Source organism: Psychrobacter sp. WY6 (assembly GCF_018448495.1).
Classification (GTDB): domain Bacteria; phylum Pseudomonadota; class Gammaproteobacteria; order Pseudomonadales; family Moraxellaceae; genus Psychrobacter.
The window spans coordinates 3,056,583-3,114,253 of record NZ_CP049902.1; the positions used below are offsets into that span (position 1 = coordinate 3,056,583).

At 42.4% G+C, this 57,671-nt stretch carries 50 protein-coding genes, 2 tRNA genes, 1 other RNA gene and 10 pseudogenes (2 of these 63 cut by a window edge); 31 read left to right on the plus strand and 32 right to left on the minus strand.

Annotation, left to right across the window (positions count from 1 at the left end; genetic code table 11):
• The 9 genes from G7Y90_RS19305 to G7Y90_RS15325 form a co-directional block, all read left to right on the plus strand.
• On the plus strand, positions 1-812 hold the end of the coding sequence (locus tag G7Y90_RS19305; protein WP_502937367.1) for an ImcF-related family protein. 1,228 nt of this gene lie to the left of the window's left edge; only the last 812 of its 2,040 coding nucleotides appear in the window; its start codon lies off the left edge, out of view; it ends in the stop codon at positions 810-812.
• On the plus strand, positions 809-1,318 hold the full coding sequence (gene tagF, locus G7Y90_RS15290; RefSeq protein ID WP_250162816.1) for a type VI secretion system-associated protein TagF: 510 nt from the start codon (positions 809-811) through the stop codon (positions 1,316-1,318). The genes G7Y90_RS19305 and tagF overlap by 4 nt, the downstream gene beginning before the upstream one ends.
• Positions 1,319-1,476: 158 nt before the next feature.
• Positions 1,477-1,785 carry a hypothetical protein gene (locus tag G7Y90_RS15295; RefSeq protein WP_250162817.1) on the plus strand — a complete coding sequence of 103 codons (309 nt, stop codon included), beginning with the start codon at positions 1,477-1,479 and terminating at the stop codon, positions 1,783-1,785.
• A gap of 233 nt (positions 1,786-2,018) precedes the next feature.
• Positions 2,019-2,732, plus strand: coding sequence for an OmpA family protein (locus G7Y90_RS15300; protein ID WP_045451536.1), 714 nt, complete (start codon positions 2,019-2,021; stop codon positions 2,730-2,732).
• A 172-nt stretch (positions 2,733-2,904) separates the two neighbouring features.
• Positions 2,905-3,249: a hypothetical protein gene (locus G7Y90_RS15305; protein ID WP_250162818.1), complete on the plus strand. Its 345-nt coding sequence runs from the start codon at positions 2,905-2,907 to the stop codon at positions 3,247-3,249.
• A gap of 5 nt (positions 3,250-3,254) precedes the next feature.
• On the plus strand, positions 3,255-5,039 hold the full coding sequence (locus tag G7Y90_RS15310; RefSeq protein ID WP_250162819.1) for a phage late control D family protein: 1,785 nt from the start codon (positions 3,255-3,257) through the stop codon (positions 5,037-5,039).
• A gap of 37 nt (positions 5,040-5,076) precedes the next feature.
• Positions 5,077-5,718 carry a DUF2345 domain-containing protein gene (locus tag G7Y90_RS15315; protein ID WP_250162820.1) on the plus strand — a complete coding sequence of 214 codons (642 nt, stop codon included), beginning with the start codon at positions 5,077-5,079 and terminating at the stop codon, positions 5,716-5,718.
• 19 nt (positions 5,719-5,737) lie between these two features.
• Positions 5,738-6,376 carry a hypothetical protein gene (locus G7Y90_RS15320; protein ID WP_201604500.1) on the plus strand — a complete coding sequence of 213 codons (639 nt, stop codon included), beginning with the start codon at positions 5,738-5,740 and terminating at the stop codon, positions 6,374-6,376.
• A gap of 50 nt (positions 6,377-6,426) precedes the next feature.
• The gene (locus G7Y90_RS15325) at positions 6,427-6,990 is read left to right on the plus strand and encodes a hypothetical protein (protein ID WP_250162821.1); all 564 of its coding nucleotides are present in this window, start codon (positions 6,427-6,429) and stop codon (positions 6,988-6,990) included.
• A gap of 104 nt (positions 6,991-7,094) precedes the next feature.
• On the opposite strand, the pseudogene G7Y90_RS15330 reads toward G7Y90_RS15325, so the two are convergent.
• Positions 7,095-7,346 (minus strand): annotated as a pseudogene (locus G7Y90_RS15330) (integrase core domain-containing protein); the annotation flags it as partial.
• Between the two features lie 293 nt (positions 7,347-7,639).
• Here G7Y90_RS15330 and G7Y90_RS15335 point away from each other — a divergent pair.
• The 5 genes from G7Y90_RS15335 to G7Y90_RS15355 all read left to right on the plus strand — a co-directional run bounded on the left by G7Y90_RS15335 (position 7,640) and on the right by G7Y90_RS15355 (position 12,114).
• Entirely contained in the window at positions 7,640-8,044 is a 405-nt protein-coding gene (locus tag G7Y90_RS15335) for a hypothetical protein (RefSeq protein ID WP_250162822.1), read from the plus strand.
• A gap of 276 nt (positions 8,045-8,320) precedes the next feature.
• The gene (locus G7Y90_RS15340; RefSeq protein ID WP_101204407.1) at positions 8,321-8,668 is read left to right on the plus strand and encodes an IS630 transposase-related protein; all 348 of its coding nucleotides are present in this window, start codon (positions 8,321-8,323) and stop codon (positions 8,666-8,668) included.
• Positions 8,669-9,164: 496 nt separating this feature from the next.
• Positions 9,165-9,833: a hypothetical protein gene (locus tag G7Y90_RS15345; protein ID WP_250162823.1), complete on the plus strand. Its 669-nt coding sequence runs from the start codon at positions 9,165-9,167 to the stop codon at positions 9,831-9,833.
• Between the two features lie 196 nt (positions 9,834-10,029).
• Entirely contained in the window at positions 10,030-11,136 is a 1,107-nt protein-coding gene (locus tag G7Y90_RS15350) for a hypothetical protein (RefSeq protein ID WP_250162824.1), read from the plus strand.
• Positions 11,137-11,403: 267 nt separating this feature from the next.
• Positions 11,404-12,114 (plus strand): GAD-like domain-containing protein, encoded by a 711-nt coding sequence (locus G7Y90_RS15355; RefSeq protein ID WP_250162825.1) that lies wholly within the window; start codon positions 11,404-11,406, stop codon positions 12,112-12,114.
• 249 nt (positions 12,115-12,363) lie between these two features.
• On the opposite strand, the gene copM is transcribed toward G7Y90_RS15355, so the two are convergent.
• From copM to G7Y90_RS15375, 4 genes are all read right to left on the minus strand, one after another.
• On the minus strand, positions 12,364-13,095 hold the full coding sequence (gene copM, locus G7Y90_RS15360; protein WP_250162826.1) for a CopM family metallochaperone: 732 nt from the start codon (positions 13,093-13,095) through the stop codon (positions 12,364-12,366).
• Positions 13,096-13,220: 125 nt separating this feature from the next.
• Entirely contained in the window at positions 13,221-13,508 is a 288-nt protein-coding gene (locus tag G7Y90_RS15365) for a DUF305 domain-containing protein (protein WP_250162827.1), read from the minus strand.
• 2 nt (positions 13,509-13,510) lie between these two features.
• Positions 13,511-13,690 (minus strand): hypothetical protein, encoded by a 180-nt coding sequence (locus tag G7Y90_RS15370; protein WP_250162828.1) that lies wholly within the window; start codon positions 13,688-13,690, stop codon positions 13,511-13,513.
• A gap of 77 nt (positions 13,691-13,767) precedes the next feature.
• Positions 13,768-14,376 carry a DUF411 domain-containing protein gene (locus G7Y90_RS15375; RefSeq protein ID WP_193008273.1) on the minus strand — a complete coding sequence of 203 codons (609 nt, stop codon included), beginning with the start codon at positions 14,374-14,376 and terminating at the stop codon, positions 13,768-13,770.
• Positions 14,377-14,582: 206 nt separating this feature from the next.
• On the opposite strand from G7Y90_RS15375, the gene G7Y90_RS15380 reads away from it, so the two are divergent.
• Both G7Y90_RS15380 and G7Y90_RS15385 read left to right on the plus strand, forming a co-directional pair.
• Complete coding sequence (locus G7Y90_RS15380) at positions 14,583-15,350, plus strand: heavy metal response regulator transcription factor (RefSeq protein ID WP_193008275.1); 768 nt, start codon at positions 14,583-14,585, stop codon at positions 15,348-15,350.
• A gap of 1 nt (position 15,351) precedes the next feature.
• Positions 15,352-16,833 carry an ATP-binding protein gene (locus G7Y90_RS15385; RefSeq protein ID WP_250162829.1) on the plus strand — a complete coding sequence of 494 codons (1,482 nt, stop codon included), beginning with the start codon at positions 15,352-15,354 and terminating at the stop codon, positions 16,831-16,833.
• A 274-nt stretch (positions 16,834-17,107) separates the two neighbouring features.
• Here G7Y90_RS15385 and G7Y90_RS15390 read toward each other — a convergent pair.
• The 4 genes from G7Y90_RS15390 to msrB all read right to left on the minus strand — a co-directional run bounded on the left by G7Y90_RS15390 (position 17,108) and on the right by msrB (position 18,684).
• A tRNA-Asp gene (locus G7Y90_RS15390) sits at positions 17,108-17,184 on the minus strand.
• A 51-nt stretch (positions 17,185-17,235) separates the two neighbouring features.
• Positions 17,236-17,311: transfer RNA gene (locus tag G7Y90_RS15395), tRNA-Val, on the minus strand.
• 300 nt (positions 17,312-17,611) lie between these two features.
• A complete protein-coding gene (locus G7Y90_RS15400; protein ID WP_250162830.1) occupies positions 17,612-18,097 on the minus strand; it encodes a glutathione peroxidase in 486 nt (161 codons plus the stop codon).
• Between the two features lie 161 nt (positions 18,098-18,258).
• Complete coding sequence (msrB, locus tag G7Y90_RS15405; protein ID WP_238035234.1) at positions 18,259-18,684, minus strand: peptide-methionine (R)-S-oxide reductase MsrB; 426 nt, start codon at positions 18,682-18,684, stop codon at positions 18,259-18,261.
• A gap of 563 nt (positions 18,685-19,247) precedes the next feature.
• Between msrB and G7Y90_RS15415 the strand changes: the two genes are divergently transcribed.
• A complete protein-coding gene (locus G7Y90_RS15415) occupies positions 19,248-20,798 on the plus strand; it encodes an aminotransferase class I/II-fold pyridoxal phosphate-dependent enzyme (protein WP_502937368.1) in 1,551 nt (516 codons plus the stop codon).
• A 64-nt stretch (positions 20,799-20,862) separates the two neighbouring features.
• Here G7Y90_RS15415 and G7Y90_RS15420 read toward each other — a convergent pair whose 3' ends face one another.
• From G7Y90_RS15420 to G7Y90_RS15440, 5 genes and pseudogenes are all read right to left on the minus strand, one after another.
• Positions 20,863-21,702 carry an IS3 family transposase gene (locus G7Y90_RS15420; RefSeq protein WP_250163924.1) on the minus strand — a complete coding sequence of 280 codons (840 nt, stop codon included), beginning with the start codon at positions 21,700-21,702 and terminating at the stop codon, positions 20,863-20,865.
• Positions 21,703-21,811: 109 nt separating this feature from the next.
• Entirely contained in the window at positions 21,812-22,000 is a 189-nt protein-coding gene (locus G7Y90_RS15425) for a helix-turn-helix domain-containing protein (RefSeq protein ID WP_250162831.1), read from the minus strand.
• A gap of 8 nt (positions 22,001-22,008) precedes the next feature.
• The gene (locus G7Y90_RS15430; protein ID WP_250162832.1) at positions 22,009-22,209 is read right to left on the minus strand and encodes a helix-turn-helix domain-containing protein; all 201 of its coding nucleotides are present in this window, start codon (positions 22,207-22,209) and stop codon (positions 22,009-22,011) included.
• A 136-nt stretch (positions 22,210-22,345) separates the two neighbouring features.
• The gene (locus G7Y90_RS15435) at positions 22,346-23,950 is read right to left on the minus strand and encodes an inorganic phosphate transporter (RefSeq protein ID WP_250162833.1); all 1,605 of its coding nucleotides are present in this window, start codon (positions 23,948-23,950) and stop codon (positions 22,346-22,348) included.
• Positions 23,951-24,586: 636 nt separating this feature from the next.
• Positions 24,587-26,214: pseudogene (locus G7Y90_RS15440) on the minus strand (ATPase).
• 252 nt (positions 26,215-26,466) lie between these two features.
• Here G7Y90_RS15440 and G7Y90_RS18660 point away from each other — a divergent pair.
• From G7Y90_RS18660 to G7Y90_RS15470, 7 genes and pseudogenes are all read left to right on the plus strand, one after another.
• On the plus strand, positions 26,467-26,610 hold the full coding sequence (locus G7Y90_RS18660) for a hypothetical protein (protein ID WP_349773369.1): 144 nt from the start codon (positions 26,467-26,469) through the stop codon (positions 26,608-26,610).
• Positions 26,611-26,644: 34 nt separating this feature from the next.
• Positions 26,645-27,175 carry an FFLEELY motif protein gene (locus G7Y90_RS15445; protein ID WP_349773370.1) on the plus strand — a complete coding sequence of 177 codons (531 nt, stop codon included), beginning with the start codon at positions 26,645-26,647 and terminating at the stop codon, positions 27,173-27,175.
• A 155-nt stretch (positions 27,176-27,330) separates the two neighbouring features.
• Complete coding sequence (locus G7Y90_RS15450; protein ID WP_250162834.1) at positions 27,331-27,558, plus strand: hypothetical protein; 228 nt, start codon at positions 27,331-27,333, stop codon at positions 27,556-27,558.
• Positions 27,559-27,565: 7 nt separating this feature from the next.
• Positions 27,566-28,389, plus strand: a pseudogene (gene ubiE / locus G7Y90_RS15455) (bifunctional demethylmenaquinone methyltransferase/2-methoxy-6-polyprenyl-1,4-benzoquinol methylase UbiE).
• Between the two features lie 111 nt (positions 28,390-28,500).
• Complete coding sequence (locus G7Y90_RS15460; RefSeq protein WP_250162835.1) at positions 28,501-29,202, plus strand: ubiquinone biosynthesis accessory factor UbiJ; 702 nt, start codon at positions 28,501-28,503, stop codon at positions 29,200-29,202.
• A gap of 137 nt (positions 29,203-29,339) precedes the next feature.
• A pseudogene (locus G7Y90_RS15465) lies at positions 29,340-31,000 on the plus strand (ABC1 kinase family protein).
• Between the two features lie 182 nt (positions 31,001-31,182).
• Positions 31,183-32,597: pseudogene (locus tag G7Y90_RS15470) on the plus strand (FAD-binding oxidoreductase).
• A gap of 92 nt (positions 32,598-32,689) precedes the next feature.
• Here the strand turns inward: G7Y90_RS15470 and ruvB are convergent.
• The 5 genes and pseudogenes from ruvB to G7Y90_RS15495 all read right to left on the minus strand — a co-directional run bounded on the left by ruvB (position 32,690) and on the right by G7Y90_RS15495 (position 38,038).
• Positions 32,690-33,670 (minus strand): Holliday junction branch migration DNA helicase RuvB, encoded by a 981-nt coding sequence (gene ruvB / locus G7Y90_RS15475; protein WP_045447074.1) that lies wholly within the window; start codon positions 33,668-33,670, stop codon positions 32,690-32,692.
• Positions 33,671-33,873: 203 nt separating this feature from the next.
• Positions 33,874-34,492, minus strand: a pseudogene (gene ruvA, locus G7Y90_RS15480) (Holliday junction branch migration protein RuvA).
• Positions 34,493-34,586: 94 nt separating this feature from the next.
• The gene (gene fba / locus G7Y90_RS15485) at positions 34,587-35,624 is read right to left on the minus strand and encodes a class II fructose-bisphosphate aldolase (RefSeq protein ID WP_193008296.1); all 1,038 of its coding nucleotides are present in this window, start codon (positions 35,622-35,624) and stop codon (positions 34,587-34,589) included.
• A gap of 553 nt (positions 35,625-36,177) precedes the next feature.
• Positions 36,178-36,564: a hypothetical protein gene (locus tag G7Y90_RS15490; RefSeq protein WP_055123806.1), complete on the minus strand. Its 387-nt coding sequence runs from the start codon at positions 36,562-36,564 to the stop codon at positions 36,178-36,180.
• A 259-nt stretch (positions 36,565-36,823) separates the two neighbouring features.
• Positions 36,824-38,038, minus strand: coding sequence for a phosphoglycerate kinase (locus G7Y90_RS15495; RefSeq protein WP_193008298.1), 1,215 nt, complete (start codon positions 38,036-38,038; stop codon positions 36,824-36,826).
• Positions 38,039-38,390: 352 nt separating this feature from the next.
• Here G7Y90_RS15495 and G7Y90_RS15500 point away from each other — a divergent pair, with 352 nt between their 5' ends.
• Positions 38,391-38,720 carry a TraR/DksA family transcriptional regulator gene (locus G7Y90_RS15500; RefSeq protein ID WP_193008300.1) on the plus strand — a complete coding sequence of 110 codons (330 nt, stop codon included), beginning with the start codon at positions 38,391-38,393 and terminating at the stop codon, positions 38,718-38,720.
• Between the two features lie 48 nt (positions 38,721-38,768).
• Here G7Y90_RS15500 and G7Y90_RS15505 read toward each other — a convergent pair whose 3' ends face one another.
• From G7Y90_RS15505 to G7Y90_RS15515, 3 genes are all read right to left on the minus strand, one after another.
• On the minus strand, positions 38,769-39,032 hold the full coding sequence (locus G7Y90_RS15505; protein WP_250162836.1) for a hypothetical protein: 264 nt from the start codon (positions 39,030-39,032) through the stop codon (positions 38,769-38,771).
• A gap of 3 nt (positions 39,033-39,035) precedes the next feature.
• The gene (locus G7Y90_RS15510) at positions 39,036-39,434 is read right to left on the minus strand and encodes a thiamine phosphate synthase (RefSeq protein ID WP_250162837.1); all 399 of its coding nucleotides are present in this window, start codon (positions 39,432-39,434) and stop codon (positions 39,036-39,038) included.
• Positions 39,435-39,604: 170 nt separating this feature from the next.
• On the minus strand, positions 39,605-40,693 hold the full coding sequence (locus tag G7Y90_RS15515; RefSeq protein WP_045451193.1) for a serine hydrolase: 1,089 nt from the start codon (positions 40,691-40,693) through the stop codon (positions 39,605-39,607).
• Positions 40,694-41,118: 425 nt separating this feature from the next.
• Here G7Y90_RS15515 and G7Y90_RS15520 point away from each other — a divergent pair, with 425 nt between their 5' ends.
• The 3 genes and pseudogenes from G7Y90_RS15520 to G7Y90_RS19310 form a co-directional block, all read left to right on the plus strand.
• Positions 41,119-41,754 carry a response regulator gene (locus G7Y90_RS15520; protein ID WP_055123802.1) on the plus strand — a complete coding sequence of 212 codons (636 nt, stop codon included), beginning with the start codon at positions 41,119-41,121 and terminating at the stop codon, positions 41,752-41,754.
• Positions 41,755-41,949: 195 nt separating this feature from the next.
• On the plus strand, positions 41,950-43,749 hold the full coding sequence (locus G7Y90_RS15525; RefSeq protein WP_250162838.1) for a sensor histidine kinase: 1,800 nt from the start codon (positions 41,950-41,952) through the stop codon (positions 43,747-43,749).
• Between the two features lie 93 nt (positions 43,750-43,842).
• Positions 43,843-45,547, plus strand: a pseudogene (locus tag G7Y90_RS19310) (sigma 54-interacting transcriptional regulator); the annotation flags it as partial.
• A 93-nt stretch (positions 45,548-45,640) separates the two neighbouring features.
• Here G7Y90_RS19310 and G7Y90_RS15540 read toward each other — a convergent pair.
• From G7Y90_RS15540 to gpmI, 3 genes and pseudogenes are all read right to left on the minus strand, one after another.
• Complete coding sequence (locus tag G7Y90_RS15540) at positions 45,641-46,906, minus strand: S41 family peptidase (RefSeq protein ID WP_250162840.1); 1,266 nt, start codon at positions 46,904-46,906, stop codon at positions 45,641-45,643.
• Positions 46,878-47,141, minus strand: coding sequence for a hypothetical protein (locus G7Y90_RS15545; protein WP_250162841.1), 264 nt, complete (start codon positions 47,139-47,141; stop codon positions 46,878-46,880). The genes G7Y90_RS15540 and G7Y90_RS15545 overlap by 29 nt, the downstream gene beginning before the upstream one ends.
• Positions 47,142-47,493: 352 nt before the next feature.
• Positions 47,494-49,150, minus strand: a pseudogene (gene gpmI / locus G7Y90_RS15550) (2,3-bisphosphoglycerate-independent phosphoglycerate mutase).
• A 259-nt stretch (positions 49,151-49,409) separates the two neighbouring features.
• Here gpmI and ssrS point away from each other — a divergent pair.
• Positions 49,410-49,605: non-coding RNA, 6S RNA (ssrS, locus tag G7Y90_RS15555), on the plus strand.
• Positions 49,606-49,738: 133 nt separating this feature from the next.
• On the opposite strand, the gene G7Y90_RS15560 is transcribed toward ssrS, so the two are convergent.
• On the minus strand, positions 49,739-50,359 hold the full coding sequence (locus G7Y90_RS15560) for an FxsA family protein (RefSeq protein ID WP_055123798.1): 621 nt from the start codon (positions 50,357-50,359) through the stop codon (positions 49,739-49,741).
• A 254-nt stretch (positions 50,360-50,613) separates the two neighbouring features.
• Here G7Y90_RS15560 and ruvC point away from each other — a divergent pair, with 254 nt between their 5' ends.
• Positions 50,614-51,198, plus strand: coding sequence for a crossover junction endodeoxyribonuclease RuvC (ruvC, locus tag G7Y90_RS15565; protein ID WP_045446965.1), 585 nt, complete (start codon positions 50,614-50,616; stop codon positions 51,196-51,198).
• Between the two features lie 127 nt (positions 51,199-51,325).
• Here the strand turns inward: ruvC and G7Y90_RS15570 are convergent, their stop codons facing one another.
• From G7Y90_RS15570 to G7Y90_RS15595, 6 genes and pseudogenes are all read right to left on the minus strand, one after another.
• On the minus strand, positions 51,326-52,099 hold the full coding sequence (locus G7Y90_RS15570) for an META domain-containing protein (RefSeq protein WP_250162842.1): 774 nt from the start codon (positions 52,097-52,099) through the stop codon (positions 51,326-51,328).
• 35 nt (positions 52,100-52,134) lie between these two features.
• Positions 52,135-52,302, minus strand: coding sequence for a hypothetical protein (locus G7Y90_RS15575; protein WP_250162843.1), 168 nt, complete (start codon positions 52,300-52,302; stop codon positions 52,135-52,137).
• A gap of 290 nt (positions 52,303-52,592) precedes the next feature.
• Complete coding sequence (locus G7Y90_RS15580) at positions 52,593-53,291, minus strand: glutathione S-transferase family protein (protein WP_250162844.1); 699 nt, start codon at positions 53,289-53,291, stop codon at positions 52,593-52,595.
• 197 nt (positions 53,292-53,488) lie between these two features.
• Entirely contained in the window at positions 53,489-54,127 is a 639-nt protein-coding gene (locus tag G7Y90_RS15585) for a peroxiredoxin (protein ID WP_045446971.1), read from the minus strand.
• 240 nt (positions 54,128-54,367) lie between these two features.
• Complete coding sequence (locus G7Y90_RS15590; protein WP_250162845.1) at positions 54,368-55,129, minus strand: phospholipase D family protein; 762 nt, start codon at positions 55,127-55,129, stop codon at positions 54,368-54,370.
• Positions 55,130-55,275: 146 nt separating this feature from the next.
• Positions 55,276-57,011, minus strand: a pseudogene (locus tag G7Y90_RS15595) (glutamine--tRNA ligase/YqeY domain fusion protein).
• 273 nt (positions 57,012-57,284) lie between these two features.
• Here G7Y90_RS15595 and G7Y90_RS15600 point away from each other — a divergent pair.
• Positions 57,285-57,671, plus strand: a pseudogene (locus G7Y90_RS15600) (peptidylprolyl isomerase); it runs 127 nt beyond the window's last position.

Consider the following 57,671-nt stretch of genomic DNA (forward strand, 5'->3'; position numbering starts at 1 on the left):
ATCAAATCTCCAGTAAAATCTGGAATGGTGCAGGTCTGGGTCTCAACCCGCAGTTTGTCGCTGATTTTGGCCGTTACTTTACCAATTATATGGGCAGCAATAGCACAGGCGCTGCTGGTGCGAATAATACTGGTGGCGCTGCCAATCAAACCACTTTTCAAATTATGCCATTACCCGTCAGCGGTTTGACTGAATATACCATTGTAGTCGATGGTCAACAGTTGCGTTATCGCATGGGTACTCAAGCGTGGACAACGTTTGTATGGCCAAATCCAAGTAGCCAACCTGGTGCCAGTATTCGAGCCAAGGACTATGATGGCAGAGACTTTACTGTCTTTGAAGAAGCAGGCAGCTTTGGGGTAGAAAGGCTCATTAACAGTGCACGCCGTACTGAACTTGGCAATGATATCTTTGAGATGGCATGGTCTGGTGACGGTATCACTATCTCTGTACGCTTTAGAATCATCAGCGGCAGCGGCAGTAGTACCACTACCGGTCAAGGTCGCTCTACCAATCCCTTTACTGGCATGAAACTACCAGAGGAGATTATTGCCCTTGGTGTCACACGTACAGCAAGGCCAATTTCTGATGATAATGCTGTTGATGGCGATACTCCCAATGCAGGTTCTGGCACCAATCAGCCAGTACCGACTGGCCAAAATACAAGCAATGTCACGCCGCCTGCCCGCGTATCTACTGTAGTCCCTAATACCAATAGTGAAAATAGTCCACCAGTACAGCCGCCTACTGATACCACGACGGCTACTGATGATCGTTCAGCCGTGACTGAACAGCAGGAGCAAACGCCATGACTCCAGACTCCTTGCCTTTAGTATATTTTGGAAAATTGCCTGCTCGCGGGGACTTTGTACGGGCGCGCGTTCATATCTCTGAGACCAATGCCATTGATGAATGGGTCAGCGAAGCGCTAGCCGTGTCGGAAAGTGTATTTAGCGGAATTCCGATAGACAATGTCAGTAATCATGACTTTGCCTTTTTAAATTTCAGTCATATCGATACTAGAGCTAATGAGATTATCACCGGTGTTTTGATCCCTAGTCACGATAGTAGCTATAGAAATTATCCATTGATAGGTTTTGGCGTGCTTCATCTCGATAAACCGAAAAACTGGATGAACTATCTGCCCGTCAAGTCATCAGCGCTTTGGAATGACACTTATGAAGTTTTAAGTATGGCTAAATCCAAAACTGACAATAGCGATCTTATGGAGCACCTCAACCATAGCCAACTCAGCATCGATAATAATGCCAGTACTTACTACTATGATTTATCAATACCACTACGTTGCATGATATAGCGATCTTAATGAACATCGATAAAGCGCAACTGATACAGCAAATCATTGCCACTGGCCTGTTATTTTACCGACCTTTACTAAGGGTTTCCATGGCTTAAATAAAGCCATCTGCTGGTCACTTACTCTGATAGAGAAAACTCGATACACATGGCCACTTTTTGGCACGATCTCATCAATGGTTTTATCAGCCACACCAGCTCTACTTGAATACCTACTTATATCGTGTCGCTAATTGCTATCGCCTGCTCATGAGTTTTACTAAACCAGATGGACGTATACTCAAGCAAATATCAGAAAGTGAAAAAAACTATCCTGAAGATTGGGTGGTCATCGCTCATAGCGACTGGACTCAAGGCTATATCGATGAAGACATTGGGTTGACCCGTTTCAATAAAGTATTGTTACAAGACAATTTATATCTGTATGATACTAGGCAATTGTTTAAAAAAACTTTTTTAGCACAATAAATAATAGCTCACGATAACTGCTGATTCGTAACAGCTGATAGTAGCCACCATGCATCATACCCCTGCAATTAGTCACTGCTCAACAATAGACAGATTAAAAAGGTACTTGAATGAAAGTCCTCTCTAGAATAACAAAATCCAAGCGAACAAATCACACGAAAAACCTGCTATTAGCCGCCGCTATTACCCTGCCTATGAGCGCCGTTGTATTTGCAGAACATAACGACACTCATGTGACAAATAATTCACAAAATGTGCCAGTGGTCATCAAAGGTGTGGTCGCTACCAGTTCAGACAAACAGCAACTGCTCGACAAACTAAAAGCACAGTATCCTGATAAACCTGTCAGAGATGAAATCGAAGTACGTTCGAACATCAGTATACCAACCAACTGGCAACAGATAGCCACGACTATCATTGATAGCGACATCTCTAACATTCGTCAGGGGCGTATCGACATTCATGGGACGACCATTAGCTTACATGGCAAGGTAAGCAGCCTTGAGCAAAAGCAAGCCATTCAAAACCGTATTCACTCGCGCCTAACTGATCTCTATCAATTAGAAAACCAGCTGGTCGTGGTAGAAGGTGAACAACGCCTCATAGACGAGACTTTAGGCAACCGTATCGTCGAGTTCGAGTCTGGTAGCACCAATCTAACGCCGATGGGTCTTGGTATCTTAGACGATATGGCAGGGGTGTTACAGCGGGTCGGTGATAAGCCTGTTCTTATCACCGGTCATACCGATAATGTCGGCAATTCTACTGCCAATCTTGCCCTATCAAATAAGCGTGCAGAAGCCGTCAAACAATACTTGATCGGTCGAAATATAAATGCGACTCGTCTCAGTACTACTGGTAAAGGAGACTCAGACCCTATCGCTAGTAACGACAACGAAGAAGGTCGCACTCGCAATCGCCGTATCGAATTTACCCTTAATGAATAACATCGCTATGTAGAACGTATGACGATAATGGTCACTAAGCAATGACGGTTAAGTGCTGATAGCTGGTTTGATAATGCTGAAAAACATGCTGTCATTGCTACTAGAGATATCGATGCTACAAAAAACACCAATGCTAAAAGAGAGCCACTGCTAAAAAAATAGGGACATAACTATGCTACGCTTGACCAATACCGTGCTGCCTATGCACCCTGATCGGCTCTATGCCAGTGAAGGCAGCACTCAAGCGCCCTATCCGAGCGCTCGCCAAGACATCAATGCTCATGGTGCGTGGCAAGATAAGCTCATGCATAGCGCTGATGAAGCCGATATCATTGCTCAACTAAACCCCAATGGTAATCGCCAACACCAGCAGCACGGTATCGACACTTATGTGCTACACGTTTATATCCATGAGCGGCATCACCCTCCTTTTACGCCATTAACCAATCTCATCGGTAGCCCTCTGACCTTGAGCTTTGATATTCCAAGTGGCCTAAGCTTTCGTCATCTTATATAACGGCTGTGCATCAGCTAGATCATGATGGCAGCTACGGCTATTATCGCCTGCTCGCCCAGCCCATCACTTATCGTCTGCATCAGCATATACGCGGTCACATTGATACTCATTTGACTGTACAAGCGATGGTAGCAGAGCGCACGGCTACGCTGGATATAGAAATCATCGATGACAGCAACAATGGTGAAGATGCTAACTGGTCACCAGCACGCATGACCCAGTGGCAAATAAGCGACTGGACACATATTTGCGAGCGGCTTGCGCGTCAAGGACTCACAGCCTATCTGCGCCATGAGCAAACGAATGAGCACAGTCCACCAAAGCTCATTATTACCACCGCAGATCCAAGTGATAGCGATGGAATCAGCCTAAATATTGGCGGGCTGCGCTACCAGCAAGTGTTACATGACCGTGTCCATGCACCTGTATTGGCATTGAGTGAGCAGGTCATCACCCAACCAAATTCAGTAACGATGCAGCGTTTTAATAGCAGCAGTGTTGCACACCCAACGCAGTCCGCTGACGTTGCGATGAGCAGTAACTCTGATGAAGTAAGCCATTCGAATAACCACACTCTCACATTAGACACACCAGCTGCTTTTGCGCCAGTAACAGATACTGAAACCATAGACGCAGCAACCATCGTGGCAAACAGTCATCAAAATCGATATAGCATCTATCATGCCATAGCCCATGCTACGGATTTGAGTGTTGCTGATACTTTTATGCTTGTCGATCACAGTGCGCTCAATCAGCACTACCGTGCTACTCATATCATTCATTTGGCACGCAATAGTCTGGCGCATGTCACAGGGCTGACCCAAAGCACACGCCACCAACAGCGTCATGCGTCGACATTAGCATCTGGCATTCATTTAACTCAGCTGTGCCTCATTACCGCTGATACCCCATGGGTCGGTCACCTATATAGCAGACATGCCCTACCGCCGATGACAGGTATCACCGAAGCGCAAAGCGATATCGATAGCCGTAACCATATGACGCCCACGCGCAGCTATTTACTGGATAGTCCAGCTCAGCCTATCAACCGATTGGAGGCGCAAGCTGGCGCGAACTACGGCACACACTTCACCCATAGAGCGGATGACCAAACCCTCATGCAATCTATCGGCGATAGCGAGCATCTAATTAACACTGGCAGTTTATTGTCATCGACTCGCCCTAGCCTATTTGCCACGGACAATGAACAAGCGATTGAAAGCGGTTATCGCAACACAGGCAACGGCCTGTCTGAATGGGTGACTGACCACCGTACAGAAAAAGCTTACTCTCAGATAAAAATAGACAGTGCTGGGATATCTGCCAGTCTAAAGATGGGGGTCATCAATCCATCAGACACCGCCAAACGCGAAGGCATCAATGCGACTACTAACGCTCAAATCAATATAAAATCAGGCGAAGCCCTCGTCCTTTCTACTCAACCGCAAACTCATACGCAATCTGGACAGCATAACTACCAGCAGCACACCCCGACTCTCACCCAAACTGGTCTTGGCGGTCAGCACTTAGCCGAACGTTTAACACAATTGGCGACAGGGCTTGGACGTCATATCAATGACCACAAAGCGATTAAGACGCAACTTGAAACTATCGCAGAGGAACAGCAAACCAAAACTCATCAAACAATGCCATTCGCGCTGATCGATAGCGCAGCAGACATAAGCTATGTGAGCGACGATACCATTATTCATAGAAGTATGGGTGAGATGATTAGTACTACGCAGCAAGATATGAGTATTAGTAGTGGCGATAGTCAATCAAGTCAGTAGCGAGTCTCTAAATATCATAGCCGATGGTCAATTTAGCATGACCAATGCCAAAGAGAATATCACCCTCTCCGCTCATACAGGAAAACTGGAAGCCACGGCTAAGCAGGATATAAACATCGCCTCCTCGACTAAAGAGGTTGAGATAGTGGCAACGAATAAAATTACACTGACCGCTGGTGGTGCAAGTATCACTTTGGATGGCGCAAATATTACGATAGCCGCAAAGCAGTTTACGGAGAAAGCTGGTAAGCATAGTAAGGCTGGTGGGGGGATGGATGGGTTGGGATTGGCGGGGCTGCCCAGCTTGATAGCTGGTGCGATGTTTAAAGCGCAATTTAAGTTCGCTGACGATGATGATATCGCCTACACCAATACACCATATATTGCTATTAATGAGAATACAAAAGAAACATTCGAGGGTGTAACTGATGCTGAGGGAAATACTGAGACGTTCTACAGCTCTGATTCTGATGAGATTAAGGTTCATTTGAAATTAGATAACTATACTGCTCAGTTTAGGTTTGCTGACGATGATGATATTCCTTATAGCTCTACCGATTATATTGCACAAGCTTCAGTTACGGGTGAAGTGTTTGAAGGTACTACTGATATTGATGGTTATACTGAGGTTATGAATACATCGATTGAACAAGAAATCAAAGTCCACTTGAAAATATAATTTTAATAAGGGAGCCGTTATGCCTGATCCAGATTATGATCCATTTGCAGTTTTGAGACGACCTGAAAGAACCTCTAGTACTACGACCACTCGAAACTCGGCAACTTCGAATACCCAAATTTCGCGTGTTAAAAGAAAATTGACATTGACTCTGGACGGAACTCCTAATGGTAATCATGCTTATACTTGGGACTATCCAGATGGAAGTTTTGAAAATCATTATAAAACTCCGCTTTATACTCTAAGAATATCTAATGGTAAACATACTAGAGCGTTTCAAGTAATAAGGTTCGGTCCAAGATATGTAAGAAGTGAGGGTTACTCAGTTGCTGGACTAGCAGATCACCAAACACATTCTTTGACATGGTATCCAGAATATATGCTTCACAGTACAGACTCAGCAGAAAATGGTGCATGGATAGTATATGGAAACTTCCTTATTCATGATGGGCCTAATACAAATGATCCAAATAGAGCTGATAGCATGATAGGCACTGCGGGTTGTTTGGAAGTCTTTGGGCATGATGGATTCTCTAGCTTTAATAAAGCCCTACGCGAATTAGGTGGTGTCACATCAAACAAAGATGTTGATGCAAAAATAATATACCTGAAGGCAGTGCGTCCCATAATCAGAGGAAGGACATTAGTCCTTCCTTAGTATGCTTAGTTACAAAAATAATGGTGTATTACAAAATCAAGAGGTTCCATATGAAAAATTTTATTCTGTTTCTATTTTTTGTACCTTTAGGATGCTCAATAGAAAGCAGTGCTATTGAAGACGTGCCTGATATCGCAAAAAGCGAAACTACTTTTATTGAGTCGAGTATTGAAAATAATTGTACTGGTGAACCTTTATTATCAATGTATGAAGAATTTGTCAAATTAGGTATTAAAGAAACAAATTTATTAACTAGTAAAGCTAATATAACTTTTACTAAAAGTAGTACACCTAAATCAAGGATAGAGCACAACCTAACTTCAGATTTTGGATCTAATTTTTTAAAAGATGCCTGCGCAATAGATGGAACAGTTATTAGTATCAAAGATTTAAGAGAAGGTTATCTTGGTGCTTATCAAGTTACATACAACTCAGAGGAAAGCGCACTTTTAGCTGCTGACATTATAAGGAATACAAACTCAACACAACTCAAGGTTTTTAAAGTTGCCACTGTCTTCAATTGGAGATTAATCAAAAACACTATTCTAATCAACTACAATAGCCCAGCTACGACTGTATACTATGAACACAATGTGAATGAGTTATCTAAATAGTTGGTTATGGTGATTTTGTAGTGGTCAACTAATTTTAGACACCTACTAAAAGGTTTTTATTAAAGTGAACCGCCCCGAATATATCGGAGAGCGATATACTTGAGTCAGGCAGCAATGCCTGACAGGGTTAAATTGTCATAATACCGCTTTTCAAACTCAAAAGGCGACATATAACCAATCGTGCTATGTAAACGTGTTTTGTTGAACCAATCGACCCACTCTAAAGTAGTCAGTTCAACATCATTCACGCCTTGCCACTGCTGTTTTAAATAATCAACCACTTCCGTTTTATAGAGCCCGTTAACCGTTTCGGCCAACGCATTATCGTATGAATCGCCTGTTGTGCCAACAGATGCAATGACGCCAGAATCAGCCATGAACCGCCCCGAGATTGTAGGAGACTTAATAAACTTTCTAGCACAATCTCAGATTGAAACATTTGATTTTACTGCTTTAAGAGAAAGTCTATATTACACCAAAAAGACAAGAACTGTAGAACAGATTGAGCTATGGGTAGTGTGGAAGCAATTGAGAGAAGAATGGTTCAAGACGATGCTACTAAAGCACGTATAGAACTTGAGTCTGACGGCTATTCTAAGCATCGAGATGAAATCAATTTCTTTAAAGCTATTGAGGATGGATGCATACCATGAACTATATTAAATTCTTATCAATTTTATTATTTACAATGCTAAGTTTTTCCTGTTCACAATTTACAGGTGCGAGTGAACACGCTATTGCGTTAGACCGTGCAGTTGAAACTATGAATGCTGCTGTAGACTTGTGTAGTGACCAAGAAGATTCAAGGGAACTACCGAGTTTAGAAGACCTGGAAATTATGAGCAGATTTTCTAATAAAACAATTAATTCATACATAATACATCGTAGTGATATTAACTACCAAATTTGTCTTATACAAAATGGTGCTACACCAAAGGATTATTTGTCTGCAGTAGCTTTCAATAAAAATATAGACTACGCCACACGCAAGGAAGCTGAAAACATTTTCAAAAACATTTTACCTAACTTATATAGACAACATCAATTACATTAATAATCTACCAGAAGTAGAAAGAGAAGAACTACAAAGAATTGATTACTTACAGAGTATTTTTAACTTAGGTGATACGTATGATTCCTTGAGAAAATACAAAAAAAATGAGCCTTAACAGACCTCTTGCACAAGCAGCAGAGAAATTTAATGTTCTCATGCAAAAAGATCCCAGTGTATACAAGTTATAAAAGGTTTATATGAACACAATGAAACTATAGTCAGTCCAAAATAGAAAAGGTACAATGCTTTTAAACCAAGCAAAGAGAAATATAAAAGATGACCTACTCAGCAGATTTTCGAGCACAAGTTATCAAAAACATTGAGCAAAAAGACATGAGCATCCGTCAGGCCTGTATTTTTTATAATATCAGCAAGAGTACACTACAGCGCTGGCTTATAGACCCAAGCATCCAAACGACCAGAGTCAAAACGCCAAGCAGTATACCCAATGAAGCTCTTCTACAAGACGTTAATCAATACCCAGATGACTATCTATATGAGCGAGCTCGTCGTTTAAACTGTAGTAAATCAGGTATTGGCTATGCCTTAAAAAGATTAAATATCAGCCAAAAAAAAGACCTTAGCACATCCAAAAGCGTGTTCAATAAAAAGAGCGGTATATAAGATAAGCTTGATCATTTAAGCAGCAAGGCTATCCCATTGTCTATATGGATGAGAGTGGCTTTGAGGCTGAAACTATTCGTATGGCTATGCACCGATAGGTAAACCTTGTATTGATAGCTACAATTGGCAAGCTAAAAAACGTACCAATGTCATCGGTGCTCTGTATGAAAAGATGCTTTTTGCGCTTGATTACTTTGAGAAAAACATCAATGGCGATATATTCTATGACTGGTGCAAACACGCTCATTCCAAGCCTTAAAACTAAATGCGTAATCGTCATGGATAATGCCAGCTTTCATAAACGAGTGAAAAGTCTTCTGAATAGGCATGGTCACAGGCTTTTCTACCATCCTATAGTCCTGACTTAAATCCTATTGAAAGAAATGGGCACAAGCTAAGTTTCTACGACAAGGTTGGATGGAGAATAATCTACCTAAACTATTTCATAATATGGGTTGTACTTCTTTTATTTGGATTGACTATAGCACTTACTCTAGTGATTACTGCCTTACTTACTGCTTGTGATGCCACCTCTTCAGATTCACTTACTCTAGATTCAGGTAAAGCACTCAAATCTACTGTGCAACTGGATGAAAAGAACAGCGCTGAGAGCGTATCATCCTCTGATATGGAACCCCAAACTCAAGAGGATTTCAATACAAAAGACTGGGCTCCGCTTATTACGATAACACCAGCAAAGCAAGCCCGTGAACCATTTTTCCTACCTGACGAAAATGTAAAAGAAACTAAAAACTTATTCCACAAAGATTGGAATTTAAACCAAATAAATAGTAAACAATTTAACGAAACGGCATATGGCTTTTTTGTTGTCATTCAATATGATGATGGCACTATCTTAGATTATTCATTGGATAAAGTTAATAACGAATATTTTGTGAAGAGGTTTACTTTAGCTGGGAAATATCAACCACATGAACCCTTTAATAACATCCATAAAGATGTAGTATATAAAATATTAGAGATAAGCGGAGCAGATGACCCTGAATTATTTTTCCAAGAGCTCATCAGCAGCCCTAAGATCACTAAATACAAAGGCTGCATTGTGCAACAAAAACAATCAAAATATGCGATGGTGGATTTGACATCATGTGAGTTTGATAACAGAACAGATTTGTCTTTATATAACCCTGAATCTAAACCTTAGAATAAGGCAAATTATATCAAAATAACTACGCCAGTCATGTGGCAGTTTGAAGGTGAACAAGGGTAAGGCTATAAAATCCCATTATTCAAGCAACTAAGGCATGTTTGGTATTATGTTTAAACAAATTTTCATTACTCTGATTTGCTTTAGCTTCCTTTTTTTAGCTACTGCCTGCCAAGCAGAAAAAGAGGTTATTATGCCTGATAAACCTTTAGAAATTGCCTTAAACATGACTGCTAAAGATTTATACGATGCCAACCCTGAGTATAAAGCTTTCCAAGAAGCAGATGCTCAGCCTATGGGAGTTACCTTTCAGGGTTATGACTTTCCAACAAACAACATGGGGAAAGTAATTTTCCATTATTCTGACGGTAGTTTCAATATTGACCAAGTTGTCACTATTTTAGCTATGGATAAGGTAACTAGCGAGCAGAGAGGGTTGAATAAAATTACAGTTGATTTTTTCTTCGATAAGACAGACAACGGTATATCAGACGCAGATGCTTATCAAAAAATGATGTTTTTCTTTAAAGAACTACAAGATAAAGGTTGGACGTATGCGCATTCAAATAGCGCTCCTAGGTTGACTGCCAAAGACAGTTTTACATTTGCAACGACAGATGAAGGTTCAGAACTATATCTTGATTACAGTTACCCACTTACTTTTAAAGAGTGGATGCAACTTAATGATCTACAGCTATGGCGATTAATATATGGCACAGAAATCTATATGAACATTAGAATAAATAGGCAAAGTGACCCTGAAACAGGCAACCGTCATTACCTGATTAGCTTAGATATTTTCGATGAGTTAGAGTTAATAAGACAAATCATTCCTAATAACTATGATGAATCTTTGACCAAAGAATATAGTAAGCTTTATGGCGGATTACCTGAAGCTAGACTTTTTTTCGAGACTAAAGCCATTAAAATGGGATTAAAGATTCAGCAAAATCAACCTGATTATACGCTACCACTCGTACTTAAAGAGACAGGTATTGACACCAGCAAGTTTGTCTCTATCGACCCCTATAAAATCACTTACAAAGAGTTTATGAAGCGTTCTGAGTCAGGCGAAGACATGACGCCCTATTACGAGAACCAGCCTACCGCTAAACCTGAAATCACCAGTCAAGCTCGAGGCCATTGCCTAGCCGAACAACCCTGCCCTAAATCAGGCTACTGGTTCACTTTAGCCAAAGCAGACAGTCGTGCCTACTTTAAGCAAGACGACACCATGCCAGACTATCCAAACAACAACTGGGGTGAAGTGATTTGGCAGTTTGAGGGTAAGAAAGGTTAGTTTGTTATTATTTTACTTAAACCACCTTTGTGTGGTTTTTTATATTTATGACTCTCAACTCAAGCTCGAGCTCCAATAACAAACAGGACAACTACCAGTATCATCCTGCTACTTTGATGCAACTAGGGCTTGATAGAGAATTAAACGACCACAGGGCAATTAATAAGGCATTATTAAACAGTAATAATAAATAGCAAGCCAACACCTACCAACAAATATCATTGACACTGATTAATATGTACAAATAAACATCTAAAGGATAGAAAAATGAGTCACTTTATTATTGATGAAGGATTTGATTACTTTTTAGAAAAGTTTGGTCAACCTGACTGGCAACAGCCTGTTGAACAAGCTACCTTGGAATATTATCGTGGCAAGTTGCCTGACAAACTTCTTTTCTATTGGGAGAAAATGGGCTTCTGCCGCTTTAAACAAGGTCTATTTTGGATGGTCAATCCTGCTGACTATGAAGATGAGCTCGTGCTTTGGCTAGGTGAAGACATTTTAAAACAAGACAATTATGTGATTGCTCGTAGTGGCTTTGGCAAGTTATACGTTTGGGGTGAAAAAATGGGTCATGCCTATACAATTACTCCAACTCTTGGTTGGGTTTATCAAGAAAAAGGGGAAGCGAAAGATATTGCAAAAGGCCTAGCAGATAGAAAAATTGAATTATTTTTTGCTTTTAAAGAGACAAAATATGTTGATATGGTTGATAACAATAGCAAACCCTTATTCAATCGCTGCGTGAAAAAATTTGGAGCACTTGAATACGATGAAATGTTTGGCTTCGTTCCTGCCCTTGCCATAAGTGACAACGCGTCTATCAAAAATGTCGATAAAATGAATATCTTTGTGCATCTTAGTCTCTTACCTGACTTGATTGAAATCCAATACATCGACTTTAAGAAATTAGGACAAATGGCATTCGGTGTTGAAGATTCATCAAATCTACCTGATTTAGATGACTTAGTATAATTAATTATTTAAGCCACCTTCGGGTGGTTTAAACACAGATACACTATCCTAGCAAATCTTATTCATATCAATGGCGTACCTAGGAGACTCAACCTTTTAAGGCTTATGGTAGACAAAGGTGGCGACGTGAATATTGATGCAGGCACTAGCGAAATTTTAGAAAAAATATAGAGCAGAAGAAGCAGTACCTTAATAAATATAAGACACTGCTTTTTATCTAAAATACCTCCATTCTTAAGCACTCGTTATTTAACTATTATGCTTGGCTATCCAGTTTTGCATTTGCTCAATTTCAGGCTGCTGCGCGTCAATTACTTGTTGTGCCAATTGACGCATTTCTTCATTTTTGCCATACTTTAGCTGTATCTTTGCCATATCTACTGCGCCAATATGATGCGGCAACATACCGCGAGCAAATGCCATATCTGGGTTAGGGTCAGCGATACCTGCCATCATTTCACTATGCATCGTATCCATACCTTTAGCATAAGCTGTCTGCATGGCTTCAGTATCAGACGTTGGCTCAGCAGCATCAGGATGGTTGGCAAGCCAGTTCTGCATTTGCTCAATTTCAGCTTTCTGAGCGTCAATAATCTCTTGTGCCAACTGACGCATTTCTGCATCTGTACCATACTTTAGCTGAATCTCTGCCATATCAACAGCACCCATATGATGACCGAGCATTCCTTGAGCAAAGGCAGCATCGGGATCGTTGTATGCCATGCCTGCCATCATCTCATCATGCATCTTAGTCATAGAGTCATTATACTCTCCATGCATGCCCGTCATCGCATCGCCTGACATATCACCTGCATGAGCATCCATCGCGCTAGTGTCTGTTGTAGCATTATTAACAGGAGCCGCCTCGTCTTTGACAGTAGCCTCTGTTACATCATTCGTCGGCTGACAAGCGCTAAGCAGCATCATGGCACTGACACTAACTGCAAGCATGGCAAGACGTGAGTTTCTTATCATTTTCATGGTAGATCCTTAATTACGATCGTTTGGTAGTTATGGTTCATATAAAAACTGGCAAATCAGCTAAGATCCACCAGTTGGAAAAATCATTTAATTTATGTACTAAGAGGAGTGTGTTTTAAGGCTATTTATTCTAATGCTTCGATCAGTGCCTGCATCTCTTGGATTTCACGTTTTTGTGCTTCGATGATGTCGTCAGCAAGCTGCTGTACTCTAGGGTCTTCTATATCGGCTCTTGAGCTGGTTAAGATCGCAATTGAATGATGCGGTATCATAGCCTGCATCCAATCCACTTGATCGACGGTTGCTTGAGATCTGACGCCCCAGATACCCACGGCAAACATCAGCACACTAAGACCATAAATCATTAAGTTGACCTTAGTTTTCTTGTACATATTGCTCATAAAGGCGAGCATAATTACTCCATCGCTGCTGCGCCCATATATAGCGCCATATAGGCTCTGGTCTCACTAAAATAAATATGATCCCACTCATAAGTATTGAAGTACATCATGATATACATCACCACGGTAGACGTCAGAATCATGAGGGTGAACTTTACATAAGGGTTCATCTGTTTTTGCTCTGTATGATTCATCAGTCAGTCTCCATCAATGCTGCTATCAGTACTACAATGAGTAGCTGAAATTTAAAAAATCTATCTAAAGTATTGGCTTATAGTTGCTGCTCTGCGGACTCAATCTCAGCGTATACTTGGTTTGTACCATCTTTATTGATTTGCATAATTTGGTATGGCATAAACTTATCTTGATATTCCATACCAGGGCTTCCGACGGGCATACCCGGTACCGACAAACCAATGGCTTGCTTTGGTGGGTTTTGCAAAAACTCAGCCACATACTTAGCAGGAACATGACCTTCGATGACATAACCATCACTGGTAACGGCGGTATGGCAAGAACGCATCTCAGCAGGTACACCGTAACGCTCTTTAAATAATGACAAGTCTGCAACATCATGGGCAGTAGTCGTTAACCCATTATCTTCTGCGTGCCCTATCCATTCTTTACAACAGCCACAATTGGCATCTTTATAGACAGTGGCTGACACGTTCTTGAGCAGGTCTGGGTTGTTGGCTGGTGTCTCTGTCACTGTTTGCCTACTCTGTATAGCGTTTGCCTCACCACTGCTGGCGTTAGCGGCATTGGCAGTAGAGGGGCTGGCATTAGAAGCATTGCTGTCAGATTGCCCACATGCTGATAATATGGCAGCAGTTAATAAGACCGCTGACCCTCGAACAAACTTAACGGTAAAAGGCATCATAGAGGCTTCTCATGGTGTTGAATATTAAAATTAGGATGTATTGAAGCCAAACTAGCATAACCACTCTGACAGTCAGATGACGCCAAGATGACAATTTTGTCATCTTCTAGACTGAGCATAGGTTTATTACCAGTATTCCTCTATGATTGATAACAATAGAGACATTTTATATTGATCTCATCCTAAATAATTGGCGCGAGTATGCTATGAAAGTATTGTTAGTCGAAGATGAGTTATCACTTGGCGACTACATTAAAAAAGGTTTAAGCGAGGCAGGTTTTATCGTTGAGCATAAAACCACAGGTTTAGATGGGTATCATGCTCTGATGACTGAGGACTTCACTGTCGTGGTGATGGATGTGATGCTGCCTGATGTCAGTGGTTTTGAGCTGGTCAGTAATTATCGCGCTGCTGGTAACACCACCCCTGTATTATTTTTGACCGCAAAAGATGACCTTAGCGACCGCATAAAAGGCTTTGAGATTGGCGGTGACGATTATCTCACTAAACCTTTTGCCTTCGCTGAGCTGTTGGTCAGAATCAAAAGCTTACTACGCCGTGCCAATCAAGCAGATTACGCCAGCACAGTGCTTCAAATAGCTGATTTAAAACTGGATATCGCCAAACGTAGTGTGCATCGAGATAAAGGTTCTATCAAATTGACGGCCAAAGAATTTGCGCTATTGCAGTTTTTACTTGAGCATCAAGGCGAAGTATTGCCCCGCTCTGTCATCGCTTCACAAGTATGGGATATGAATTTTGATAGCGATACCAATGTGATTGATGTGGCGATAAGACGCTTACGAAGTAAAATCGACGATGGCTTTGAAAATAAGCTCATTCATACCGTACGCGGTATGGGCTATAAACTAGAAGCGGACAATAGCGCCGTTACAGTCAATAATGAAACTAGCATTGATATGAGTAATGAGGCTAATACGGTTTCTAAACTCAATCATGTTGAAGTAAAATAGCATGACATATAAATCGGAGCATCGACGCTTGTCATTACTGTGGCGCACTACCCTAGTATTAACGGTATGTGTGCTGATATCTCAAGCTTTTTTGTACATATGGATACAGCGTTCGGTTAATGATCATTTTGAACAAATGGACTCAGAGATCCTGACTCATGCTGCGTTTAATTTACGACAGTATATGACAGAGGTGACATCGGATGATCAGCGCTCTGACAACCTTTCCGACCCTGCTCATCTCGCTAATACAGCATCATCCGTGATAGATATTTTTCGACCAGATTATGAAGTCAAAACAATTATCACTGACCATAATGGACAAGTCATTAATAGTCAGCCAAAGGATTTTATTGATAAACTCAATGACTCCCAATTGGTCGAAAAACTATGGCAGCAGCACCGCGATCAACCCTTTGACTTGCAGCTTAATCATCGTCATTATCGCGCGCTGGTCATTGAGCACTCTAATCGCTTGGCATTAATCGCGCTACCGATTGATGTGCATCATCAATACCTTGCCCAGTTTAACCACCATCTTATCCTGATACTTATTGCAATCACTTTTATCTTGGTATCAGTGGCGGCTTTTAGCGTCTATCTAGGATTCGCCCCCTTAGCGACCATCAGTCAAAAAATGGCACGTATCAACGCCGAGCAGTTAGACGATAGAATTATCGTCTCTGAAATGCCAAGCGAGCTGCGACCATTGGCTGACGCTTATAATGCCATGATGGATAAACTCGAACACAACTTTGCCTCATTATCACAGTTTTCAGATGACATTGCTCACGAACTGCGCACACCACTGGCAACGTTGAGCACCCAAACTCAAGTGATGCTCAGTAAACCTAGAGACCATCAAGAATATGTCGAGCAGCTACATCATCAACACGCCACGCTCAAGCAACTATCCCTGCTAATTAACAATATGCTATTGCTGGCAAAAACTCAAAAAGGTCTCTACGACTCACAACGTCATCTTGTCGATACCGATTCACTGATAATTAAGCTCATCGATTATTTTGAACTGATAGCCGAAGAGCGCGGTATCTCTTTTGAGAAAAAAGGGGCATTTGATGTGGTATTAGGGGATGAGAGCTTGTTACAAAGGCTGTTTGCCAACTTGATATCTAATGCGATTTACTACGCCGCCAGCGACAGTATCATTACTATTACTGCCGTTTCTAAGACTGCTAGCCTCATAAAACATAACGCTCACGCCCTTAGAGAAACGGCTCAGCAGCCATCACTAAACATCACCATCACTAATCGCTTGCAGACGCCTCTAACTCAAGCGGAAGCAGATAGACTGTTTGAACGCTTTTATCGTCATCACAAATCCAATAATCAGCATTCGGGCACAGGGCTGGGATTGGCCATCGTACAAGCGATCGTCAATGCCCATAACGGCAAAGTCAGTATTACCATTAAGGATGGGTACTACTTTCAAGTTAACGTACAGTTATTAAAAGAATCATAGGGCGGGTTTAATCGAGAATGGTCACTTTTTGGTCACCGAGTAGGTGGTCAGCAAGCGGGTGGTCATCGATTTTCAAAAGGTAGAATGTATGCAACCAAACTTATAGAGAATACATTATTGAAGATAGACTATTCCCTAAGAGTTGATAAAGAAAAATAGTCAACCTTTATAGATAAAGGCTGTAAGAGGAATTTTAAACACAAAAAAACCCCAAACAAAGTTATGTTTGAGGCGAAACTTGCTTAAACCCAAAGGTCTAAATTCGTTTTAAATATGGCGCAGCGGACGGGACTCGAACCCGCGACCCCCGGCGTGACAGGCCGGTATTCTAACCAACTGAACTACCGCTGCTTAGGTCGTCTTAGCATCTTCTCTTATTACAGAGACACTCGCTAAAAAGAGTGGTGGGTGATGACGGATTCGAACCGCCGACATTCTGCGTGTAAGGCAGACGCTCTACCAACTGAGCTAATCACCCTGAGAAGCGTTAAAAAATTGCACTGCAATTTTAACTTCGCAAGTTAAAATTCCTTAAAGGGAATTTTATAGAAAGTTCAATCTTTAAAGTTGTCACGCTTTAAGTCAGTAAAAATTCTAACAACATTGAACTTAATTAAGTCCCCTTGCTGTGGGTGTATATATAGATTTACACATAGCTGTCAAACAGTATTTTCAGTTTTTTAACGTATTTTATAGGTTTTTATTTATTAATCTGACAAGCCTATGTTTTCATTGGATTTATATTTTATAAAAAACCAATAAATTTTCAAGCATGACCCTATTTACTGGCTAATGCTTGTTCGATATCCATTTTTATGGCATCTGGTTTGGTGGTTGGCGCATAGCGGTCAATGACCTGTCCATCTTTACCAATTAAAAACTTAGTAAAATTCCATTTGATACCATCTGTCAATACACCACCCTTTTGCTCTTTGAGCCAATCAAAAATAGGATGAGCATCTTTGCCATTGACATCAACCTTCGCCATCATTGGAAAACTGACACCATAGTTCTTTTGACAAAATGCGCCAATCTCATCATTACTCTCTGGATCTTGCCCGCCAAATTGATTACAAAGGAAACCAATAACGACCAATCCTTGATCTTTATATTGTTGATACAGCGCCTCTAGGCCTTCAAATTGCGGCGTAAACCCACATTTGCTGGCGGTATTGACGATTAATAACACCTTACCTTGATAATCAGAGAACGCTTGTGCAGTACCGTCCATGCGCTCAGCAGTAAAATCGTAAATCGTGCTCATCATTTGTCCTTAAATCGATTAAGTTATTATTTTGATATTCTTTTAAACCGTGCTCATTTTTCAATAACAGTGAAAACATTAATAATGCTAATAACTGGCAAGGCAGCATCTCGCGCTTCCCTGCCATGACTCTAAAATACTCTAAGCAATTTTTTTAACAATTACTTTTCAGATTTATCTAGATCAATAGACACAGAATTGATGCAATAGCGCATGCCTGTCGTCTCGCTTGGGCCGTCAGGGAAGACATGACCTAAATGTGCGCCGCAGTTACTACAGGTCACTTCTGTCCGCGTCATGCCAAGCGAATTATCTACATGCTCCTCTATAGCGCTGTTATCAACTCCTTGGTCAAAACTTGGCCAACCACAGCTGGCATCAAATTTATTGCTTGAGTCAAATAAGCTCGCACCGCAGCCTTTGCAGCGATAAATACCGTCGTCAGTCGCATCGTTATAGATGCCCGTAAATGGGCGTTCTGTACCCTTTTCACGCATCACGTGATATTCATCAGCACTCAAACGCTCTTTCCAATCAGCTTCTGTTAATTGGCTGATTTCTTCTTGGCTAAGTTGATTGTCTTGCATAATGTATCCTTAATTTGGGTATGTATTATCTCATCCATTAGCATTAGCTTTTATCTGCTATTAACTAACACTTTATCGCCATATTTTTAAAAACGATGGGCCTTATCTATTGTTTATCTATTCAATATTCAAGGCATACATTACAAGAAAACTATCATAAACAAGTGATGGCGTAAGGTATTGAAAAAGCTATGATAAAAAAATACAGCAAATTTTCTTAACATATCAATGAATACAGATTTAGCCATGATAATAACTCTCTGAAAGAAGTTTGATATCTAGTAGCGCAGAAAGGAGGCAACGATAATACCACCAATGCAAGTTATTCTTGCATTGGTAAATACATCTTCCTTAAAAACAGCTTGCATTGATACTGATAATGCAATAATATCTTGCATTAAGGCTTAATTAAAACAAATGCCTGCTTTCCTTCTCTCTATTACCAACTACTGAATAAAGGCTTGAATGATTATGGCTGATGACAAAATAAAAGCACACAAGCCGAAAGACTGGTACAGCTACGTCGTGATAAAGGGCTGACTGCTGAGCAATTAGCGCAAGCCATGACCGCAGCAGGCGCAAAAGTCAGTCGCGGTGCTATCTCGAATTGGGAGCGTGGCACCAATGGCATTGTGTCATCTAAACTACCAACGCTAGCACACATTTTAGGCTGCAGCGAAGGCTATCTGTTACGCGGTGAACTAAAAAACGACAGTGATAATAATAAAGAGGTAAGTGAAAGCACTCATTCTCATAACAAAAATAGTCAAAACATGTCATTTGCTCAAACTGACAAGATACATGACTCCCAAATTAATCAAACAGCTACAACTCCTACTATAGATACAAACTCACAAAATAACCCTATGAGTGGTCACCCTATGAACACAATAAAAAAATCGGATAAATTACAAAATGTTTGCTACGACATTCGCGGCCCGCTATTGCAAACAGCCAATAAGATGGAAGCAGAAGGCAAACGTATATTAAAGCTGAACGTCGGTAACCCAGCCCCCTTTGGTTTAGAAGCCCCGCATGAGATTTTGCGCGATGTGGCGATGAACCTACCAGACGCGACCGGTTATTCCGACTCGCAAGGGATTTTTTCAGCGCGTAAAGCTGTCCTACAGTACTATCAATCAAAGGGGTTGCTATCGGCAGTTGATGTCCGTGATGTCTATTTGGGCAACGGAGTTTCTGAGCTGATTGTAATGACCATGCAGGCTTTGATGAATGATGGTGACGAAGTGCTTATCCCAATGCCAGACTACCCGCTTTGGACGGCAGCGGCGAACCTAGCTGGCGGCACAGCGGTACATTATCGCTGTAATGAAGACGACAATTGGCATCCTGATATCGAAGACATTAAATCTAAAATCACCTCTAAAACCAAGGGTATCGTGGTGATTAATCCTAATAATCCAACGGGTTCACTTTATAGTGATGAATTACTGAAACAAATTATTGAGGTCGCTAAAGCGCATGATTTAATCATCATGGCCGATGAAATTTATGATCGTATTCTTTATGATGATATGGTACACACCCCAATGAGCACCTTGACTGATGATGTGCTGGTACTCTCATACAATGGATTATCAAAATCGCATCGTATCGCGGGATTCCGCGCAGGTTGGATGATGGTATCTGGCAAAAAGCACCATGCCACTGACTTTATCGAAGGCTTGGACATGTTAGCGTCTATGCGCTTGTGTTCCAACGTCCAAGGTCAATACGCTATTCAAACCGCGATGGGCGGCTATCAAAGCATGAAAGAGCTCACGTCAGAGCGTGGGCGCTTATATAAGCAGCGTGAAATGGCCGTGTCACGACTTAATGCGATCAAAGGTATCTCTTGTACCATGCCACAAGGCGCGTTTTATTGCTTTCCAAAGATGGATCCTGATATTTACCCTATCGAAGATGATATGGCATTTATGATGGATTTGCTTGTTGAAGAAAATGTCTTAATGGTGCAAGGAACAGGCTTTAACTGGGATAAGCCCGATCATTTCCGCTTGGTGTTTTTGCCAAACTTACATGATTTAGAAGACGCCATGGACCGCTTAGATCGCTTCTTTGCCAAAAAGCGCAAACAATTTGGTACCGAATAAACCTTAACTTGACATAAAAAAAACGCTTATCGTGAACTGACCCCCAAATGTTGGACGGTTTAGTTTATAACAAGGACTGAGTTCTGTATTGCACAGGACTCAGTCCTTTTAATTTAAGTTGAATACGCTCATGATTATAATAATGTATATACTCATGAATCTGTTGTTCTAACTGCTCAATAGTCTTCGGTTTCTCAATATAAATCGTCTCGCACTTCAGCGTACCGAAGAACCCCTCTATCAGTGCATTATCTAAGCAGTTGCCTTTTCTGCTCATACTTTGCTTAATTCCATGCTGTTTAAGCGTCGTGCTAAACGGTTTCATTTGATAATGCCACCCTTGATCTGAATGCAGCATTAATCTCTTACCACGGCACGCCTTTGTCTTATCTAAAGCACTAGCTAGCATCTTACCAACTAAGTCATAAGTGGGTCTCTTTGAGAGCGTATAGCTGATGATCTCATTGTTATAACAATCGAGTATGGGTGATAAATACAGCTTATGATCACCCACCTTAAACTCAGTAATATCGGTGAGCCAGCGTGTGTTCGGTTTATCTGCAGTAAACTGGCGCTTTAAATAGTTCTTTGCAATCTTACCTTGTTGTCCTTTATAAGAGCGGTACTTCTGACGTCTTATCTTGGCGCTAAGCTTCATGTTACGCATCAGCTTAGCGATGAGCTTGTGGTTGTAATGACTACCTAACTGCTTTAGAGCCTCAGTGATTCTGCGATAGCCATACCTGCCTTTGTGCTGATGATACAGCTTAGCAATACGCTGTTTTAATTCAGTGTATTTGTCATCACGCTCAAGTCTTGCTCTATGATAGTAAAAGACACTTTTGGGCATACCAGCGGCTTTAAGTAAGTCAGATAAACAGCAGCGCTCTCTTAGTCCTTCGATGAGCCTTGCTTTTTCAAAGCTTGTTTCTTCTTCTGTTTGAGCAAGGCATCTAGCTTTTTTAGGTAGGCGTTCTCCGCACGTAGATACTCATTCTCACGCTTAAGCTCTGCTAAGCTCTTTCATCATCTGGCTTGTCTGTGATAAATGGTTTGCTCATGGCGGTTCTACCTTTAGGTTTAGATACGAGTCCAGACATACCCTGTAGTCGATAAGCTTTGTGCCAATGACTAATGAGCGCCGGTGAGCTGATGTTAAACTTCAGTGCCACCTCAGATTGACTTAAATCTTCTTTAAGCATGGTCGTAATCACGTGATGTTTAAACTCACTGCTGTATTTGGCCTTACTTGTCTTGGCTTAATGGCATTTATGCCACCGCTTTGGTATTGCTTAACCCATTTGAGTACAAACTCTGGATTGACGTTAAACTTCTTAGCGGTGGCGTGACTACTATGGCCTTGCCGATAGTATGCGATGACTTGCATCTTAAAGTCTAGATCGTAACGCATAAAAATACCCCATAAGTTGTGTCCAACTTATGGGGTTCAGTTCATCGGCATGATGCTGATAAGCGTTTTTTATTTGAAACGTGCTTATAAATAAGGTTAAATAAGATTTAAGCAAAAACCTTAATAAGCGTACGTGTTAAAAAATATTGACCAAAATAATATAACTGATTGCAGACATTGCCGCTGCTGCAGGAAGAGTAATGATCCATGCCAAACCGATAGGTTTCATCAACGCCCAATTGGTGTCTCTATTGACGATACCGATACCCAGTACTGCACCGACCAAGGTATGCGTGCTTGATACGGGCAGACCCATGGTTGACGCGCCCATTACCACTGCAGCCGCAGCCAATTCAGCTGAAAAACCAGAAGCGGGATGCATTTTTGCCAAGTTGGTACCAACCGTTTGAATAACTTCTTTACCAATGAACCAAAGACCAACGATAAGCGCAACACCAAAAGTCAGCATAACCGCAGGTGGTACAGCGGCTTCAGTCGCAATGCTATTGGTACGGATAACATCCATAATAGCGGCAAAAGGACCGACTGCATTGGCAATATCGTTTGAGCCGTGGCTAAAGGCAAAAGCAGAGGCGGTAAAGACTTGCATCCAGCTAAACATAATAAACGTCGCTTTGGTCAAATCCTCTTTATGTTTACCGCGGATACTCTTGGTATAGATAAAGGTCGCAAGCCACACCAGCGCCGCGATCATACCCATGATTAAAAAGCCTTGCAGCGTCGTCATGCCATTATTGACATTCTTTAAACCCTTAAAGATGACCAAAGAGGCCATGACCGCGCCGCCTGCTGCCGCAATGATAGGAACCCATTGCTTCAACGCTTTTAGCGTATCAAGGTTGCTGCGTTCATTTTCAATTTCATAAAGCTGTTTATAGTAGTCAGTCTCTAAATCTTCAACATCGCAATCATCATCTTTATAGATTTCTTGATCACGTAACATCGCTGACGTATAGGCCAGCTGTTCTGATTCTGTTAAACCGTCCAAAAATTCTTTGTGGTTTTGTTTTAAGGTTTTTTTGTCGCCTTTCAAAGTCGCAATGTGCGCCTCTGTTCTATCATTATATTCAATGATGTTTTTCTTAATCTGTCCATATAATACATAGGACAAAACGCCGCCCAATAGCGGTGATAATACCCAAGAAATCGCGATGGTGCCAATCGTACTCCAATTCACCGTTGATAATGCCATTTCAGTACCACCTAACGTGATACCTAATACAACAGAGCTACCAACAACGCCGCCAATAATGGCGTGCGTGGTCGAAACGGGCAGACCTTTTTTAGTGGCAAATAACAGCCAAAATGCGGCAGCGATGAGCGCTGACAGCATGACATAAATGAATTGGTTGGGCGTTACCGAAAGGCCATCTAAATCGACAATGCCGCTTCGAATGGTATCGGTGACTTCACCACCTGCCAGTACGGCTCCGGATACTTCAAATATCGCTGCGATACCCAGTGCCTGCGGGATAGTCAACGTCCCTGCACCTACTGAGGTACCAAAGGAGTTGGCGACATCGTTACCACCAATATTGAATGCCATAAAGACACCAAAAGCAGTGGCCACAATAAATAGCGTCGTCTGTTGACGCATCGTGTAATCTAGACCCCACCACAAAAAGTAGGCGGTCATCGCAATCAGTAAAATGGCAAAAAGATTTATTCTCATAGAACCGACTGATTTGGCTGGCTCTGTAGAACTGTTGCTAATACCCATACGTTGATACGTCCTGCGTAAGCTGATTGAAATTATAGGCGGTTGATGACATTGCGCGGCTATTAATAATGCTCGTGATAACTTCTGACATTAATATAACGTATATGAAACGCGCAATATGCTTGCTAAAAACGGTTTTCTTACTGCTATCTTGGTGCTCTACCCTAACGCTTATCTTTTATTTACTCGTATTTTATTTTACGTAAAGGCAGTAAATAAGGTAAAACACATCACTCAATATGTCACAAAGCCGCAAGGAATATTGCCAAATCGTCTGATTACAGCAGCTTGCGGCTTAGATATGTCGTAGTAATAATTTTGGTTCTAATAACTGCTATTGTAAGAACCTTTGCCAAATTTATTAACCAGAGTGATTAAAATGTCTGTGTCAAAGGGTAAAACACTCTACTCACTCAGTGAGTTTCGTGCACAGCAGGAGCTATTACGCGCCTATTATATTAAATATAAGCGCATAATGCATGATGATATTGCAAGATTTGTAACTGCCAGCATATGTGTTAGAAAACATCCTGCTGTAACGCAGCATTATACTCTCTTTCCCTGAATTTATTTAACGTTAAATATATAATTATGGCGCTTTGTAACCAGCTACCTAATTGAATGACCAATCGCATATCAGCTGCCACACACCGCTGATAGTTGCTTAATCGCATGATCTAAAACATCCAAACGTGCTTGACGCTTCTCATTGGTCGCGATGACGCACCACGGTGCGTGCTCTGTATCGGTACGTGCCAGCATATCCGCCGCAGACTGCACATAATCCGACCATTTATCACGGTTACGCCAGTCATCATCCGTCAGCTTAAACTGCTTGTGCGGTGTCTTTTGACGTGCCTCAAAACGTTTAAGCTGTTCTTTTTATCGATAGCCAACCAGTATTTGATAACGATTGTCCCCGCCGCGGCTAAATCCGCCTCAAAGCGATTGATTTCATCGTAAGCACGCTGCCATTCTTCATCCGTGGCAAAACCCTCAATGCGCTCAACCAAAACGCGCCCATACCAAGTCCGATCAAAAATGGCAATACGGCTAATACGGTCGGTTTGCTCGTTCGGAAGTTTGGTCCAAAAACGCCATAGATAGGGATGTTGCAGCTCATACAGCATTGGCGCACTGATATTATAAATTTGATACTCGCGTGGGTCGAGAGGCGCAACCAATCTTTTAATCGCGCCACCTTTGCCAGCAGCGTCCATTCCTTCAAAGGCAAAAACGATATGACGCCCTTTGCGCGCACGCAGCAACTGTGCAAGGCGAACTTGTTTTTCTACCAACGCATCACGGTAGTCCGACTTGTCAATCTCTGCCTCATCGATATCTTTTAAACATTTAGGAATTTTTACAGGTTCAAACTTTGCTGATTTGAGTGCTTGCTGAGCTTGCTTCTTAGCCTTTGATTTATCAGAGGTTTGTACTTTATTGATTTTACTACTTATTAGCGCGGTTTGCATCGCTTGTAGCACTTCATGGCAAAAATGGTCAGCCGCATCTGATTTGTCATCACCATCAATGATGATCCAATCATCTTGCTGGCGTAGCAGAACGGTAGCCACTTGATTAAAGGTTTCGATAACTTTTTTACTATTCCAGTCAATTTGGTATAAAAACTGCGGATCGGCTTCATCGTCATTCAGTCGCGCTTGCAACGTTTCGATATCGACATGGAACCAGCATTTAAGCAGTCGGGTTTGATTGGCAGCTAGGTCTTGTTCGAATGCTTGTAGCTTAATAAGCTGCTGCTGTAAATAGGCTTGCCATTGCGCAATCGGCAACGTCTTGTCGTTGTCTGACGTTGCCATACGCATGACGTTATAAAGCAAGTCAGCATACCAGTTGCCAAAATAAACCATCACATCGCCATGACGGGGTAATGCCTTGGTATGTGCTTGCCAAATCGGCTGATACGCTAAGGGACAATCACCAACGGTTGCCTCAACTTTAAGTAGTCGAGGATCTACCCATTGTCGCAATTGCTTGACAGCAGTGCCCTTGCCTGCCTGCTCCATACCATTGACCAATACCAATAACCCTGTTGGTTTATTGAGGGTTGGTGGCGTCTGTTGCCGCGTTGCTCGTAGAGCATATTGGGCCGTGACCAGTGCCAATCTCAGTGCATCTTTGTCCATAGAAAACTGGCTCAGGGGATTGGGAGTTAAGCGCTCACAGACAATTTTCTCACTAAATTGTGCACTTAGCGCTTGTGGTGCGGTGGGTTCAGCCGTCTTATTATTTTTGCTCATAACTGTCATCATCCTATGATTGAAAGCATATTAGCGTCATCATAGCATTGCAGCAATTCGGTAAATAACGCTGCTATGTAACAGTTTGACATTTGTATTCTGCTTTATTTTCTTTTAAGGTGAACACAATCTCAGACACATGCTGTAATCACGCTCTATAAATACAAAAACCAAAAGTATAAAACATGGTTTATCCTGAGCTTTTTTTCGCAACCTTTTAACTCTCTTTACTTTTATGCAGGTTTACTAACCATGGCCTCTTTAGCCGATTTACAACAACATTTGAACCGTTTTTGGGCACTGCCTTATCATGAAGATTTGGCATTAAACGATAAACTTAGCGAGGTGCAAGCTTGGCAACGAGATCGTATTCAAAACTCACAAAGACTTGTTTGAGCAACCTCAAAATCAGTTGATGGCAGATTATTTTTTGACACAATTGTATGGCGGCGATGAGTTTAAATTGTTGGCCAAACAGTTAGAACGCATTGTACCCAAGGCACAAAAAGTCGAGCGTTTTGCGCCAGCAGCGGCTTTAGAAACCGGCAGCATGGCGATACAAGCCGCTATCTTAGCGATAGAGCTGGATTTACATTTAGCAGAATGGCTATTGGCTCAAGATTTAGCCGTTAACGAAGACAACATGCTGAACGCCTATCGTGCGGTCAATGAAGCCGACACCAGACGTATCCAAATCGGTCATTTAAAAGAGGTGTGCTATCGTACCGATAAATATATAAACTCTTTTATGTTGCAAAAAGCCTTTGCCTTGGCTAAAGGCACCGCCTACCGTTACAACTATCAACCCTTATATGAATTTATTAATGCTGGATTTATCGCGATGCGTCCGTTAGACAGTGTCAGTGGTTTCATTGAACCATTTTGTGAGCGTGAGCTTGAGATTATTGACCGTGTTCATGAGACGGATAATGGCGGTAAGCCAATGACGTTTGGTGTATGATAGACGTATCATTTGCTTGGTTAGCTACTATTTTATACCTTGCAAACCAATAATCATAAAAGTGAATAACAGGATAATGCTATGACCGATAACACCCATAATAACAACGCGCATCTCAATCAAAACCTACCATCAATGGTCACCTGCAAGATAAATTGGTCAGAGATAGCATCACCCACAATCAAAACATCACGGCACAAGTGCAAGCACGTCAAAACTATGAAACTAATACCACGCTTAATACGGGTATTGATGCTGGCGTAGAAACAGTAAGAAAAATGACTTTACACAAGTCCAAGACCTACCAACGGGAACGCCACAAGGCCAACAAACCACTATGCCAAACCATACTACCAGTAACAACGCCAATAGCAACACTGTAGATAATGCATCTGCACAAACACAAACCGCCAAACAAACGCTTTTAACCAGCGTGATGACATCAATAATCCGCATACACCTGATGTTGATGGTAATGAAGAAACGCATTTTGGCTACAAGACCGTCAATAAGGCTGAAAAACAAGCGCGCGTGGCGGACGTATTTACCTCAGTCGCCAAAAATATGACATCATGAACGACTTAATGTCCTTCGGTATTCATCGCTTATGGAAGCGTTATGCGATTAGCTTGTCAGGCGTGCGTGCGGGTCAACATGTGCTTGATATCGCTGGTGGTACGGGTGATTTGGCCAAAGTCTTTAGCCGTGAAGTCGGCAGAAACGGTCATGTGGTGTTATCAGATATCAATGCCGCCATGCTCGAAGTCGGTCGTGAACGCTTAATCAATGCTGGCTGCAACAACGTCGATTTTGTACTTGCCAATGCAGAAACACTCGCGCCATTTGATGACAATAGCTTTGACCTAATCACTATTAGCTTTGGTCTGCGTAATGTCACAGACCAAGACGCAGCGCTCAAATCGATGTACCGTGTGCTGAAGCCAGGTGGTCGTTTATTAATTTTAGAATTCTCAAAACCTGTATTTGAGCCATTGTCTAAAGCCTATGATTTATACTCATTTACTGCCTTACCTCTTATGGGCAAGCTGATTGTCAATGATTCTGAGAGTTATCAATACTTGGCCGAATCGATTCGTATGCATCCTGATCAACAGACGCTGAAACAGATGATGCAGCAAGCGGGCTTTGAAAATTGTGATTATCATAACTTGACGGCTGGTATTGTCGCTGTCCATCGCGGCTTTAAAGCGTAAGATTAAGTTAAAAACCATCGTAATAGACATGCCATCACGTAAAGTGGTGGCAACTGACCTTTATAAATGATGCGCTCTTTTAAGGCGCTCAACTGACTATGCGAGAGCCTTATGCTGACTGTTCTACTTTTGGCGGGTGCCGAAAAGCTGATTAACCTTGCTATTGCTAGTGATGAGATTACCAAATCAGGATTGGCACCGCTTGCTGGCAAAGTGTTGCGACTCAATATGGCAATGCCTGAAATTCGTTTGGATATTTTATTCACTCATGAGCGTTTACGTTTTGAGCCGGTGACAACCGAGAGTGTGTTTGAGCAAAGGGGCGCGATGAACGAGCACCAACAAGCCAGTATGGAGCGCGCACGGATTGGTCATAGTCGTCCAGACTGTACCATTACTGTAGATAACCCAGCGCAACTGCTGAATCTGATGCGTGCCGAAGGCAATTTACCTATCGCGGGTGATTATAAGGTGCTCATGCAGCTCAAACAACTGGTCGCAGGTTTCGACCCAGATGTCGCAGGACAGCTTGAGCCATTTATTGGTAAGCCGATGGCCAGTCAGTTACATCTACTTATATCACAGCTAAAAGGTAGCTGGCGTCATAGTGCTAAACGCGCTTTTGACGATGTCAGCGACTGGGCTAATGAGGTGGCAGGTAATAGTGCTCCTGATCCTACCGAGGCAGCAGAAGTAAACGATCTTAAGCAGCAACTGTTAAAGCTGCGGGCTGATGTCGAACGTGAAGAGGCCAAACTTGCTGCTATCAAAGATGAACAGGCACGTTTTCTCAATAACTCATTTCATCAATAAATGTTGTCGTCGATGATCGCTAAATCCTACTATCGACAGCACTTTTTAGAGATAAGTGCAATTTATGGACAAGCACAGTTTATAAATAAGTGCAGTGCCCACCCTATTTTCGACTTTTTTTAGAGTACCCATACCTCATGCTATTATCTCATCGCGCCCGTTTACTTGAGCTTTGGCGTATCGCCGCAACTTATCGCATCGATACTCATCTTTCTATCGAAGACGCGCCACAGCTGCAACCTTTGGCGCGTTTGATTCGCCTACATCCAGCGGCGTGGGGTAAAAAACACCAACCCAATGCGATTAAATATGCGCTTGAAGACATGGGCACACTGTTTTTAAAGCTCGGACAACTGCTGTCAACGCGTCGCGATTTAGTGCCGCCTGAGATTATCGAGCAATTGGTTCAGCTACAAGACAAAGTCAAACCTTTCAATTCTGATGTGGCCATTACCCAAATCCAAGACCCTAAACACGGTCTTGGTCAATCGATTGGCACACTGTTCGCACGCTTTGATGTCAAACCTCTAGCGGCGGCTTCTATTGCCCAAGTACATACTGCTGCGCTGCATGATGGTCGTGAAGTGGTGGTAAAAGTGGTGCGTCCTGATATTCGTACCACCATCATTGCTGATTTTGAGCTACTACGTGAGCTGGCCAATTGGGCATCAGCGCGTATTGAAGCGGCACGTGCCATCCATATCGTCGATATTGTCGAAGACTATCGCCAAGTGATGTTAAACGAGTTGGATTTGACCTTAGAGGCAGACAATACCACTCAGATGCGCAACAACTTCTTGGGTTCCGCATTGATGTATGTACCAGAAGTCTATGATTCTGCCAAAATGTGATGGTCATGGAGCGTATCCAAGGCGTTCCTATCTCGCAAGTTGCAGTGTTTGATAAGCTAGGTTATGACCGAGCAGCACTAGCAGAAAAAGGCTTAACGATATTTTTTACCCAAGTATTCCGCGATAACTTTTTTCATGCTGATATGCATCCGGGCAATGTCTTTGTAGAGACACCACCGGTTAAAACCCTCTCCGCAGATATGGCAGCGATTGATTTGGGTCATGAGCCACGCTATATCGGGCTTGATTGTGCCATCATGGGTACATTATCGAAAGACGATCAGCTCATCGTCGCGCGGATGCTCTTGGCGGTGATGAATAATAACTTTACGGCGATGGTGGATATTGTTAGCCGAGCGGGCTGGATACCACCAAGTACAGACAAGCATGCGCTCATGCGTGATATGAAACGCACTGTCGGTCCAATGCTACAAAAATCCATTAATGATATCGACTTTGCTGGTGTCTTGATGCAGATTTTAGATATCGCGCGCCGCCATCATATGAGTATTCCGCCACAGTTAATGCTGCTACTCAAAACTTTGGTACATGTCGAAGGATTGGGGCGCGACTTGTATCCTGACCTTGATATCTGGTCACTTGCCAAGCCGATTTTAAGCAGTTGGATTAAAGAGCAGCTCGATCCGATGCGTAATTTACAACATTTACGCCAGCAGTTACCAGAGATTTTATTATCGACGACTGATATTCCAAAGCTACTGGATCAAGGCTTACAAAGCCTTGCCTCACAAGGATCACGCCAAGACAGTCAACTGCGAGAAATACAACAAATTCGTGCGGATATGCTTAATGATCGCCGCCGAGATTGGCTAGCACTGTCAGGTTTTGCCATTTTCATCGCCATTGCAACACAGGTTGTTGGCTGGCTCTCGCCTATCTTTTATATATTGGCTATTTTGGTTGTCGTTTGGCGTATTTTAGCCTAACGCTCTGTTATTTTTAAAAAATAAGTATTGGTTAATAGCCATTACTATCTAATTTTTATTCAATAAGCTCTCACTCACTTTCATTGCTTTTAGTGACATTTAAAGTGAGTGAGAGCTTAGTTTTTACATTGCCTCATTTCTCATTGTGTCGTTAAAAAAGACGCCCTGTATAGGAGTCACCCATGTCTACCGCTAAAATATCAATTGCTAAAAAAGACCACAGCGAGGCTATTGCTGCATTACAAACCCGTTTCGGTAAACAACTTACTACCAATATAACGGTACGTGAGCAGCATGGGCATACGATGACGTGGCTTGCCAATCAGCCACCAGATGCCGTCTTGACAGTACAAGATAAGCACGAGGTAGCAGCTGCGGTGGAGATTTGCAATCAGTATCAAATGCCAGTGATTGCATTTGGTATTGGCTCATCCTTAGAAGGTCAATTAAATGCTCCATATGGTGGATTATGCATCGATATGCATGCGATGGATGCAATATTGCAGGTACATAATGAAGATCTGACAGTGACCGTACAACCAGGCGTCACACGTGAGCAGCTCAATCACTACTTACGTGATACTGGACTATTTTTTCCAATAGATCCGGGTGCTAATGCCAGTATCGGCGGTATGGTCGCCACTCGTGCCTCAGGCACCAATGCGGTACGTTATGGCACGATGAAAGATGTGGTACTCGCGCTTGAGATAGTCACCGCTAGTGGAGAGATTGTCCGCACTGGTACCCGTGCCAAAAAATCTGCCGCGGGTTATGACTTGACGAGATTAATGATCGGCTCAGAAGGGACACTTGGTATTGTTACTGAGGTGACGCTTAAACTATTCGGCATCAGCGAGTGTATAGGTAGCGGTATTTGCCATTTCCCAACGATTGAAGATGCCTGTCAGGCAGTAATGCTGACCATTCAAATGTGCTTGCCGATTGCGCGCATTGAGCTACTTGATGCCATGCAAATTAAAGCGTGTAATCAATATGCCAATCTTGATCTGGATGAGACGCCTACGCTATTTGTAGAGTTCCATGGCACAGATGCCAGCGTCTCTGAACAAGCTCAAATGTTTACGGATATTATCGAAGAATTCGGCGGTCGTGACTTCGCTTGGGATACCAATGAAGCCGAGCGCAAGCGTCTGTGGCAAGCACGGCATAACGCTTATCATGCCAGCTCTGCTCTACGTCCTGAAGCCAGCGCCTTATCGACGGATGCTTGTGTGCCCATTTCACGCTTAGCAGAATGTGTCAGTGAGACAGCAAAAGACATCGAAGCGTCAGGTATGATTGGACCTATCGTCGGTCACGTCGGCGATGGTAATTTTCATGTTTTGTTATTGGTCGATACCGATAACCCTGAAGAAGTTGCTACCGCTGACGGCATTATCAGCCGCTTAGCTACCCGCGCTATTGAAATGGATGGCACTTGTACAGGTGAGCATGGCATCGGGCAAGGCAAACAAAATATATGCAGCAAGAGCACGGTAACGCCTTAGTGCTGATGCAAGCGATTAAATCAGCTCTTGACCCTAATAATATCTTAAATCCGGGTAAAATATGGCCTGAACCTTTACCCGCTGTTTAACTGTCGAATGGTGCTTATAAGAGATCAAAGCCTAAAAAATGCCCCTACGTTTAACTAGAGTATTAAACGTAGGGGCATTTTTTAGGCTAATTTCATAACATCTGGTCAATCGCCATCTGGGTCAGTACGCGTCCACGTGCGGTACGCAATACATAGCCTTGCTGAATAAGATATGGCTCAATCACATCCTCAAGCGTACCGCGATCTTCAGCCATTGCTGCTGCTACCGCTTCAACGCCAGCTGGACCGCCATCAAAGCGTTCGTGCAATATCTCAATATAACGTCTGTCCAAATGATCAAGACCACGTCTATCAACTGCCAGCATATCGAGCGCACTGCCAGCAATCGCGCCATTGATACTACCGTCGCCTCTCACTTCAGCATAATCACGTACACGGCGTAATAAACGATTGGCAATCCTTGGCGTACCACGCGCGCGACGAGCAATCTCCACCGCGCCATCTTCACTCATCGGTACACGCATCAAACGGGCGGCACGACTCACAATCGTGGTCAAATCAGCAATATTATAAAATTCGAGCCGCTGCACAATGCCGAAACGATCACGCAGTGGTGAGGTCAATAATCCTGCTCGCGTGGTTGCCGCGACTAAGGTAAACGGCGGTAAATCCAGCTTGATAGAGCGTGCCGCAGGTCCTTCACCAATCATAATATCCAGCTGAAAATCTTCCATGGCGGGGTACAGTATCTCTTCAATAACGGAACTCAATCGATGAATTTCATCGATAAATAGCACATCACCCTCTTCTAGATTGGTCAACATGGCTGCCAAATCACCGGGGCGCTCAAGCACAGGCCCTGAGGTTGAACGTAAATTACCACCCATTTCACGAGCAATAATATTGGCAAGCGTCGTTTTTCCAAGACCAGGCGGACCAAAAATCAAAGTATGATCTAATGCCTCACCCCGACCACGCGCTGCGCCAATAAACACTTCCATCTGCTCACGTACCACTGGCTGACCAATGTATTCAGCCAATAATGCCGGTCGAATATTAGAATCAGGCGCATCGCCTGCCCCTTCGAATGGATTAATCAAACGATCTTGCATCATAGGTTTTATCATTATATTAAATCATTATTTTTAAAGAATAGGTAGTAAATAGCATAACCAAACGCTACGTATAAGTCATGCAAAACATCATAAAGCAGCTACCAAATAAAGCACAGCCTAAAACGAAAATAAGCGACAATGAATGTCGCTTATCTATTTAAGAGTTATTGATACTTATTGATGGTAGTGAGCTGAATGAATCAAAATCCTGACAACTGTTGCAATGTGGCTTTTAGTAAACCTTGCGTATCGGCAAAGGTATTACCATTACTCTTAGCGGCTTTAATCGCTTGCTGTGCCTCTCTTTCTTTATAGCCCAAGCTAATCAACGCGCCTTCTACCTCAGCGATGATGCTGCCCTCGTGAGACACCTCAGCAGGTTGCATGGCAAACTCTAAATGACTGCTATCGACTTCGATATTTTTCAGCTTATCTTTTAGCTCAATCAATAAGCGCTGTGCTGTCTTTTTACCAATACCAGGGATACGGGTCAATGCTGTCTCTGACTCTTGCTCGACATGCATTTTGAGCTCAGCTGCTGACATCGCAGATAGCATAGCCAATGCCATTTTTGCCCCAACGCCATTGATTTTAATCAGCTGACGAAAGACATCACGCTCTTTACGATCAATAAAGCCAAACAACAGCTGCATCTTCACGAACATGAAAATGCGTCCAAATACTCGCTTGCTCATTGAGACGCAACTGGCAAAATGACGGTAGCGGCAGCTCTATATCGTAGCCGACACCAGAGGTAGTCATGACACATGCAGTCGGTGCCATCAAATACTGCACTTGACCACTAATCAATCCAATCATAATCCACTACCTTTATTAGAGCTGATATAAAAAATGAACTGAGCTGCTATTTAATGATAAATGCTATTAAATAAGCATATCTTGTTGGCAACGCTTATTTATAAAAATTGACCATACCTTCAAGGCTAATTGGGCGAATTTTATGTGCCTGACCCGCAGAACCAAAGGCTTCGAAACGATTGGTACAGATATCTGACATTGCAACCATAGAGGCTTTGAAGTATTTACGCGGATCAAATTCACTCGGGTTTTCTGCAAGGAATTTACGAATAGCGCCCGTTGATGCCAAACGTAAATCGGTATCGATATTTACTTTACGCACACCATGCTTAATCGCTTCAACGATTTGCTCAACCGGTACACCATAAGTCTCACCAATGTTGCCACCATTTTCATTGATAACTTTTAGCCACTCTTGCGGCACTGATGACGAGCCATGCATGACCAAATGAGTGTTAGGAATACGGGCATGAATCTCTTTTACACGCTCAATCGATAAGATGTCGCCTGTCGGTGGACGGGTGAATTTATAAGCACCATGACTGGTACCGATAGCAATGGCTAACGCATCGACGTTGGTGTCTTTAACGAACTGTTCTGCTTCATCAGCACTGGTTAATAGCTGCTCGTGATCCAATACGCCTTCTGCGCCAGAGCCGTCTTCTTCACCAGCCATACCGGTCTCAAGGCTACCTAAGCAACCAATTTCACCTTCTACAGAGACGCCGCACGCGTGTGCCATCTTGACAACTTCGCGAGTCACGCTGGCATTGTAATCATAATCCATTGGCGTTTTACCATCTTCACCGAGCGAGCCGTCCATCATCACTGATGAAAAGCCAAGCTGAATTGAGCGTTGGCAAATCGCTGGTGACATACCGTGATCTTGATGCATAACGACTGGAATATGTGGCCACTCTTCGATAGCAGCAATAATCAGATGACGCAAAAATGCAGAGCCTGCATAACTGCGTGCACCGGCACTAGCCTGTACGATAACAGGAGAATCACAGGCGTCGGCTGCCATCATGATTGCACGCATCTGCTCTAAATTATTAACATTGTAAGCAGGGACACCGTAGTTATTTTCGGCGGCATGATCTAGAAGTTGACGTAACGATATTAAAGCCATAAGACGCTCTCTGATTAAATTTTGAATATGATATTAAGAAATATTCTTAAAAATACGATGTTGCAACAATTGCCCTAAAACCCTAGCCTGATAATAGTCAGACCAGCAAAAAACCAGTGTTTTTTGATCGTAATTATTACGCCGTGATTATAGCAAAAATTGCCAGTGCTTCGTAGCGGTTAACCGACTATTTCTTTCTTTGCTTGATTCACAAAACAGAATGATAGCGAGTTTCATAAAACAATTTGATAAGTTCCATATGATATGCAGCTAATTGAAAAAACGGATAAACCTTGTGCACCATATTTTTGACTGACTAAGGCCTGCCCTCAATTAAATCAATGGATATTTAAATGCGCTAAAAATGAGGACACACCCTAACCTCTAGATTATGATTTTAAATACAAAAAAGCCTTGGTTATCACCAAAGCTTTTTAAATATTTGAGGGCTTATACAGCAATCAATATCTGCAACCAACAGCTTAATAAGCTATTCATCAATCGATAAATTAGTAGCTCAATGGCTTAGGTTCAGTTGCTTATGTATTGATGATTAATACTGTTGTTCTGCTTCTACTGCGTTTTCACTGGCTTTATTCTCAACAGCAGATGCGCCATCGGCAACCACTTCAGCAGTTTTGGCAACGGCTTCATTTGCGCCTACCACAACTGCTTCACCAGTGTTTTTTAGTGCATCTGTAGCAGCAACACCGGCAGTTTCAGCGCCTTCGGCAACTTCAGTACCAGCATCTTTTGCAGCAACTTCAGCTTCAGCAGCAGCGGCTTCTGTTTCAGCAGCGGCAGTATCAGCGTTAGCAGCAACATCATCACCAGCAGACTCAACAGCAGCTTCGGCGTTCTCTTCTGTTTGTTGGCTACATGCAGTGATTGCAAAAGTACCAGCAAGTACGCTAGCAAGTAATAAATGGCGTTTTAACATAATAAATCCCTCATAAATAAAGCATGTCAAATACATGATTTGCGCTATTTTATAGAGTGCAAATTAGACATGCAATCATAATTTTCAGTATAGAAACAAATAATTACTACTTAATAATAATGAGTGGCCACTGACTCTTATTTCTCTTAAAACAATAACATAAGAATAGTAGCCAAAATATTATTGATACAGCGTACATGAGATGATGAGGCTAAATTGTACGGCTAATGTTACTCATCTGCTAAATATCGTTAAAGCGTTACGCATCAACCTGTAGAGCAGCAACCGCAGGCAATACCTTGCCTTCTACAAACTCTAAAAATGCGCCACCACCTGTTGACATGTAGCTAACGCCATCTGCCACTTGATATTTATCAATTGCAGCAAGCGTATCACCACCACCAGCGATCGAAAATCCTTCGCTGTTTTTAACGGCATTTGCTATGATTTGTGTGCCCTGACCAAAAGCATCGACTTCAAAAACACCAACTGGACCATTCCATAAAATGGTTTTTGCGTTGATAATAGCATCCGCTAATTGCTTAGCACTTTCTGGAGCGATGTCCAATATCATGTCATTTTCGCCAATCGCATCGACAGATTTGATGGTCGCAGTGGCTTGTTGTAATGAGCCTGTGAAGTCAGCAAAATCAATCTCATTTTTATCAGCAACGACAACATATTCAGGTAATAAAATCTCAGTCTTAGTCATAATGTCACGAGCTGTCTCAACCAAGTCCGCTTCATAAAGTGATGCACCAACGCTATGACCTTGCGCGGCTAGGAATGTATTTGCAATACCGCCACCAACGATAATCTGCGAGCATAATTCAGACAAACTGTGCAGCACTTCTAGCTTTGTCGATACTTTTGAACCACCAACGATTGCCAACATTGGCTGTGCTGGGGTCTCAAGTGCCAAGCTTAACGCATCAAGCTCAGCCGCCAATAAAGGTCCTGCACAAGCTGTTTTTCCTGCTCGATGCATAGCTTGGGTAACGCCTTCTGTTGAGGCCTGTGCGCGATGTGCGGTGCCAAATGCATCCATCACGAATACATCGCATAAATCAGCGTATTTCTGTGCTAAATCCGCATCGTTTTTCTTTTCGCCCTGATTAAAGCGCACGTTTTCTAATAGCACGACCTCGCCTGCTTTAATTGCCACGCCTTCAGTAAGGTAGTCATTGTTTAAGCTAACGGGCTTTGATAACTCCGTGGCTAATTTATCGCTTAAATACTCAGCAACTGGTGCTAGCGAATATATCGACTCAGGACTGCCTTCAGTTGGACGACCTAAGTGTGAGCAAACAATAACGGCCGCGCCTTTTTCTAACGCCATCTTAATCGTAGGCAAACTGGCTTGCAGGCGTGCATCACTGGCGACTTTACCGTTTTTAATAGGCACATTGAGATCTTCACGAATCAACACCACTTTATCCGTTAAGCTCAGCTCACTCATACGCAAAAAATTCATTACCTGCTCCTATGCATCATCTCTTGTTAATCTATCGGTTGGCTTTTTACTCATTACTGAAAATATTTATCAAATCGGCTGCTCTTGTCCATGGCTGTATAAAAGCAACCAAGCAAGAATTTGAGGCGGTGTATTCTAGCAGTTTTCTAGCAAGTGCTCATAAAGAACGCACTATTAAATTTTACTCGGGCGTGTCCTCATTTTGAAAATGGGGATAAAAATAAGACAAATGGCTAAATTTTAATAAAAATCAGTAACATTTCGTGGTGGCACTTAGTAAGGCTGTTTAAGATGCTATTAGTACTGATAATAAATAATACCTACAATAAAAATAACCCATTAGGAGAACCCAATGAGTATCGACCTTCAAGCTGCCAAACAAGACCTACTGACACTTAAAGAAGAATATGAGACTCGTATCGATAAAATCGAAGATCATATCCAAAACCCGCAAGACGACCTCAATGAGCATTGGGAAGACCAAGCCATCTCTTATCGTCAAAACGACATGCGTACAAATTTGATGGTTGAAGCCCGTCAAAGTTTGATCTATGTCGAAAATGCACTAAGCCGTATTGAAAACGGGACTTATGGTAAATGTGAAGTCTGCGGTGAGCAAATTGAAGAACAGCGCTTACAAGCACTGCCTTACGCTACCCTATGTATGGAACATGCTGAATAACGACCCATTTTACTCTACGACAGCCATTCCAAATCAAAGTTCTAGTGATCAAGTAGGCATTTTCCATTGAGAGAATGCCTGCTGCCATTGTTGACAGCGCGCAGCGATTTGATCCACAGGCAAATCCATAATATCCCCAACGACCGCCACGTAAGTAATCGGCAAACCTGCCAGCTCGGTGACATTTTCTGCCGTCAAGCCACCGATGACACATATCGCTATATTTTGCTGACAGCCATCTATGAGCTGCTGGCGCGAGATAATATTGGCGTTAGGTTTGTATTTGAGGTAAAATCGCACCCATAGCGGCATAGCTTACGCCCTCATTTTTGCTTCTTCAACCAATTCCACATTGCCATGACAAGTGCGTCCGATCACTTGGTTTGGTTGGAGTTCGTGCTTAGCATCAGTGACTTCGCCATCTTGTTGACCCAAATGCACACCAACGCCGAGCTTGGCAGCCAATTTAATATTGTCATTGATGACGACTGGTACGTTGTACGCTTTCGCCAACTCAACTATTTGTCTAGCCTCTTCGTATAGACGAGACTCACCATCAGGTAGCGCCAGTATCTGCTTGCGACGAATTTGTAATAGCGCGATGAATCCTGTTGCTAGTGCTGCTTCTAATTTGCGATACAGCAGCGCAAACTCATCGTCATTGGTCAGTAAATATAATTTTGGCGCTGATATAACAGTCGGTGTTTGGGTCATATTATTTTCCTAGAGTGTGTCCTCATTTTAAAAATGGAGATAAAAATGAGATAATTTTTTAGCCCATGTAGAAGTCCATTGATTAAATTAAAGACACACCTTAAATTCAACACAATAAAAAGGCTGTTATATCGAATAACAGCCTTTTTATAAATGCTAAAACAGTAAAGTTATACCGTGCGGCGTGTCGCTAGACTGTTTAGAATATTTTTGGCATCACCCCAACGTGTGGCTGAGCTGTTCGCTCCTAAGATGACAATAATTGCTGGGCGGTTATTCACACGCGTTTCCATGACCACACAACGACCAGCTTCATTGATAAAACCTGTTTTTGAGATACCAATTGGATAATCACCGGCACGAACCAAGCTACTGGTGTTATTGGCTTTATAAGTACGGTTACCACTTGAGTAGTTAGAAACATAAAAGTCATAGCTCTTGGTAGTCGAGAAACGACGAATCACGTCATAGTTACCCGCCGCGCGAACCATTTTAACCAAGTCATTTGATGAAGCGACGTTGCGCTTATCAAGACCCGTTGGATCACCAAAGAAAGCCGTGGTCATACCCAGATCTTGAGCTTTACGATTCATGGCACGTATAAAGGCAGTATAGCCACCTGGATAATTACGCGCTAAACTCTTTGCTGCTGGATTTTCTGATTTCATCAGTGCCATCAGCAACATCTCAGCACGATTCAAACGATCGCCTGATTTAAGGTTAGAGCTGGCACGCTTAGGGCCGACGAAATCTTCTGGATCGAGTGTGAGTTCTTCACGCATATCGAGACCAGCATCCAATACGACCATAGCCGTCATCACTTTAGAGATACTGGCCATTGGGCGCGCAATGTCAGCATCTTTTTCATAAATAGATTCGCCCGTTTCAGCATCGATGACCGCGACACTACGCGAATCAGTGCTGATCGGTATCATGTTACTGCTACCAAATGAGCCACGATACGTTGTATTGTAGCTATTACTGCTATTGTAACTGTTATTACTACTACCGAAGCTATTGGCGTTGGTGATACTGGTCGTACCATTGCCACTATCAACTTTCTTGATAGCTGAGCCTTTGGATTTGTACATGATATTGCGTGCTTCAGACAAACTATCGGCACCGCCCCAACTCATGCGAGCACTAGAGCTAGTGTCGGCGCTACCATTAATAGTAAGTGCCGCTTGTGCAACACTGCCCAAACTCAATGAAATCATAGCAGCGATTAATTGCTGTTTGGTTAATGGTAGTTGCTTCATTATGCCTCCTGCTGTCACGATGCTGTTAATTAGAGAATCAGTTACATACTAACCAATAGCAACAACGTACGTAGCGTTTATGAATGGGTTTATAAGTACTCGTATAGAGTTTTTGTATTTTTAGTGTATCATGGTTTGCATTTAAGTTTAATGTATCAAGCTGATTTAATAATTTATTTTGGTGTAATTCAAATTTTACTACAACCACTTTATATTACAGAAACATTGACTCACATTTCAGCAATATACCTTAACTTTGAACACTGCAATTATTCGTTTTTTGTTATATTAAACAATGGTATTTATCTAAAAGATTAGCAATATTTTATTTTTTCAAAAACTAAAAAACGACTCTAATGATTTTATTTTTTGTCATTTAGCGTCAATAAAAGCCTTCATTCTGACAAACAACAAAGAGTATCGTTATGATTAAAGTACTGGTAGTAGATGATCATGATTTGGTGAGAATGGGTATTAGCCGCATGTTGTCAGATAGTATCGATATCGAAGTAATCGGCGAAGCGGACAGCGGTGACATGGCCATCAAATTGGCCAAACAATTGCGCCCTGATGTGGTTTTGCTTGATGTCAATATGCCTAATATTGGTGGCCTTGAAGCAACCAAACGCTTAATTCAGCTGGATATGGGTATCAAAATATTGGCCGTCAGTAGTATGTCAGCGCAGCCGTATCCTTCGATGCTTATTAAAGCGGGGGTCAATGGCTATATTACGAAGGGCACGCCGCTCGATGAGATGATTCGCGCTGTCAAAAAAATCTATCAGGGTGGTCGTTATTTTAGCCAAGATGTCGCTGAGCAACTGGCTGATGTTTTGCTGTCAGATAATGCCAACTCACCTTTTGACTTACTGAGTGATCGCGAAAAACAGGTGGCAATGATGGTCGTTAACTGTCAAAGCCCGCAGCAAATCGCTGACCAACTATTTGTGAGTGTCAAAACCATCAACACTTACCGCTATCGTATTTATGAAAAAGTTGGGGTTGATAGCGATGTGAAGTTAACACATTTGGCCATTCGTCATGGTCTAATTCAGCCATAACTCATTAGGGCGTGTCCTCAGTTCAACTGATGGACATCTACATGGTCTGAAAATGGCTAAATTTTATCAAGTATCGTCAAATATCCTGATATTAATGGCGATATCTTCCTTGTTTGATTGTAATTTATCTCATTTTATCTCTATTTTTAAAATGAGGACACGCCCTAGCAACTGTTCCCTTATTGCGGTCAATCTATGAAGCCTGCTACTAATATCGTCTCTACTGTTACTCACTATTTGCATCGTGATGACACGCTATCTCCACCTCAATTGCGCAGGTTAGGGCTTATTTATAGCAGTTACCGCTTTGCTGTTAGTCTGTTTTCTCTACTGATGGTATATATCACCGCTCACTCTGACAACAGCCTCTCTCTACCAAGCTTTTTACAACAAACAACCCTTAGCTTTTATTTCCTGCTTAGCCTTATTTTACTTGGCTTGTTTTATGTCGTTAATCAGCAAATGCGGCGACAGTTGGCCTTTGGTTTAGTATTAGACGTCATTATATTAAGCTTGTTGTTATATACAGCGGGTGCGCCTGATTTACAGTTGACCATGTTGTATATGGTGGTCGTCGCAGCGAGTTTTATGTTGCTACACGGCTCGCAAGCCTTAATTATTACCCTACTCGCTATTATTTTTGTCATTTATCAGCAATTTTTTTATGCCATTGCCAATAGCATGAGCTTAGCAAATTTAGGGGACGCATTGCTCATGTCAGCCAGCTTTTTGGCGGTTGGTGGTTTGAGCTGGTCCATCTCACAGCGTTTGGTACAACTTGAAAAAGTAGCAGCGAGTCACGCTAAAGAAGTTGAACGATTAAACGTCATCAACCAAGAAGTCATCACGCAAATGGTTAATGGTGTCATCGTCATCGATAAACAGCATATCGTTTTAGCAAACCTTGCCGCTTACCAATTACTCAGCCTTTCGCCCACCCCTTCCGCATCATTGTACAGCACCTCTATTGATACAAAAGATACTCGAAACAATACTCGCAGTGCACTCTTATCTAACTTTCAGCAGCAGCTTGGTCAACAACATACGCAGCTATTTAAAGCCTGTTTGTCAGTAGCGGCAGGCCAATCACGCACCTTTATTTATGATTTGCCTGCAGTCGCAAACGCTTCCATATTCGGTAAACTGCGCGTACAAATCATTCCATTGAAAGATGACAGTAAATTGATAATGTTAGAGGACTTACGCCGCGAGCAAGCCAGTGCCCAACAATTGAAGCTGGCTTCTTTAGGGCAATTAACGGCGAGCATCGCCCATGAAATAAGGAATCCTTTGGCAGCGATATCACAAGCCAGCCAATTATTAATGGAGGATGTTATAGAAGCCAATCTAGAAGTCGATACAGCAGATAATACGATAACGCCGCCTATCTCAAATGACGATATGGCAGCGAATCATGAGCTTTATCAAATAATATTTTCACAAACAAAACGTGTGAATCGTATTATCGAAGATGTACTAAAACTGTCTCGCCAGCAAACCGCAAACCAGCAAGCGATTATACTGACAGACTGGATGCCAACATTTTTAGAGAACTACTTTCAAGGACACGATGTTTTTCTACACGTAAAAACACAACCGACCATATCATTCGACACACATCAACTAGAGCAAGTCTTAATCAATTTAATTAACAATGGCTTGCGCTACAGTAGCTACGCCCACCCTCATGCCTATGTGGAAATCGAGATTTATTGTGCGGATAACGATGTTATAATTGATATCTTGGATGCTGGTCGCGGGGTTAGCACCAAAGACTTAGAACATTTGTTCAATCCATTTTTTACGACAGATCAAGCAGGGACAGGCTTGGGACTGTATCTATCACAAGCTTTTTGTGAGGCCAACCAAACTCGTTTGCTTTATATTCCTGAACATGAGAAAACCTGTTTTCGCTTGATAGCACCTGCTATTAGTGCTGATACTCATGTAAAAAAACTGAACATAATGTTAATACCACTATTTTATAAATATTAACGTTACCAAGTATTAACATTACATAGAATACTTTGCCATTAAGGCCTCTTGGTTTTTACCATTTTATAGCTATTGAATACGATGAGATGATGTATGACAACAACCGCGCTAGTCGTTGATGACGAAGTGGATCTGTGCCGATTGATGCAAATTACTTTGACCAAAATGGGCATTAAAAGTGATGTAGCATATACTCTGTCGCAAGCAAGATCATACTGGCAAGACAATGATTACGATTTTTGCCTGACTGATTTAAAGCTGCCTGATGGGTCAGGACTAGAGTTGGTAAAAGAAATCAGTAATAGCTCTAGTACGCCCATTGCCGTGATTACTGCTCACGGCAGTATGGATCTCGCCATTGAAGCATTGAAGCATTGAAGCTTGGTGCTTTTGACTTTGTGAATAAACCTCTTGAGTTACCGCGCCTACGTCAACTGGTGGAAAATGCTTTAAAAGTTATTCATCAAGACAATGAAGCAAAAGCCACAGCCGAATGCTCACCTGAACAAAAACTGCTGGACAGTAGACTCATTGGTGATTCTGCAGTGATGCACCCACTGAAAAACACTATTTTAAAATTGGCACGCTCACAAGCACCTGTATTTTTGTCAGGCGCTTCGGGTACTGGTAAAGAAGTGGTTGCCCGATTGATTCATGATTTAAGCCCACGCCGTGATGGTAGCTTTGTGCCAGTAAACTGTGGAGCAATACCATCAGAGCTGATGGAATCAGAGTTTTTTGGTCATAAAAAAGGTAGTTTTACAGGGGCTGTCGCTGACAAGCAAGGGCTGTTTCAGCAGGCCAATGGCGGCACGTTATTTTTAGACGAGGTAGCAGACTTGCCTTTGGCCATGCAGGTAAAACTACTGCGTGCCATTCAAGAGAAAACGGTGAGAGCCATTGGTGATACCAAAGAGGTTCCTGTAGATATTCGTATCTTGTCCGCCACCCACAAAAATTTAAACCAACTGGTACAGGATGGGGCATTTCGACAAGATTTATACTACCGTATCAATGTGATTGAATTAAAACTGCCAACGCTCAATGCGCGTCGTGATGACATTCCTGTATTAGCAAAGCACTTTTTAGCATTAATTGCTGATGAATGGCAGTTAGAGAACCCTCCAACACTTACCATCGAGGCTTGTGAGCGTTTGCAAGATCATAACTTTGCGGGCAATGTCCGTGAACTACGTAACGTCCTTGAACGTGCCGTCACCCTAGCAGAGACGCCGTACATTGACATCAGCCATTTGGGTTTGCCTGATATTGATATGACTCATCACCGTGCAGCCTCTCAAGATCAGAGTGAGCCAGCAGTTATTGATAAAACTCAACATTCTGAACGTCAAAAAACAACCAAATGGTCGCTCAATCGATAGAAAATAGAGAAAAAGTCATTCAATCTATGGATGAGACTATAGCGCCACAGGTCAAGCAAGTGACGACCAACTTGCACCCTTATCGTACTAACGCTCAGCACTACCCTTCTATGATACAGCGTTCAGAAAGTCATCATGCAGAAAGCCCAAACCATACAGCCCGTCACAATCACGAAGAATCTGTCACTCATCGATCTATTCTGCAAGAAAGTGATGAAAAAGCAATTCTAAGCAAATTAAAGGATGGTCAGTTACCCTCTCAAGGGTTGGAACACTACCTACAAGAACAAGAAAAACAGTTGATTATTACCGCGCTAAAACAAACGGCTTGGAATAAAACGCAAGCAGCTGAACTACTAGGTACCACTTTTCGCTCGTTACGCTATCGCATGAAAAAACTAGAGATAGCTGAGGATCAATTCGAGCCATAGCATTCGCCATTTTTGAATAACGATAAATGATGATATTTTAACGTTAATACATCGCGATAGCCTATCTTTAAGCGAGCTTTACTGAACCCTATTGCCTGCCACTGCTTTATCGACTTTGGCAGGTTTTCGGACAAAACGAATGCCCGAATCAAGTGCTTTTGTTTTTAGTAAAGCAAGCGCTTGCTGCTCCCATGTACTTTCACTTCCTGACAAGGTCATATCAGGCTCTACACCGATTCCATCGATCTTATTGCCTGACGCTGTCATATAGTTGGCGACGGTGAGTTTGACAGCCTGCTCATCATTCAATGGGATGACCGACTGTACAGACCCTTTACCATAGCTGACTTCACCAACGATTGTGGCACGTTTTTGTGCTTGTAAGCTACTGGCCAGCACCTCTGCCGCTGACGCCGAATAGCGATTTTGCAACACCACCACTGGCAATGATTCAAGTATCGCCAGACCTTGAGTTGATAGCGTACGCGTATCACTTTGACGACCCTTTACTTGTACCACATCAGTGTCGCTCATAAACAAACTGGCTACGCTCACCGCCGACGTTAGCACCCCGCCTGGATTATCACGCATATCTAGCAAGATACCTGTGATAGGTGCGTCTAGATCTATCAAGCCCTCCAAGAGTTTTTCACGGCTATTATTTTGAAAGGCAGGTAACTTAATAACAGCAACACCGTCAATGAGACTTGCCTCGACCGTTTGAGGGTGGCTGTTATTACGCTGCAAGGTCGTGGTATGTTTGCGGCGACCAGCTTTTGAGGTGACAACATCTACTTGCGTACCCGCAATCCCTGTCAAAAGTTGCTCGATATCGTTACTTTCTTTTTCTTCATCAAGTTTGAAATCACCGACTTGATGTAAATAATCGCCAACCGCAATGCCCTTTTTATCTGCAGGCGATGCATCAATAACTTCTGTAATCACCCAATAGCCATCTGTAGGCTGATAATTGACTTTGATACCGACGTCACCCACATCACCTTCGGTAAAGGCACGCAAGTTTTCATAAGCCTCAGCATCTAAAAATTCAGCATGACTATCTAGCTTAGTCAACATACCACTCAACGCATTATTGAACAGCTCTTCATCATTGACCGCATCTACATATTCACGGCGTACCAAATCCACTACCGCAACAAACGTCTTGAGCGTTTCTGGAGAAATGGCATTCAATGATACTTGCGCAACCTCAGGTGGAATACTGACATCGATCTCATTCGTGTCATCGGTCAAGGCACTCTCATCTGCGACACTGTCTATCGAATCGTCAACTTGGTCGGCCGACTCAAGCATATCAGCGACATCTGATAAAATTAGTGTCATCTTCTATGGCTATCTCATCGTTATTTAAGCTAATCAGTTGTAGACTGGCGGTGGGATTATTGATGGTCGCATTAGCTGGTGACCTCGCTGCTTGTGCGTACATACTAGCAGTGCTGAGCCCAAGCAGACCTATCATCAATGCAGGTTTAAACATAGTCGGCGCAGTGAATACCTTCATTGCTTGTTTGCCCAATCGCTTCGTCACTGGTAAGCGCATAAAATAAATAGAACGCATAAGAGAACTCGTTTAATAATAGAATTATTTTTATAGATATATGGATGAATATTTATCTCATAAGATAGCACCAAGAGCCAGTCTAAGACTAGGAGAGTATTGCAAGTAACATTTACGATAACTGATATGATTTCATCAAATGATGAGTAGCGGTGTCAAGTTTGTTTAGCAGGCGAAATATCATGCTGGCCCTTATTTTTCTCACTATCCAAACATTTAAAGATAAATAAAGTCAGTCAAATATCTCTTAAAAACAGATCAAAAAAAGGAGAGACAATCAATATCTCTCCTCCTTTCTATTACTTCTAACAACACTAGTAAGTTGTCAATATAATAGTATTAAGTGCCTGACTTACAACGCTGGAACCAGTAAGCTTTCGCCCGTCATTTCAGCAGGCTGCTCAATATCCATCAGCGCCAAAATAGTCGGTGCGACATCGCTCAACTTACCACGACTACGTACTTGTAAGTTTTTTTCACCCACGTAAATGAGCGGTACATGCTCAGTGGTATGTTGAGTATGTACTTGACCGCTTTCGTAATCTTGCATCTGCTCACAGTTGCCATGATCTGCCGTGATAAGCATATCACCGCCAGCAGCGCGTACCGCTGACTCAATACGGCCAACACAGACATCTAGTGCCTCTACTGCTTTTACAGCCGCATCAAAAATTCCCGTATGACCTACCATATCACCATTGGCATAGTTGACAATTAACACGTCATATTTGCCTGATTCAATGGCAGCCACTAATTTATCGGTCACTTCAGGCGCACTCATCTCTGGTTTCAGATCATAAGTCGCCACATCTGGAGAGGGTACGAGAATACGTGTCTCGCCCTCATACTCTTCTTCACGACCACCGCTAAAGAAAAACGTCACATGCGCGTATTTTTCGGTTTCAGCGATACGCAGCTGAGTTTTACCATTGTCTTGCAAATATTCGCCAAGTGTATTGGTCAACGACGTGGGATAATAAGCAACGCTAGTTTTGGGATTGTCTGCTAAAACGTCAGAATATTTGGTCAGCATCACAAATGCCGCAAGTTTTGGCTGCTTATTGCGGGCAAACCCTGAAAACTCATGATCTGGCAAGACAAAAGCTTGCGCCAGCTCACGGGCACGGTCAGCACGGAAGTTCATAAAAATAAGCGCGTCATTGTCATCAACGGTATAAGGCACTTCATCACGGCCAATGACTACGGTCGGGTTAATAAATTCATCGGTTTCGCGTGCCTATAAGCAGCTTGTACTGCGCCATCTGCACGCGTAGACAGACGATCGGCTTTACCTTCAGTGATAAGCTCATAGGCTTTTTGCACGCGATCCCAGCGATTGTCACGATCCATTGCATAATAGCGCCCAATGATACTGGCATCTGTACGCGGCCGCCTTCATAATGAGCATTAAGCTTATTGATATGATCCCGCAGACGATTAATATACTTATCTGCTGATTTAGGTGGGGTGTCGCGTCCGTCTAAAAAACAATGTACAAAGACATTTTTGGCGCCGTGCACTAACGCCGAGTGGCACATCGCTTCGATGTGATCTTGATGAGAGTGGACGCCGCCATCTGACAGCAAACCCATGATATGGACGTTACCACCCAACTCGTTCGCAGCTTTGACCGCCTTGACTAAAGCTTCGTTTTTATAAAATTCACGATTGGCTACTTCACTTGAGATACGAGTCGAATCTTGATACAGAACGCGACCCGCGCCTAAGTTCATATGCCCAACCTCTGAATTACCAAACTGCCCATCTGGCAAACCAACATCTTCTCCAGAAGCCGATATCAATCCATGCGGATTTTGCTGATAAATCCTATCCAAATTTGGCATATTGGCGGCAGCAATCGCATTATCCTTATCGTCTTCACGATGCCCAAAACCATCTAATATCATTAAGACATGCGGCACTTTTTTATTTTGATCGCCATCCTGCTTGCTATTGAGCTGAGCCTGATTATCATCGATAAATGCTGATTGTTGCTGGGTATTGGTCATGGATTACCGCTCCTCAAGTGAATGAACGCCTATAATGCTATATTAGGATGTTTAAAGCCCTCTATATTAACACACATCTTAAAATAGCTGAAAAATCGTCATTTTACGCCCACTCTTAAGCGTTAAAGCATACTTATTTAAAGCACATCTATCAGTAGAAAAGGCGGTTAAAACTTAATAGCAATAATGCCACTCTCTAAATCTACGTATCAATCTGTAAATCATACTTGCAATCATTCAAACCATTCGTTAAGATAATTATATTCTGAAGTGTTGGCTAGTAGATGTTTATTCCCTGAGCCGATAATGCTTTACCAGGATGTGGTACCTATTGCTTCATTGTGTATGCCTGCACCGCTTGCGGTGTATCAGGAAACCTGCAGAGGCAGTGACGCATCCGCCCTGAACTTCACGGTTCATGGGTCGCCATCTTACAGCGGCACTTCGGTTGTTCTATTCGGTTAATTATTATCTTCTTATATTTCGGTAGGTTTACTTATCAACTCATAAAGACTTAGTAATAACCATTAAAAACCCCCTTTTATCAATGATAAAAGGGGGTTTTTCTATGCTTGCCTATTAATTCAACTATTCGTCATTGGCAGATTTGGTGATTTTTTTCACATCTTTGGGAATGGTTTTTGCTGTCCCATCAATCGTTGTATGCTGTTTAAACCCATCACCAAACGGGTTTTGTTGTTGACCGAACGGATTTTGATTATTCATACCACCTGCGCCGCCGAATGGGTTTTGACCGCCCATGCCACCAAACGGATTTTGTCCGCCGCCCATCTGTCCACCCATTTGCTTGGCCATCATTTCCATCATTTTTTGCTGATTATTCATGACATAATTATTAGCAAAGTCTTTGAGCTTCTTTTGCACGGGTGGCAATATCACCAATAATGCGAGTAAATCGCTCAGCACACCTGGAATGAGTAGCAAAATACCAGCCGCTGCCATGGCCACACTTTTCATCATGGTTGATTCTTGCGGACGCATTGATGGGTTCATCATGCCACCTGCTTTCATTTGCTGCGCCATTGGATTGAGGGCAGCCATCCCTTTACGCAAGAGGGAGATACCGATGACTGCGGCGATAATAAACCACATAAATACCCACCAACCACTCATAAACTGAGCAAGCAAATACCAAAGTAGCATTTCGATAATAAACCAAACAATGGCAATACCAACTATCTGACCCATAAAGTGTCGTCCTATAAAATAAAAACCAATAAATTGAGCGCCATGCAAATTAAGATGGCTAACATATGATGTATATGGGGATTGATTGCTATACTATCAAACTTAAGGCTGATTTTTAAGCCATATAGTCGGTACAATATAATTTGGATACAAGGAAGATGAGCAAAAGCACTACGAGTAGTAGGCTGAGCAAGTCTGACACCGTATCCAACTTATATAGGATTGAAAATAAAATGTAAGCAAGATGGAATATTATGGCAATTATTATTGGAATTGATCCTGGTTCGCGCATGACCGGTTATGGCATCGTCCAACAGACGGGCGACAAACTCACCTATATCGATGCAGGTACCATACGTACCGACACCAAAGAGATGCCTGAACGTCTAAAGCGGATTTTTAATGGCTTAACGCGCATCACACAGCATCATTTGAAATATGCTGATGAGCCCATCTATACTGCCATTGAGCAAGTGTTTATGGCAGAAAACCCTGACTCAGCGTTGAAACTTGGGCAAGCGCGAGGTGCTGCTATTGCCGCTATGGTTGCTCTAGATTTAGAAGTATCGGAATATACTGCACGCCAGATTAAGCAAGCCGTTTGCGGTTATGGTGCAGCGGCCAAAGAGCAAGTGCAAGAGATGGTCTGCCGAATACTATCTTTGGATGTCGTGCCACAGCAAGATGCCGCCGATGGTCTTGCCTGCGCCATCTGTCATGCGCATTCAAGCCACTCCATGAATAAATTAATATTAAACAGTGCCATGCGTGGGCGCGGTGCATCTAAGAAAAAAGGTCGCTGGCGTTTGACAGAAGAAGATTTAGGCAATTTGCGTTAAGAACGCTTATAATACAAGCATAAAAAACGCGTCTAAATGGCGCGTGTTTTTCGAACTGTCTAAGTTATTTACACTATCGTTTTGCTATAAAATCGCTTTACTATAAAAATGCAACGGCTTAAACCGACTACTCTGCGACGGCACTTTCAATCACTGCATCCAACACATAAGCATATTCTTCACCTTCTGTACTATCATCACTGTCTAATGGGTAACGCTGTAGACGTAATACTTCATCATGCATGCCATCATGCTGATAGCCATCGATTTCACCCGTAAAGACTGCCCACTTACCTTCGCTCGTTTTAATACCTTGGTCATCATAGGTAATGGGTTTCACTTGTAGACACATCTCAGAGTCATTATCGGCGCAAGGTATCATTTTCGAGCTTACTGCCCAAAATACGGTCTCGCCTTTACTATTATACTTGGCTTGTGAGGTAAGCCTACCTTCCCAAACCAACATTGCTCCGACACTGGTCACTTGGGTTAATATTGGCTTATCACCCTTGAGACTATCATCCTGAGAATTGTTGTCTTTAGCGTCGCCATCTTTGGTACTGTTAGCCTTCATTAATGTTAACTGGCTTTCACCTTGCATCAGCTGACTTAAACTATTTTCAGCCTTATCAAGCTCACCACAAGACATTTTCGTACTCATACCCTCTTCAATAGTCAAAGTGTGACCTTGCAATTGGTAGCCAGCGCTCATAGTATTACAGCCAACGCTATAACTTAACGTATTCTCACCTTGGTATTGATTAAAAGACAAACGCACTTGGTCTTTAATATCCGTCAGCATATTTAATGGCTGTGCGCCTTTATCCGTTACAGACATCAATGTCCAACGATAACGTGAAAGATTGGAAATCATTTTCTCTTCATCGCTCATCTTATCCATCTGAGTATTATCCGTTACTGCATCAGCATCATCATCTATCTGCCATCATCATTTATTGTATCAGCGCTTGTCTGAGTGCCTTCTTGTACGTCACTTTCATTAGGCAAAGAAGCATCTTGGCAAGCACTTAATGCCAAGCTTAGTGCCAACAAACTTGGTAGTAAAGTGAATCGAATTGGCCGTTTTTTAACAGATGAGGTCATAGCAGTCATACCTTGTGGTTATCCCTTTTTTAAGTCAAAGTATTTAAAAAATCAGGTTAAATATTTAACAATAAGGGGCTGATGATATCCACTTTATTAAAGCGTCACAATTCACCACTATAGCGCCGTTGATTACCATGGTTGTAACAAAGTGTTATTTTTATGGATTCATCGTAACTGCTATTTTAATATTTAAAAGTACTACAAAAAATCAATGGTCTCAGATAATTGGAAATTTCATCAATTATTCAAGACCATCAATGATGTCACCTTTTTTTTTCGCGCTAGTCTTACTCGGTTGTATGAGCAATTTTGGCTTTTGCCATATTTTTAATACTGAAACGCTCATTCATCATTTGATAAAAACGCGCAAGATTTTCGCCCTGCTCATTCGGATTTACGTTAAGGACTTTCCCAAAATCCAAACCGAGATATAGGACGATATCAGCAAAGCTTAATTGTTCACCGACCAAATACTCACGACCTTCTAAAATATTTTCAAAATAAGCAAGGGCTTTAACAGCCCGTGCAACAGATGGCGCGACGAACTCTGGGACTTGCTCAACACGTTGGGCTTTGGACGGATGGCTGTGTTGAAAAGCCAGCATAAAGTTATATAATACCTCAAACTCAGCAATGCGGCGCATAGCGCACACTTGTGCACGTTGTATCACATCATTACCCATCACCGAACGCTCACCATAGACACGGTCGAGATACTCACATACAGCCTGCGAATCATTGAGTACAGTGCCATCACCTAGTGTTAGAACTGGCACGGTCTGCATTGGATTTATTTTGGTGAACTTGTCTGACATTTGCTCATTGGCAGCAAAATCAATGTCAATCACGTCCACATCATCCATATCATCGACATCGATGCCTTTTGATGCTAACAAAATAAGGGCTTTACGTGGATTGGGCGCGGTACGGGTGACGTATAGTTTTTCATGGCAAACTCCTTGTAAGATTGGACAAAAGCGACTCAACGCTATCTGGTTTTATTATGGTTATTACGCTGTTGATGATAAATGAAGACTGACCATCCTTTATACAACAGTTATATCCTACTCTGCTCATCATAGCAAAGCCTTATTAGGCTTGCTTTTTTGATCAGAGACTAAACAAAAAATAGCCCCACTACGTTACGTCATGAGGCTTCATTGCATTCATCCAATAATACTACTTATTTATTGGGTGCAGGCGTGGTACGTAAATAAGGCTTAATTTCTGTATAACCTTTAGGGTATTTGGCCGCAATATCTTCGTTTTTGACACTTGGTGGAATGATGACATCATCACCGTCTTTCCAGTCAACTGGCGTCGCAATATTATATTCATCAGACAGCTGCAGAGCATCAATGACACGGATAATCTCGTCAAAATTACGACCACAGCTTGCAGGATAAGTCAGCGTTAAGCGGATTTTTTTATTTGGATCAATAATGAAGACACTGCGTACCGTATGCGTGCTATCTGCATTTGGATGCATCATGTCGTATAGCTCAGCGACTTCTTTGTTCGGATCAGCAATGATTGGAAAATTTAACTCAGTACCTTGAGTCTCACCAATGTCTTTTGCCCACGCATGATGGTCATCGATACCATCAACAGAGATACAGATTGGCTTGACACCACGCTTTTGAAATTCACCATTCAGTGCCGCAGCACGACCAAGCTCAGTCGTACATACTGGCGTGAAATCAGCTGGATGAGAGAAAAAAACGACCCAATTATCGCCTGCCCACTCGTGGAAATTGATATTACCCTCTGTGGTTGCAGCGTCAAAATTCGGTGCGGTATCGCCTAAACGTAAATGTGCCATGCTTAATTCCTTAGCTATGTTAGTGATGAGCACTAATATCCAAAGATATTCGCGTGCTCTATTATTATCAACGTACTTTTTATTATCAACGTGCCCTGTCAGATATTACACAATAACTCAAAGCACGTCAGCAAAAATTCTATTTTATCTTAGCAAACTGGCTATGACTGTCTTGTGAAGGATTGTAATGCGGTTATTCTGTTTATTACTAGGTAACTTAGCATAGACTTAACGAATGAATCAAATTACCATTCCAGAATCCCACAAACAAAAATCACCGAATTTACCTTTTTTACTGGTACCACCTGCTGCACGCCCAGCATCTGTTAATGTAAGCTCACCTTCTTGCTCTTGTAAATATCCCGCTGCAAGTAACTTATCATTTAACTCTTGTGTCTTAAAGCCCAGCTCTTTCGCAAGCTTTGCTGTGGTCGGCTTAGAGTAATTAGGCGTTGCCGCTTCTGTAGCAGTAGGTGCGACCGTTGTATTAGCATTATTGCTGGGCATTGTATGACTGGCAGTAGCAGTATTATCAGTCCTACCATCGGATTCAGTCACTTTTTCAAGCGACATGCGCACTTCATCACTGATACGAATAATGCGCTGTGCCTCCTCATAAGTATCGGCATATAGTTTGGCATCTTCATTACGATAAATCAGCACGCCCATTTCATTATTATTGACTTGACTAAATTCATAAAGGTTCAAACTGGTAATGATGCATTCGTTTTCATTGAGGTAGCACTTCGCATGCAAATTTTTGCAAAAGCTGGTACGAATAAAAGTCAGATTTTTGAGCCAGTTTATTTCTTCTGGGTGCAAATCATTCTTGCCATAAACGATTCTAATATCAATTTTGAGACGATTACGATCCTCTAGCAACTCTTTAATACGCTCATTCAGCTTTAGATAGGGACTGATGATAATCAACCTATCAGACGCACTTTTAATCAATTCTTCTAAATGGTAAGTCGTGCCACTGCTGTTTAAAAATTTTGCCATTATTATTTCCTCAAATCTTACGATCAATCCCTTTATAATCATGCACAAAAAAGCCCATCCCTAGCGTACTAGAAATGGGCAAGCTTGAAAACCACTATTGTTCAGTAATTTTTCAGATAAATACTAATGCCGCTGATAGTGTTACATTAAGCTGGCTTATAGCTGTCACGCAAGCTCACGATTTGGTTGAATATCGGTTTATCAGTGCTGTGGTCTTCGCTATCAGAGATAAAGTAACCTTCACGCTCAAACTGGAAGCGTGTGCCAGCATCCGCATTTGCCAATGACGGTTCAACTACAGCATTGAGTTCAGTCAACGAGTCAGGATTTAATGCTTGATGGACGTCAGCGACGCCACTTGGGTCTTCGACACTAAATAACTGCTCATACATGCGCACCGTTGCTGGGATGCCTTGGCTAGCTGATACCCAATGAATCACGCCTTTAACCTTACGACCTTCAGGATTTTGACCCAAAGTCGCCGGATCAATCGTCGCTTTTAGTTCAACGACATTACCTGCGTCATCTAGTACATGTTCGGTCACTGCCAACACATAGGTGTTACGCAGACGAATTTCTGGCTTTTCTGGTGATAGACGCTTATAACCTGCTGGCGGCTCAATTTCGTAATCGCCTTGATCGATATAGAGAGTCTCAGTGAATGGAATCTCACGCTCACCCATGTCGACATTAGGATGTTTTGGCTGCGTGAGCCATAAGGTTTGCGAAGCATCATCAAAGCGAGCGTTGACGCTGTCCGCTTTTTGCGATTCCCAACTGCTGACCGCTTCGGCAAAGTTGGTAATGATCACTTTTAATGGCTTAAGCACTGCCATACCACGACCTGTGGTCGTCTCTAATGATTGGCGAATACTAAATTCTAATAAGCGAAAGTCAACGACGCTGTCTACTTTGGTTACACCAACACGCTCACAGAAATCACGTAAACCCTCTGGTGTGTAACCACGGCGACGCATGCCAGCGATCGTCGGCATACGCGGATCATCCCAACCACTAACGATATTTTCGTCAACCAACTGTTTAAGCTTACGCTTGCTGGTCAAGGTATGATCGACATTTAAGCGGCTAAATTCATACTGGTGCGGTGTACATCAAAGCCAATTTTGTCAATGACCCAATCATAAAATGGACGATGATCTTCAAATTCCAGCGTACACAATGAATGGGTAATGCCTTCGAGTGCATCAGAGAGCGGGTGGGCAAAATCATACATCGGATAGATACACCATTTATCACCCGTTTGGTGATGCGCTTGATGCATGACGCGATAGATGACAGGGTCACGCATATTCATGTTTGGGCTTGCCATATCAATCTTGGCGCGCAACACGGCTTTGCCTTCAGTATATTTGCCTTCTTTCATGTCATTAAAGAGGCTCAAGTTTTCTTCAACACTGGCAGAACGATGTGGTGACGCTGTGCCTGCCTCATTGAATGAGCCTCGGTTTTCTTTAATTTGCTCAGGTGACTGCAAGTCTACATAAGCATCACCCTGTTTAATCAACTGCAAAGCCCACGCATACAACTGGTCAAAGTAGCCTGACGCATGGTGCGCCTCTCCTGCCCACTCAAATCCAAGCCATTTCACATCGTTCTCGATGTTGTCGATGAAATCTTGTTTTTCTGCGGTAGGGTTAGTGTCATCAAAACGCAGGTTACAAACACCAAACTCTTCGGCCACGCCAAAGTTTAGGCAGATAGATTTTACATGCCCCAAGTGCAAGTAGCCGTTTGGCTCTGGCGGAAAGCGCGTCACGATTTGTGGGTATTTTTGCGCCTTGACATCGTCACGAATGATATTGCGAATAAAATCGTTTTTTTGTTCGTCTTTTTGTGCATTGTTGCTTGAGTGCTCACTCATCGGGCATTGCTCCTAACGCAAATTGTCAGTTCATGCTACGTGCCATCACGCAGCATGGAAAATTCAAACCAAATCATTAAAAACAAGTTATTAAAAATGATAATAAAAAGCTAAAGTTGCGTTATTCTATCAGCTTTTGCGAACGCATTAACAGCCTGATACATGACACGAGATAAAAAAGCCGTTAGACTAGCCATAACTTTTTAACCACCAACTTTTTAGCCACCACTTAACAGCGTCATTTTAGGCGCTGCAATCAAAGAGGAATATCACATGGTAGACATGCCACCAGTAGTAGAACTAGACACCAATATGGGTGCGATCGTTATCGAACTCTGAAGAAAAAGCACCAAAGACAGTAGAAAACTTTTTAAACTATGTAAAATCTGGTCATTATGACGGTACGATTTTCCATCGCATCATTGACGGCTTTATGATTCAAGGCGGCGGAATGGACGCTGAAATGAATGAAAAAGCGACCAATGCTCCAGTTGAAAACGAAGCAGACAACGGTCTAAAAAACGATGCTGGTACGATTGCGATGGCGCGTACGCAAGATCCGCATTCAGCAACCAGCCAGTTTTTCGTTAACGTAAAAGACAACGACTTCTTAAACCATTCTGGCAAAAACATGCAAGGTTGGGGCTACACCGTATTTGG

What these genes read in the sequence shown, in the direction of transcription:
- G7Y90_RS15335 (WP_250162822.1), top strand. Translation starts at nt 7,640, where the DNA reads ATGAACTATATTAAATTCTTATCAATTTTATTATTTACAATGCTAAGT.
- G7Y90_RS15560 (WP_055123798.1), bottom strand. Translation starts at nt 50,359, where the DNA reads ATGGGTCAGATAGTTGGTATTGCCATTGTTTGGTTTATTATCGAAATG.
- G7Y90_RS15425 (WP_250162831.1), bottom strand. Translation starts at nt 22,000, where the DNA reads ATGCTTAAAGAAGATTTAAGTCAATCTGAGGTGGCACTGAAGTTTAAC.
- G7Y90_RS15315 (WP_250162820.1), top strand. Translation starts at nt 5,077, where the DNA reads ATGACCAATGCCAAAGAGAATATCACCCTCTCCGCTCATACAGGAAAA.
- G7Y90_RS15340 (WP_101204407.1), top strand. Translation starts at nt 8,321, where the DNA reads ATGACCTACTCAGCAGATTTTCGAGCACAAGTTATCAAAAACATTGAG.
- G7Y90_RS15515 (WP_045451193.1), bottom strand. Translation starts at nt 40,693, where the DNA reads ATGAAGCAACTACCATTAACCAAACAGCAATTAATCGCTGCTATGATT.
- G7Y90_RS15350 (WP_250162824.1), top strand. Translation starts at nt 10,030, where the DNA reads ATGCCTGATAAACCTTTAGAAATTGCCTTAAACATGACTGCTAAAGAT.
- ruvC (WP_045446965.1), top strand. Translation starts at nt 50,614, where the DNA reads ATGGCAATTATTATTGGAATTGATCCTGGTTCGCGCATGACCGGTTAT.
- G7Y90_RS15570 (WP_250162842.1), bottom strand. Translation starts at nt 52,099, where the DNA reads ATGGATAAGATGAGCGATGAAGAGAAAATGATTTCCAATCTTTCACGT.
- tagF (WP_250162816.1), top strand. Translation starts at nt 809, where the DNA reads ATGACTCCAGACTCCTTGCCTTTAGTATATTTTGGAAAATTGCCTGCT.
- G7Y90_RS15400 (WP_250162830.1), bottom strand. Translation starts at nt 18,097, where the DNA reads ATGAGCACGATTTACGATTTTACTGCTGAGCGCATGGACGGTACTGCA.
- G7Y90_RS15510 (WP_250162837.1), bottom strand. Translation starts at nt 39,434, where the DNA reads ATGACCCAAACACCGACTGTTATATCAGCGCCAAAATTATATTTACTG.
- copM (WP_250162826.1), bottom strand. Translation starts at nt 13,095, where the DNA reads ATGAAAATGATAAGAAACTCACGTCTTGCCATGCTTGCAGTTAGTGTC.
- G7Y90_RS15370 (WP_250162828.1), bottom strand. Translation starts at nt 13,690, where the DNA reads ATGAATCATACAGAGCAAAAACAGATGAACCCTTATGTAAAGTTCACC.
- G7Y90_RS15500 (WP_193008300.1), top strand. Translation starts at nt 38,391, where the DNA reads ATGAGTATCGACCTTCAAGCTGCCAAACAAGACCTACTGACACTTAAA.
- G7Y90_RS15520 (WP_055123802.1), top strand. Translation starts at nt 41,119, where the DNA reads ATGATTAAAGTACTGGTAGTAGATGATCATGATTTGGTGAGAATGGGT.
- G7Y90_RS15430 (WP_250162832.1), bottom strand. Translation starts at nt 22,209, where the DNA reads ATGCGTTACGATCTAGACTTTAAGATGCAAGTCATCGCATACTATCGG.
- G7Y90_RS15380 (WP_193008275.1), top strand. Translation starts at nt 14,583, where the DNA reads ATGAAAGTATTGTTAGTCGAAGATGAGTTATCACTTGGCGACTACATT.
- G7Y90_RS15415 (WP_502937368.1), top strand. Translation starts at nt 19,248, where the DNA reads ATGACCGCAGCAGGCGCAAAAGTCAGTCGCGGTGCTATCTCGAATTGG.
- fba (WP_193008296.1), bottom strand. Translation starts at nt 35,624, where the DNA reads ATGGCTTTAATATCGTTACGTCAACTTCTAGATCATGCCGCCGAAAAT.
- G7Y90_RS15575 (WP_250162843.1), bottom strand. Translation starts at nt 52,302, where the DNA reads ATGACCTCATCTGTTAAAAAACGGCCAATTCGATTCACTTTACTACCA.
- G7Y90_RS15545 (WP_250162841.1), bottom strand. Translation starts at nt 47,141, where the DNA reads ATGCGTTCTATTTATTTTATGCGCTTACCAGTGACGAAGCGATTGGGC.
- msrB (WP_238035234.1), bottom strand. Translation starts at nt 18,684, where the DNA reads ATGCAAGACAATCAACTTAGCCAAGAAGAAATCAGCCAATTAACAGAA.
- ruvB (WP_045447074.1), bottom strand. Translation starts at nt 33,670, where the DNA reads ATGCAAGATCGTTTGATTAATCCATTCGAAGGGGCAGGCGATGCGCCT.
- G7Y90_RS15495 (WP_193008298.1), bottom strand. Translation starts at nt 38,038, where the DNA reads ATGAATTTTTTGCGTATGAGTGAGCTGAGCTTAACGGATAAAGTGGTG.
- G7Y90_RS15490 (WP_055123806.1), bottom strand. Translation starts at nt 36,564, where the DNA reads ATGTTAAAACGCCATTTATTACTTGCTAGCGTACTTGCTGGTACTTTT.
- G7Y90_RS15540 (WP_250162840.1), bottom strand. Translation starts at nt 46,906, where the DNA reads ATGACACTAATTTTATCAGATGTCGCTGATATGCTTGAGTCGGCCGAC.
- G7Y90_RS15590 (WP_250162845.1), bottom strand. Translation starts at nt 55,129, where the DNA reads ATGGCAAAATTTTTAAACAGCAGTGGCACGACTTACCATTTAGAAGAA.
- G7Y90_RS15385 (WP_250162829.1), top strand. Translation starts at nt 15,352, where the DNA reads ATGACATATAAATCGGAGCATCGACGCTTGTCATTACTGTGGCGCACT.
- G7Y90_RS15320 (WP_201604500.1), top strand. Translation starts at nt 5,738, where the DNA reads ATGCCTGATCCAGATTATGATCCATTTGCAGTTTTGAGACGACCTGAA.
- G7Y90_RS15355 (WP_250162825.1), top strand. Translation starts at nt 11,404, where the DNA reads ATGAGTCACTTTATTATTGATGAAGGATTTGATTACTTTTTAGAAAAG.
- G7Y90_RS15525 (WP_250162838.1), top strand. Translation starts at nt 41,950, where the DNA reads ATGAAGCCTGCTACTAATATCGTCTCTACTGTTACTCACTATTTGCAT.
- G7Y90_RS15460 (WP_250162835.1), top strand. Translation starts at nt 28,501, where the DNA reads ATGCTGACTGTTCTACTTTTGGCGGGTGCCGAAAAGCTGATTAACCTT.
- G7Y90_RS15585 (WP_045446971.1), bottom strand. Translation starts at nt 54,127, where the DNA reads ATGGCACATTTACGTTTAGGCGATACCGCACCGAATTTTGACGCTGCA.
- G7Y90_RS15375 (WP_193008273.1), bottom strand. Translation starts at nt 14,376, where the DNA reads ATGATGCCTTTTACCGTTAAGTTTGTTCGAGGGTCAGCGGTCTTATTA.
- G7Y90_RS15435 (WP_250162833.1), bottom strand. Translation starts at nt 23,950, where the DNA reads ATGGGTATTAGCAACAGTTCTACAGAGCCAGCCAAATCAGTCGGTTCT.
- G7Y90_RS15305 (WP_250162818.1), top strand. Translation starts at nt 2,905, where the DNA reads ATGCTACGCTTGACCAATACCGTGCTGCCTATGCACCCTGATCGGCTC.
- G7Y90_RS15365 (WP_250162827.1), bottom strand. Translation starts at nt 13,508, where the DNA reads ATGCTCGCCTTTATGAGCAATATGTACAAGAAAACTAAGGTCAACTTA.
- G7Y90_RS15325 (WP_250162821.1), top strand. Translation starts at nt 6,427, where the DNA reads ATGAAAAATTTTATTCTGTTTCTATTTTTTGTACCTTTAGGATGCTCA.
- G7Y90_RS15505 (WP_250162836.1), bottom strand. Translation starts at nt 39,032, where the DNA reads ATGCCGCTATGGGTGCGATTTTACCTCAAATACAAACCTAACGCCAAT.
- G7Y90_RS18660 (WP_349773369.1), top strand. Translation starts at nt 26,467, where the DNA reads ATGGCCTCTTTAGCCGATTTACAACAACATTTGAACCGTTTTTGGGCA.